The organism is Bilifractor sp. HCP3S3_D3, from assembly GCF_052063915.1.
In the GTDB taxonomy this organism is placed as follows: domain Bacteria; phylum Bacillota; class Clostridia; order Lachnospirales; family Lachnospiraceae; genus Bilifractor.
Genome location: NZ_JBQHWP010000020.1, coordinates 1 through 57,671 on the forward strand (window position 1 = coordinate 1; position 57,671 = coordinate 57,671).

Below are 57,671 nucleotides of genomic sequence, written 5' to 3' on the forward strand. Positions count from 1 at the left end.
GATATACGCTAACAAACATATGAACGTGGTCAATGTGACATTCCATTGCAAGAATATCGATATGATGTTTTTGACATTCCGCAGAAGTTAATGCCTTGAAACGTTCTTCTAGGCCTGGAATATTAAAGATCTTTCGACGGTATCTTGGACAGAACACCAAGTGATAGTGAATCAAGGATACGGTTGTTTTGGTTTGTTTATATTCATTCTTCATGTGTATATAATACAATATTTTGTACACATATTCAATCAAAACAATTTGCGCTATGCCGCTATCATCCCACGGTTGAAACCGTGGGCTTTCTCGCTAAATTATTTGTAAAAAACTAACCCATAGTGTCCGAAAGGCATCGTCTGCCTCCCGTTCATCCTATGCGCCATTGCATTTTTACTGCATGAGCTCTTCGAAAACGCAGACAGGATCGTCACGCGCGAAGCGTGTGTAAGAGACTGGATGCGATTTCGAAGGCAACAGGTATGAGGATGAAGCGCGAACGCGCGAAATCCGAATATGCGCGGGCAGTGAGCCACATCCGCTCACACAAAGTGTGAAGCGGTGGGGCGAACGCCGCGACAGACCGACGAAGTCGGTCACCTGTTGGATTGCGTGAGTGCGAAGCACGCAGCAATCCATCGCTTATGCACATTGTAGTGCCCCGCCTGCGGGGCATGACGGTTTACTGCATGAGCACGGAGCAGCTTCCGCACTCCGTGCCCCCATTTTAGCATTATTGACTCTGTTTGAAAACCATCGGTTAGCATTATTGGCTTTGTCTGAAAATCATCGGTTAGCATTTTCGCGTAAAAAAAGTTCCAGAGGCCCCTGCAGGCTTCTGGAACTTTTTTCTATTTGGCCTCATGCCGCATCAAACATGCCGCATCAAATGATTCAGCCCCCGAACGGGAATCCGAATCCATAGCTGTACCCGCCGTTTCCGGAATTATCGGAGCTGTCGGAATCGGAGCTGCTGCCGGAGTTACCCGTGCTTCCCGATCCGGAATCTCCGGTAAGAGCTTCCACATCACTCTTGCTTCCCAGAGTAACCTTGGCAGAACCCTTGGTATACTTTCCGTTGTCCGATCTCTGATAGGTGATGGTCACGGTGTCACCAGACTTATGATATCTCAGCTGTGTTGTCAGATCGTCTGTTGTGGAGACGGATGTTCCGTCAACCGCCGTGATGACGTCCCCCTTCTGCAGTCCTGCCTTTGCCGCCGGGCTTCCGTCCGGGACACTCGTCAGACAGATGCCCTCCGGCATGCTGTATACCTCAGCGTACTGTTCGGTTACATCCGCCGTGGAAACCCCGAGATATCCTCTCTTATCATCACTGTAGGTCGTCTTTGTGGTTTCATTCATGAGCTTTTCAAGAATCGACTCCGCCTTTGCCGTCGGGATTGCGTATCCCATGTTGTCGACGGAAGCTTCCCCGCTCGAGGAAGAGCTCTTCGCCTCATTGATACCGATCAGCTCACCCTTCATATTCAGAAGAGCACCGCCGGAGTTGCCCGCGTTGATCGCGGCATCGGTCTGAATCAGACCGGTTGACTGCGTCGTCGTGCTTCCGTCCGAGAAGCTGAGATCACGGTTCAAGGCGCTCACATATCCGGAGGTTACAGACTGTCCATATCCGAGAGCGTTACCGATGGCAACAACCTGATCGCCAAGCTGTACATCATCGGAATCGCCGATGGTAATCGCCTTGATCTGTCCGAGAGTATCATCACTCAGATCACTCTTTTTGACTGCTACCAGTGCGAGATCATTGTCCGAATCCGTGCCCTTGATCTGGCCTTCCACAACAGAATCATCGGAGAATCCTACAGAAATCGTCGTCGCGCCGTCGATAACGTGATTATTGGTGGCAATCAGAACCTCATCATCCGTAATTCCGACGATGACACCTGTTCCTGCGCCTTCCACCTCATACTGCTGGGATCCGCCGAAGAAGCTCTGCATCTGTTCTACCGACATGGTTGAAATCGTAACCATGGAAGGCATCGCCTTTGCCGCCACCTCCGAGACAGTCAGATCTCCACTTGAAGAGGAGGATGACGATGTGCTGCTCTCGCCGGAATCCGAAGCCTTTGTTAGTGTAGCGGTCTGTGTCGCAGCCGATGCCGAGGTTGAAGAAGAAGTTGTATTCAATGCCGAGGCTCCGGCATTTACACCATAGGTCACGGTTCCGGCGATCAGTCCAAAGACAAGCGCGCTGGCGATTACTGTTCCCCATCTGTGTCCGCTCCCGTTCTTCTTTGCCGCCCTTGCCAGCCTGCGGCGTTCCCTCCGGTTCAGCTTCTTATTCTCGTTCCCATTCTGCTGAAAATCATTCTGTCCATTGCTATTGTTGTTATTGTCATAATAACCGTTATTGAATTCACTCATAATATTCACCCTTTCACCATTCTCCGCCGCCTGGTCCGCAGAGCTTTTGAATTCCTGCCCGATCTCTTCGTTTCGATATTCATAGGATTCGATATTCAGCCGCTTCGTATCAAGCCCTGCAGCGTTGAATTTTTTGTTCTGTATATCTTCCTTACGATTTATATAGTATCGAAACTCTGTGATCTAATTTTGTGAATTCTGTGTCTCATTTTTGATGAGATTGTGATGAAAGTGTGATGCTTGCCATATGTGCGTTTACTGTCCCGGACCGCAACGCACCGATCCGCTCTAGGCAGTTTGCCCGGTCCAGGTTCGGCTGATTCAGAATATATGAGCCCTACAGGGCAGATCATTCCGGATCCCCTGATGATAGTATAACGCCTGATCATTCATGACCGCCGGACAGTGCAAGGTCTGATCATTCACGATCACTGTGAGGCTACTTTGGAGAGGAAGGTCATCTTCGACTCGTCGCCTCCCGTCAGCATCAAATGGACATCGGTGATAAACTGCCCGACGGTATCCGTTGCCTGGTACATGGATTTTCCCACCTGCCATACATTTCCATCCCTGACAGCCTTGAAATCGGCAAAGGTATTGCTCTTGTCGATCAGATCCTGTACCGATCCAAGCCCGTTTTCGATGGCTCCGTTGTAAATCAGATAATCCGCCTGGTTGGCTTTATTGTAAAATTCTTCCATGGAAAGGCTGACCGATACACTGGAGTCCTCTCCGCTGTCGAGATCCGCAAAAATATAGTCACCGCCGCCCTCCTTTATCATGTTGGCGATATAATCATTGCCGGAACGAACAGTCACTGTGCCATCTGTTCCCACCGAGAAGAAGGCCACCGTTTTTCCTGTGTTCTTCTCTCCCTCCAGATCCGAAATAACCTTCGTCTGCTCCGCAAAATGAGCAAACGCTTCATCCTCTTTATTTACCATTGCCCCGTAAAGCTTGATCCATTCTGTACGGCCAAGCGCTTCGGGTTCATAACTCGATCGGTCGATAAACACCGGAATACCGATGTTCTCAATCATCTCCTGCACTTCCGGGTTATGCAGAATCATCGTCGATTCAATGGCAAGATCGCAGTTTTTCTCTACCATAGTTTCATAATCCGGCTCATTGTATTTTCCCGCAAAAATAATGGATCCGTCTTCCATAGCCTTTCGGGCCTCGTCAATCGTCCAGTCATCCGCCTTGATCCCGCACAGAGTAATAACATCCAGACTGTCCAGCGCGCAGAACAGAGACATGGCAGAAGTTGCCGCCAGATATATATTCTGCGGCTGTCCGATTACGGTAATGTCATCAGACAGTCCCTTCGGCGCTTCCTTTCCGTCAGGCACCAGAAGATAATCTCCGCTCTTTGGAACGGAAATCAGCTTATAGCCGCCCTCATAATAATATACGTTAAAACAGGTCGCATACTGAAGCTCCATGGTGCCGGTATACGTCAGTCCGTCTATGTCCGGAGCGTTGTCCGGGTCGCTTACCGTCTGCAGTGTGGTTGCTGCCTCCGCCGCTTTTGCAGAAGCGGCATCACTGCTTTGTGAGTTTACCACCGACCCGGAAACAACGCTGTCCGCTGCACTTCCCGATACTCCCGATACAGTGTCCCCGGAAGCCGAACCGCATCCGGACAGCAGCATCACCGCCGACAGAAATACCGGGACCCATCGTCTCCATAATAAGTTTGTCTTCTTCATAAATAAAATCCTTTCTTTTGCTACAGGCGGAAGCCGCGACACACTAACGAAGCCGGTCACCTGTGGCATCCGCGGGCGTCGCGAAGCAACAGAGCAGCTGGCTTTATGCAGTTTGCCGCACCCCGCTTGCGGGGCATATTGGTTTGACTAATCGTGTATTTTTCTTATTTATTATAAAGGATTGTCGGTGAATTACAACTGATGGACAGCTGACAGCAGAGAAATAGCCAATGTGTATGGGCAGCAGATCGGCGCCGCATTACCATCGGCACCGCAAAACAGCCAGACAGGACCAAATGCCTGTCTGGCTGTTAATAAATACTCCACTCGAAATAGACATCTCTATGGATCTTCATGCTCCAGAGAGTACGATGCGTGATGAATGAGATTAATAGATCATTCTGCGAATGGTAACGATCGGCTCAAATGCCGGATTGCTCTGAGTGATGATTCCGAGAGACTCATCCGCCGCATGAACGATCATGTTGTTTCCGATATAGATTGAGGTATGGCTTCCGTAGTTGATAACATCACCGGGCTGCATCTCACTGTAAGATACGGCAATGCCCTCATTCGCCTGTGTATAGGTCGTACGGCTCAGCGAAATACCGAAGTGTGCGTATACCTGCTGAACAAATCCGGAGCAGTCACATCCGTTTGTCAGTGAAGTTCCGCCCCATACATAAGGATTGCCCACAAACTGAAGCGCATAGTTCACAACATCCTGACCACTTACTCCGCTCACTGTCGAAGCCGAAGAGGAGGCACCGGATGAAGCAGAAGATGAAGCAGAAGAACTGCTGTCATAGGAAGTATTGCTGTCCGCAGCACTCGTGTCTGTGGTAGTCGTGGTACTTGTGTCTGCAGTACCGGTATCTGCAGCGCCTGTATCTGTAGAAGAGCTGTCAGCTCCCGCAGAGGTATTCGCGGATGATCCGCTGGACGCCGCGGAGGTGTTCGCTGTCTGGGAAGCTGCCTGCTGTGCTGCGGCCTGCTGTGCCGCCGCCTGCTTCGCCGCAGCCTCTTCCGCTGCCTTCTGCTGTGCTTCCTGTTCAGCCTTCGCGTTCTGTGCAGCTTCCTTCTGGGACTGCAGCTCGGAAATCTGCGCGTTCTGCTCCTGAATCAGAGCGTAATACTCATCTGCCTTACTCTGAGCATCCGAAAGCAGGGAATCGACATCCTCTCCTCTCGCCTCTGCGTCTGCCTTCAGCGTTTCCAGATTTTCCTTTGCTCCCTCAAGCTCCTGCTTGGAAGCTTCCAGAGAAGATTTCTGAGCAGTCTCCTGAGCCTTCAGGGTCTTCACCTTGGATACGGTCTCAGTATATGCCTCCAGCTCCTCTCTGTCGTACTTATAGAGGGACTTTGTATTGTCTACATTATCAAGACCCTCCGAAAGGCTGAGACTGCCGATCATGACGCTCGCCCATCCACTGTCTCCGCCCTCCTCATAGAGGTACTGGATTCTCTTCTTCATGGCCTGATACTGTGTATCCTGATCTTCCTCAGCCTTCTCCAGATCCGCTGTCGTCTGTTCCAGCTCTTTGGTCTTCTGCTCGATCTGATCATCCATGGAAGAGATGGAAGCCATCGTGATGACGATCTCCTGATCATATCCATCGATCTCGCTCAGGATCTGCTGTTTGTCAGCCTCCATATCGGAGATGGAGCTCTGTATGTCCGCAAGATTCTGATTCGTCTCTGCCTGCTGATTCTGCAGATCACTGATCGCGTTATCCGCATTCTGAATCTGAGTGTCGAAATCATCCGCACTTACAGGCAACGGCTGTGCGCCAAGCATGGCGACTGCAACTCCAATTGTAAGTAAACGCTTAAATCTGACCTTCAAAAATATAACCTCCCTGCGCTTAAAACTTCAGGCGCATTTTTGTAATCTTCTTGTTACACATTCTGTAATCTTTTACAATATTATCACAGGCCTCAAAAAAATGCAACGGAGTAATGCGTATTTTTTACAATTTTGTTACAAACTATGTGTATACGGGAAATATACGGGCTTCCGCGTCCGGATTTATTCGTGACAAATTTTTCGGAATGATCTATAATATAGTTAACTGTCCTGTCGTAAACAGTGTCAATCCAGTAAGTCATCTGAGGGTAGTGGATTTCCACCTAAAGCAAGCGAAAGGATATTATAAATACAGTAAGCCACCTGAAGGTAATGGATTTCCGCCCAAAGCAAGCGAAAGGATTTTATATATGAAAAAAGTCATGCTGGTTTTCGGTACACGTCCGGAGGCGATCAAGATGTGCCCGGTCGTCAAGGAGCTGAAGACACGCAGTGATTTTCAAACCATCGTCTGCGTCACCGGTCAGCATCGGGAAATGCTCGATCAGGTTTTATCCATTTTTCATGTAACACCTGATTACGACCTCTCCATCATGAAGCAGGGCCAGACCTTATTCGACATAACAATCTCGATCCTTGACCGTTTTCGTTCGGTTCTCGAAACAGAAAAGCCTGATATCGTACTGGTTCACGGAGATACCAGCACCGCTTTCGCCGCATCTCTAGCCTGCTTCTATCTGCGGATTCCGACAGGCCATGTAGAGGCCGGCCTTCGCACCTATGATCTGTTCTCCCCTTATCCGGAGGAATACAATCGTCAGGCAATCGACATCTCCGCAGATCTCCTTTTTGCCCCTACTGAGCTTGCAAAACAGCATCTTCTCAACGAACAGAAGGATGCCTCCAAAATATATGTAACCGGCAACACCGCCATCGATGCTCTTCAGACCACTGTCCATTCCGGATATTCTCATCCGGAGCTCGACTGGGCAAAGGGCTCCCGGCTGATTCTGATCACCGCTCACCGGCGGGAGAATCTGGGTGAACCGATGCGCCACATGTTCCGCGCCATTCTGCGGGTTATCCATGAGCACCCCGACGTAAAGGCTATCTATCCGATCCATATGAATCCGGTCGTCCGCGCCGCTGCCGATGAGATTCTTGGCGGCTGTGACAGAATACACCTGATTGAGCCGCTCGATGTGCTTGATTTCCACAACTTCATGAATGCATCCTACCTGATCCTCACCGATTCCGGCGGCATACAGGAGGAGGCTCCGTCTCTCGGAAAGCCGGTACTGGTCATGCGCGACACGACAGAGCGCCCAGAGGGCATCGAAGCCGGAACTCTGAAGCTTACCGGCACACACGAAGACACCATTTACCGGGAATTCAGCCGTCTTCTCTCCGATCCGGACGAATACAAGGCCATGAGCACTGCGTCCAATCCCTACGGAGACGGACATGCCAGCAAACGCATCGCCGATATCCTGACAGATTTTCTCACATAGAGTGTGCGGTTGGCATTTCTTAATAATAAAGGCAACATGCAGAAATGATCCGAATCATTTCTGTATCAATATTGCACCCAACGGGTACAAGGCAGCTTGTACCTTCCTGGGTATTCTCCCCTAACCTTGAGGGCCCGGCGTTTTAGCGCCGGGTCCTCTCTTATTTACGCGAACAGTGAGCCGCAGCCGAATGCGAAGTATTCGTGTGCGGCGAGCGTCGCGATAGCGCACACGCGTCCGTCATCTCTGCTCACTCAACAGCACACACGCGTTTGTCATTTCTGCGTCTTTTTCAGTTTCTGCTTCACCGTCTTCCGCACCAGGTCAGTAAGATAATGATACTCTTCCGTTCTTCCGTAAACCACCCAGTACACCACGAGAGTGATCACGATGCTCAGAATTCCGCGAAGGATAAAGCCAGCCCATGATTCCGCGGATACGCCGAGCGGAATGCGAAGCATAACGAAGGAACATCCCGCGATGATACCCAGACAGACGATATAGTTCAGGTAAAACGAAACCGGAGACTTCCGGAACCCCTTCGTATAGAGAAGCCACGGATCATACCAGGTAATTGTCAGCACGCGGCTGATGATGGAGCCGAGAAATACACCGACCAGACCAATCTGCTTCACCAGAATAATCGAAGTCACCAGATTCAGGATAGCATTCGCCACCGCCCGGTATTTGCCCTGGACGAAAACGCCGCTTGCCTGCCGATAGATATTTGTCGTCAGCTGCATGTAATTTGTGGCGAAATTCAGAACAATAATGATCAGCACCGGCTGATCAAGCAGATAATCTCTGCCGAGCCACAGAATAATAAAAGGCTGAAACAGTACCATGAAGCAGACCGCGCAGACAGCCACCAGCATATTATTCAATAGATTCAGACAGCGGAAAGTATATTCATTGTGCTCCTTGCTGTCCAGTACATATTTATTCCCGAGGCTCGCCGTGATCGCGTTGAAAGCCTCCGACAGAATGGTCTGGATCGTCTGGATCACCAGATAGTAATTGTTGTAAATACCGACCATTACAACGCTGATGAAAGAAGAAATGATCAGGTTGTCCGTCGCGGATCCGACCGCGTTGCTCACCTTGTACAGCGCCATCGCGTAAATCCGCGAGAAAAGGTTCTTCTTCTCCTTCTCATCCAGTGCCGGCACCTTCCGGCGCAGATACGGATACTTCCGGTCCACAATCACCGAAATCACGGCATTGATCATGATGTTGCTGAAGATACTTGTGATCGTATACGCCAGAAAAGAGCGCCACACCACAAGGATCACGATCTGAACCACGTTCATCAAAATCTGACAGACATACGTCACGATATCGGAGATATATTTCTTCTGATCCGCATCCAGCAGGGTCGACTTGTAGGCGAAGAAGAGATAGGACACCACGGTCTGTATCAGGTACAGAAGATAATATTCATAAATATTGACCTTATCCGTCACCCCGGTCATGAGATTCGGGAGAAACGGAAGCAGACAGAGCCCCGCGAAGAAAATAATCGAGCCGATGACCCGGTATGCCTTCCTGTAAAAATTCATATAAGCGCAGATCAGCGGCTGATTATCCTCCGCAAGCGGCTTGTAAAGGCTGAAGGTGACCGCCGAGGAAAATCCCAGCTCTGAGATGCTCAGCAGCGACAGAATATTGGTGTACAGGCTGGAAATACCCAGAAACTCCTTGCCCAGCGTATAGACAAAAACCGTGCGGCAAACGAAACGAAGCAGATTATTCAAGAGCTGCCCTGCAATCGAGGTTCCCACATTTCGCGCCGCATTCTTCTTACGATCCATCATAAATCTCCATGATTCAATTCATCATCCGATGGCAGCGCTGCCGCGAAATTGCCATCTCAAACTGTCTGTATATCTTAACCTTACGCCCGGTAAATGTCAATTTGCCCCTGATCCGCGCCGGAATCTTCCCTGATCCACGCCGGAATCTGCCCCTGATCCGTGCTGAAATCTGTGTCAGAATCTGTGTCAGACTGCGTCCCTGAATCCCTTGAAAATTTCCTGTAACATTTTCAAAATTCCACTTTTTCCACTTCTTACGTCATTGAACGCTGCCTCGGTCTGAAGAACGAGAATTCCTGCTGTCTTCCTTTGTCTTCCGCTGTCTTCCTTTGTCTTCCTCTGTCTTCCTTTGTCTTCCTCTGTCTTCCGTTGTCTTCCTCTGTCTTCTGCTGCCTGTCACTCACTGTCAGCAGCCCTCCCGAAATCTCTCAGGATATCTCAAACAGCTCAAAATCATCCAGTCTTCTGAAAATCAAATCCTCTCCATGCGGTCCGGACTCGGGATGCGGTATGATAGACAAAGAACACATCATTTCTGCAGACACAGTGCTCTGCTCCGGATTTCCAACAGTCCTACTCTGAATTACAGCTTCTGATCGAAAAAAACTAAAGAAAGGACAGGACACAGTCATGACAAATCAGAAAAAATTACCGAAGGGAATCACCTACCGCAAAGACGGACGTTACATGTGGCGTTTTTCCTATAACCGGCACACCTACTGCGGCTACGCGGCACGTCTGGCAGATGCCGAGAAGGGGCTTCTCGACGCACGGTACCGGGTGGAAAATGGAATCTATGGCAGAGAAGGAAGCCAAACAATGGATCAATGGTTTGCTATCTGGCTCGAAACCTTCAAGGCCTCCATCAAAGAAAGCACTCGGATCAAATACCGGCAGATGTATTCCTGCCATATTCAAAAAGAACTCGGACGCATGCGAATCCGGAAGATCACGCCGGAACTCCTTCAGGATCTCCTGAACCGGGTCAGCGAGAAAGGCCTCACCGCAGCAAGCGTCAACTCCGTGCGCTCTATGCTCGCCGACCTCTTCGCAACCGCCTGCAAGCATCAGATCATCCGCGTCAATCCCATGAATCTGGTTCACATGCCCGCGTGCAAGACAGCTCTTCTCCGGAAATCCGCCTTCACCGAGGCGGAGCTCGCCGAGTTCATCCGCCGCTCCGAATCCTCCCGCTATCAGAACATATACCGCCTCTCGATTCTGACCGGTTTCCGTATCGGAGAAATTCTCGGGCTCCAGTGGAAAGACATTGACTTCGAACAGGAAACCATATGCGTGCGCCACACACTCTCCTACAGTTCCGGCAAAGGCTTCTACCTGGATTCTCCCAAAAGCGAGACCAGCAGACGCGTGATTCCGCTCCTTCCGGAATGCACCCGCATCCTCCGGCAGCAATACGACACTTCACAAACCCAGCGCAAGACACGCCCCGGATACGCCGTTCCCGAAGGATTCGAAGATCTCTGTTTCCTGACCGGAACCGGTAAACCCATCTATGCCTCAGACATCGACAAAAGCATGCGGAAAATCATCGACGACATGCGCCGGGACGGATGGCTCGACCCCGGAAAGCGCTACACCTTCCACTCCTTCCGCCACACCTTCGCCACCAACTGCACCAGAAAGGGAATGCAGATGAAGACCTTGTCCACCATTCTCGGCCACTCCTCCATCCGCATCACCATGGACATCTACACCCACATCGGCATCGACACCGAACGGGAGGAGCTTCAGCGAATCTTTCAGGTCTCCTGATACAATCGGCAGGGCTGCAAAAGCCCTGCCGGAACAGCAACACCGCGAAATAATCTTGATGAGAGTACGAAAAAGCGGTAAAGTGATAATATATATTAACAGTGTATAAGCAATTTGAAAACATAGTCAGCCTCGTCACGCGCGAAGCACGGAGCAATCCGCAGCTTATACCGTGCAAAAAAACGAAACAGTTCTTCGAAAACACAGCCGGGCCGCCTGGCGTGAAGCGTACGCAAGAGACTGGCTGCGCCTTCGAAGGCAACCGGTAGTGTGTAAGAGACCGGCTGCGATTTCGAAGGCAACAGGTATGAGGATTTTATTATGTTCAATAAACAGGAATACCATTCATTCTATGACAAGCTCGATCTCGGAATCTGCCTGATTACGGCGGATGACGCGGAAACGATCCTGTTCGTAAATACCGGAATCCTGAGTCTATACCAGTGTCCCGACGAGGACAGCTTTCTCCGCCTGACCGGAGGAACCTTCCGCGGCATGAAAGCAGATGATGAAGTCAAAACGCCTCCCCTGGCGATCATTCTCGGACAGGTACAGAAAAGTTCTTCCTTTTTCTATACCCTGCGAACGATGGGAGGCCATTTCCAGATGGCGGAAGCCTTCCTTCAGCGCCTCACCCTGGATGGTACTCCGGTATACCTGCTCCAAATCCTCTCCTCGGACAAGCTGGCTCACGTCCTCAAATCCGACGGCCTGACCGGTCTGCTCGGAAGAAATGATTTCTACAAGGCGGCACTGGATCTTTTGGACAAGAACAGGCAGGACAACATTCTGACAGAATTCTGTCCGGTATACTTCAATATCACCAATTTTCGCGAATACAACCGCAGCTACGGCATCCACGCCGGAGACCGGCTTCTGCGCAAGGTCTCGGACACATTGATCGATACCTTCCACGGACAGCTTCTCGGTCATCTGTCCGCAGATGCCTTTGCCGCGGTGCTCAGCAAAGACGGCCTTATCGAACAGCTGGAATCTGTCTGCGAAAAGATCGATTCCTACACCAACAACCGGAACATTCTCCTGAAGTGTGGAATTGTATACACGCCGGAGGATGCGGACCGCACCTGGCTGATGAATGCCTTTGACCGGGCCAAAATCGCCAACTTGTCCATAAAGACAGATGTCACGAAATCCTGCGCCATTTACACCAATGATATGGGAAAACGGCTGGAGAACCGGCTCTTTGTCATCCAGCACATCGATGATGCCCTGGAGAACGGTGATATTCGTATCTACTATCAGCCGGTTGTCCGCACACTCTCCGGGAAGCTCTGCGGTTTTGAAGCTCTGGCGCGCTGGGAAGATCCGGAGAGGGGACTTCTGGGCCCCGATATCTTTATCCCTATTCTGGAAGAAGCGCGCCTGATTGACCGTCTGGACGCCCATATCATCCGGGAAAGCGGACGGCTCATGCACGAGCGCCTGGCAGGCGGGCTTCCCGTCGTTCCGGTGTCCGTCAACCTCTCCAAGCTTGACTTCGATCTGATGGATCCTCTGGAGGTTCTCGAGAGCACCGTTGCGGCATACCATCTTTCCAGAGACTTTTTCCATGTCGAGATCACCGAATCTGTCATGGTGTGGAAGCGCCAGACCTTGAAAACCATCATTCAGAAATTTCACGACGCAGGATATGAGGTATGGCTCGATGATTTCGGGAGCGATTACTCCTCCTTGAACACTCTGCACAATTTTTCCTTCGACGAACTCAAGATTGACATGGAATTTTTCCGGAACTTCGACGACAAGAGCCGCAAGATCATCACCAGCATTGTGACCATGGCAAAAGCGCTCGGCATGTACACCCTCGCAGAAGGCGTCGAAAACGAAGAACAGCTGCAGTTTCTTCGCGAGATCGGCTGCGGAAAAATTCAGGGATTTTACTTCGGACGCCCGCTTCCCTACAAGGAAACACTCGCTTCCTGCCGCGGCAAGAACCTGTTTGCGGAAACATCTGACGAACATCAGATGTACAACGCCGCCGATCTGATCGATGTCGCCTGTACCAGCCCGGTCGCAATCGTCCGCTGCACCCCTGGACATCTTACCCTGCTGACAGCAAACCAGGCCTATCTTCACGAACTCGGCACCGTGGGCACTCATACCCTGAAGGACGCCAATCACAACCTGAGTCTCTCAAGCTATCCGATGAAATTCAAATATCTGTCCTTCATGGAGAAGGTCTTCAAGGAACACGCCGACACCATGACCTATGTCGATGATGGACAATATATGCAGATCAGCGCGATACGGATTGCCGGCAGCTCTGATAACTGGCTCGCCAGATTGTCACTCAAAAATATACAGCCCGTGCATGAAATGACCAAAGCCCAGCGGATGGACAATCTCATTCGTAACCTCACGCTCCTCTATGACGCGCTGTACTATCTGGACATGAAGAACGACCAGATCGAAGTGATCAGCTGCACGCATCCCCGGGTGCAGACAGGTCAGATTTTTCAGGATATCCGCTCTACTTTCCGGACATCTGCCGCGAAACTGATCCACCCAGAAGACAGCGAACGGTTCCTGAGTTTTATCAGTGCGGACCTCCTCTATCTGCACGCAGAACAATCGGGTCGATCAGAGGCTTCCGACCTGTTCCGCGTCAGACGCGAAGACAGGTCCTGGCACTGGACGGTTTTCTGCGCACTTGTCCTGCCAAAATCTGCCTCAAAGGATATCCTGCTCGTGGAACGGGAAGATATATGGGAGCGCCATCTCAACCGCAGCTGGCTGCTTCCCGCTTTTTTGAAAAGTTTTGGACTCACAAAGCTCCCCGACAGAGCCGGCAGACAACAGCTGGCAGAACAGAACAGCCTTCTCTTCTATGAATCCAATGCCAATGACGCAATCATGGTCGGACTGGAAGAGCCGGATCCGTCTGTCGGAATTCAGAAAACCATGGCCGTAATCGCGGAAAACCTCGGTGCCAACCGTTTTCTGATCTTCGAAAACCGGGACGGCAGCACAGTCTCCTGCACCTATGAGTGGCACAGAAGGAACCTGACCCCGCTGAAAGACAGGCTTGCCAATCTTCCGGACGGAGATCTGGAGGCTTTATATACGATTTTCCGCACCCAGCAGGTCGCCAAGATTCCGGATTATTCAACGTTCCAACGGGAACATCCGGACTTCCGCCTTCCGATCCCCCATATCCGGAACATCGTATCGGGCCAGCTGTCCATCGCGGAGCAGCCGATCGGCTTCACAATGGTGATCAACTCCTCCGACAAGACCTTCCGGACCGCAAGTCTGGTTCTGTCCACCCTCACGAGCTTTCTGTCCTCTATGATCCGAAGCCGCAACAACATGACGGAAATCGAGGAGCAGGGCAGGCGCGATACTCTCTCCGGAGCGCTCAACCGAAGAGGCCTTGACGAATATATGTCTGCTTATAACGGAACCGGTTATCTCGCCCTGTTCTCCGCTGACATCAACAATCTCAAACAGACAAACGACACCAATGGCCACCACGCCGGAGACATACTGATTCAAAGTGCCGCCGAGGTTCTGATCAACTACTCTGACCGCGACCACACCTTTCGCATGGGAGGTGATGAATTCCTCGTGATCCGCGAAGACATGAACGAGGAGCAGGCCAGAGAATATCTTTCCGAAATCAAATCTGTCATGAGCGCCTCCGGAATCGACATCGCCATCGGATTCTACGTCCACAACGGACCCGTAGGCAGCATCGATCCGCTCCTCAGCCGCGCAGACGCCGCGATGTACAGGAACAAGGCAAGGATCCATAAAGGCAGAAATTCTGTCGGCGCCCAAAACCAAAACCACAAATAACAGCGAAACCTTTGTCGGCAACCCAAAACACAAGCGAACGGCGAAGCCGACCTCCTGTAAAGGCTCCGTGACTGCACACATGAAATAAAGCGTGCAGATCACAGAGCCCTTCTTTTTGCGTTCTTATTTTTTCTTTCCTCTATTCATATCTTCCTGTTTTTATTTTTCTTTACCTTTATCGTTACGTTCATCTTTTCTTTCGAATCTCACCATATCAACAGAATCACAGAAATGCCGTGTCAATAGTGTGTCAGATTTCCCCTCTCCCCATCCCAAACGCCCAGAATTGCCGGAACAGACAAAGCATTCTCATGTAAAGAGCATACTTCATGCTACATTATATTATTTTAACTTAGGTTAGGAGGAATAACAAATGGCAAGAAACAAATTCTTAAAGCGTATGGCTGTTACGGCTCTTGCCGCATCCATGACATTTGGTGCCGTACCGGCTATGGCAACTCCAGCGCTGGCTGCTTCAACAGTTACTGTTGCAAGTGCGAATGATCATCTCGGAGTAGGTGCTACCGTTCAGTCTGCGCTTGATGGAATGACAGGCGTTACTTCTGCGACTACTGCAGATGCTATTAAGACAGCAGTTGCAGCAGCATTCTCTGGCTACAATGTACAGGCTAGCATTACGAGTGCAACTCCTTCCGGCTATTATGATGATGGTCAGCACACAGATTATCATAACTACGGTACCATCACAGGAACCGTAACCCTGAGCAACCCAAAAAATAGTGCTACTCCGGATTCCCAGAAGACTACGACCTATAACTTCGTGTTGGATGAGAATGCTTATACTGCGGACGAGAAAATTGCACTTGCAGAGCATTTCATTCAGAAATATTTTGATGAAGTAAAGCCGTTTGCTGCAACGGATGAAACCGTTGAAGGCAAACCTGGCGATGAAATCAAAGATGTGACAATGGTTTCCATGGCTCAGGCTGCACTTGATCATTATGAGATTGCAGAATATAAAAATGGTTCGATTAAAGTTGTTAGCGCTGCGAATACTTCTGCACCGGTTAATGACGATAAGAACAATACCATGACATTTACTTCTGATATCACGATTTCTGCAGATGGAAAGAAAGATACCCATAAATATACTGCTACAAGAGATCGTGCTCTTCATTATCTGACTACAAGATTTGCAGCTGCCGTGAAGAATTATCTTGAGGACCCTGGCACTACATTCGCAAATGATGTTGATGCTGAGAAACTTGCAGGCGTCATCAATAACCTCAGATTCTGGCTGATCAATGGCAAGGGCGTTGGCTCACCGGATGATGACATCTATGTAAACAACTTTAATGGAAATAAGTTTGTGGATTATCTTGCTCAGGCAGGTCTGCAGAGCAACGATTATGCACAGCTGAAGCACATCGCTATCTCTGCTGGTGATATCAAGATCGGCGAAGCAAACAAGAAGCCTGCAAAGCATGGTGTGACCGGACATGTATCAGTTGACTTCCAGCTTAAGGAAGACGGATACAATGATGATCAGGTATTCACTGCTGATCTGACTCTGAAGCAGACCGCTGATGAGAAGCTCACAGAAATGACCGATGAAATGACCAGACTCTTTAATGCTGGCGACACGACAAAAGATCTTATCTCGAGAATTCAGAGTAGCACTCCGTTCTCTGAGTATGCATCTGCTCCGGAGTATGATGATAAGACAACAGAGAGCAAAGCGGATGACACTCTTGGCGGTGTTACAGCAGATGATTTTGCATACGCACTTTATGACAAGGCTGGCCAGAAACTGGTTAATGATGCTTATAACCATTCACCGCTTTCTGATGATAATGTTGAGTATGATTGGGATGGAGCTCATAAAGCTACCTACAGTGATTATGTAGAACCCACCACAAAAGCAGCCGGAAGCATCAAAGTTAACGCAACTGTACGGGTAGATAATCCTTGGTATGCTACTTATGACGGTACAATGACACCGGATGAGCAGTATGTAACAAAAGATGTTTCATTTACTGTTACTATTCCGAAGCTTAACACCGTCGCTGCAACGGATATTGAGCTTGCAAACGCACGTACCCTCCATATTGTAAGAGGATATGATGGAAAACTGTCTACGACAGACGGAGCAGATCTGAAGATTGCTGAGTCTATAAGACCGATGCTTTATACAAAGCCGGCTACAGCAAATGATATTGTCTGGACCTCCAGCGATCCTTCTGTTGCAACGGTCGATGAGAACGGTACAGTTACTGCTGTCAAGGGTGGAAAGGCAGTAATCACTGCTACAAGCGAAACAAATCCGAAGATCAATGATTCCGTCACAATCTACGTGACAGAAGATTATAACGGATTCGTTGATGTAGTGGATCCGACTGCATATTACTTCACTCCTGTTTACTGGGCAAAGGATGCTAAAGTTACCGCAGGTACAACGACTACCACATTCAGCCCGTCCAGTACTGTAAGCAGAGGCGATATGATTACCTGGCTGTACAGATATGCTGGTTCACCGGCAGTTAGCACAACTACCAAATTCAAAGATGTAAAGGATAGCGATTACTATGCTAAGGCAGTTGCATGGGCAACATCAAAGGGCATCACATTTGGTACAAGTGATACCACATTCAGCCCGAAGAAAGCTGTTACCAGAGCAGAGATGATCAGCTTCCTGTACAGATATTCTCAGGCTGTCGGAAAGACAGATGATGAGAGCGGAAAGTCTGACTTCAATGATGTACTGAGCAGCAAGTACTATGCATCAGCAGTTGCATGGGGCGCTGAGAATGGTGTTGTTGCAGGATATGCAGATGGAACATTCAGACCGGACAAGACCTGCACAAGAGCAGAGGGTGTAAGCTTCATCTACAGAGCAGTAATGCACACAAAGGGCGATAGAGAGGATAATCTTCTTCAGAAGTAATCTTCTGGATCAGAGATTTAGCTAATTACTAATAGTATGAAGCTTAGTTGATGGGTGCCAGATCATTCTATAAGGGATGATCTGGCATCCGTTTTATATGCGCCGTCTGGTGCAGACAGAAACGCGGACAAGCAATGAATATTACTTGTCCGCGTCTTTTAGATTATGCCATAACTACAAGGAAAATATCCCAATTTCAAATTATTAGAATTTGAAATATCTCTCAATAAATGCTGCAGCCTGACCTCTTGTTACTTTATCATTCGGGGCGAAAATCTTTGATGTCTTTCCTGCTGTGATGCCTTTACTATAAGCCCAAAGGACTGCCTGTGTATAGTATGCACCGGATTTAACATCATCAAACTGATAAATTGCATAATCATCACCAGTTGTAACATTAACGCCAGCATATCTCGCAAGGAATGTTACAGCATCAGCACGCGTGATGGTCTTAGTCGGGCTGAATGTGGAATCAGATGTACCGCTTGCAATCTTATTATCAACAGCCCAGGCAATTGCTTCTGCATAATAATCTTTTGAAGAAACATCGGCGAATTTCTCAGAAGCATCTTCAGCATTTACAGTTCCTGTGACTTTTTTATCGGCTTTTGCTGCGCGGTAAAGAAGAGTGATGAAATCTCCACGTGTTACATTTCTTTCAGGAGAATATGTGGAAGCAGTAGTTCCTTTTACAACCTCTTTCGCGGTCAGCTTGTAAACCGGCTCGAAATAGAATTTCGTTGCGTCGGTAACATCCTTGAACAGTTTACTCAGACTGACATTTACAGAATCTGTTGCCAGCTTATTATCACGAGCATCATAAAGAGTAGCCGTCAGAGTTCCCTCGATGTCCTTCCAGTCTTCTGTGTCAGCTCCATCATCATAACCATTTACAATCTGAATCTTTTGTCCGGCTGTGATCGTAAAGATACCACTGCTTGCTCCATCTGCAGTGCGGGTAATATTGGCAGTAGTAGTAGTTCCATCTGCAGAAATGATATTTACGGTAGCCTTGTCAAGTTTTGTATCACCCTTCCAGCTGAGCTTTACATATCCGCAGTTTGCTCCATCCGGTGAAAACTCTGGGGTAATAGATGCAGCGCCTTTTGTATCAATATCAGCGCCAAGGCTTATTCCTGTAGCAACCTTTGTGCTGAGTTTATCCGTAGCCACAGGAGAGAGACTGATCGTATCAAATGTATCATATTTTGTGGTGTCAGACTTGGAAGTAGCCTCATGAGCCTTCAGCAGAGATACTGTAGCGGATACTGAACCAGTTGCTTCAGTCGTTGCTGGCGTATAATCAAATGCAGAAAGAATATACGCTTTCTCACTGTATAGTTCAGAAGCAATCGTTGCTGTTCCACCAAGCTTATCAGCCAGTGCCTTATCGACTGCATCTGTGATGACTTTCTTCACATCATCCTTCGATGGAGCTGTTGTAGCATCCTTTGCCTGAAAGTCTGTCTTCTTCAGAGCTTTAAGGGCAGTGTCTACAGCGTTGTGAGCTTCTGCCTGGATATCTGCGTCACCATGTACGATGGTCAGTGTCTCGATACTTGTTACATCATTAGCAGTAGACTTATCAGCGTCAGCATGATAGGTTACAGAAACCTTTACCGATCCATTTGCAGCATGTGTTGCGCTCTTGTTGGAGGAATCCTTTGCAATCGTAACATCTGAGATTGTTACGCCGGTGATTCCGGCATCGTCCAGCTTCGTCTGTAAGGTTTTTTTCAGTTCAGAGTTGATCTTTGTGATCGCCTTTGCATCCTTAGAATATGCATAGGTATCTTCAACCTGATCATTTGTCAGCTCTGCAGATTCGATAACCTTCTGAGCCTCAGCAACTGTAGAAGCTGCAGCAGAGGTTCTGGAGATATATGCTGTGCCGGAAATTGTAACCGTAGCGTCTGTAGCAGCTGTTGTCGTTGTTTTTGCAGTTGTGTGTGTGACAGGAATTGTCACTGCTACTGTGCCTTCAACGTCGTCTGTCGGCTGTGTCTGAATTGCTGTGGTAATCGTCCCAATGGAAACACTGTCAAAATAAGGAGCAAGAACAGTATTGGCCTTTGCTGCAGTTGTCAGAGCATCCAGTTTTGTCTTGATCGGAGTGGATGATACAGAAGCAGCATTTGCAAAGGTATAAGCCAGTTTATCTACGGATCCGCTCTTGATCTCATCTGCATAATATCCCGCTTCTACTGTAGCGTAATCCAGGTCAGTCAGTTTTCCGCAATCAAGTGTGAATGTAATATTATCAATTGCAGCAATTGCCTCAGTAGCATTCGGCTGCGTTCCGATAGTTGCCTTATCATATTTCTGCACCTTTGCAGTTGCGTTAATTACAGGAGCTGTCGGAGCAGTTGTAGCATTAACATACTTGGCAGTATCTGTGCTGTCTACAGTAACATCAACACTGAAGCTGCTGGAAGGATCTGCTGTCTCAAGCGCATTCTTTAAAGCTTCTGCAATCTTATCGCCAGTTGTAGCAGTGGAAATCTCAGCGTTCTTGTCCAATGTTTTAACCGCTGCATCAACTTCACTATAAAGACTTGCTGCAGCAGTATCCGAAGAACTGGGGGCCTGAGAAGTGACCTTTGTCTCAGCAAATACATTCATAGCAACAGCCGGTACGGTTCCCAATGTCATGGATGCAGCAAGAGCCGTAACAGCCATACGCTTTAAGAATTTGTTTCTTGCCATTTGTTATTCCTCCTAACCTAAGTTAAAATAATATAATGTAGCATGAAGTATGCTCTTTACTTGATGAGGGTACGGATTTTTCAACAATAGGAAAGACTTTTAATAAATATAACGGGCATCTGACGCAGCTTTGACACAGATTTTGTATCGGATGCCGGCGATGTGCCTGGCGTTTTTAAACGCAAGGGAAGGGGACAAACCGAAAAGCAGGCATGATAAGATTGGGCCTGACCAGATATTTTGGCGACGATGACAGCGTTTTTTGTGATAAGATGTACGGGAATATTTGCGAGGAATATTGGCATAGAAAGAGAATATGGAAAGAAAAGGGAAGGATTTCGACAGGTATGATGAAGGTCCTGATGATGGGAAACCGCGGGGATGTAAAGGGCGGTATTACGAGTGTAATTCAGCAGATTCTGGAGAATGACTGGACGAGGGAGGGGATTCAGCTCCGTTTTATTCCGACGTATACGGATCGGAATCCGGCAGCGAAGGGGGCGGTATTTGCGGAAGCGTGCTTCAGATTGACCGAGGTTATGCTGAGAGAGCGTCCGGATCTGGTCTATGTTCATATGTCTTATAAAGGCAGCTTTGTCCGGGCGCGGACACTGCAGAAGATAGCTCTTCGTTTTCACGTTCCCTTTGTGATGCACCTTCATGGTTCGGAGTTTGAAGACTGGTATCGTTCTCTGGGTCCGGATAAGCAGAAGCAGGTACGGGAGTTCCTGGGAAATTGCGCCCATGTCATTGTGCTCGGGGAACATTACCGGAAGAGTATTCAGTCAATCTGTCCCGGTGTGTCCGTGGAAATCGTACACAATGCCGTGAAACTGCCGGAGGAGATCACAGCCTTAAATGACACGGAGAACCGGATTCTGTTTCTGGGTGTTCTGATCCGGAGAAAGGGTGCGGAGGATCTGCTTCGGGCATTTGCGATGGCAAAGCCCGCAAAGTGGAGGCTTGTACTGGCCGGAAGCGGTCCGGAAGAAGAAAACCTGAAGAGACTGGCCGGGGAACTGGGCATTTCAGATCAGACGGATTTTGCCGGATGGGTGGATGGACAAAGAAAAAAGGAGCTCCTGGAGTCTTCTCATATTCTTGCGCTCCCCTCTTATAACGAGGGTCTGCCGGTCGCGATTCTGGAAGCAATGAGCTTTGGACTTCCCGTGATCAGTACGACGGTCGGAGATATTCCGTCCTGTGTAAGAAACGGAGAGAATGGGATTCTGGTTGAACCGGGTGACATTGCCGCTCTGGCTGAGGCAATATCGGATCTGACGGGGCATGAGAAAATCTGGCGCCATTACAGCCGGAATGCTCGAAATACCATCGAGGCAGACTTTGATGAAGCACAATTTTATCAGCAGATTGCCTCTGTATGGAAGAAAAGCACCGGTCATTCTTCTTCTCTCTGTGAGTGAGTGTTCTTTGCCTCATGGATGGAGGTAAGAAGCGATCTGTCAGACGTCTTACGGATAGAGGTAAGAAGCGATTTGTCGGTTGCCTTACGGATAGATGAAACAAGCGATTTGTCGGCGGCCTCACGCAGCGCGTTTACTGTGTCCCTGTTTATCCCGTCCTTTTCCGCCTGCGTAATCATGGAAATGACCTGGTCTGCCGATTCGTGGATCGAGAGACAGCGTTCCGGGTATCCGAGCATGCGGAAAAATTCAGGGAGCTTATTGTCCCAGGTGATCGCAACGGAGGGAATACCAAGTGAAGCTGCCACAATATGGCTGTGGAGCCTCATCGAAATCAGCGACTGAAACGAGGATATCTGGGCGGTCATCTCGCGGGGCGTGCCGGGAGCTGGAAGGAGATAATCCCTGCGGTTTTTTCCGGTATGGAAGCATTCTTCGGGGAGCTGCTTCAGGACGTCTCTGGCGAATTCTTCATCTGACGGATATCCGTTTGTGAAGAGCGTCCATGCAATTCCTTTCCGGGCCATTTGAAGGATTAATCCCTGCCAGAAGCGAATCATTTTTCCTCTGGAAATGGTCGGCGCGTACATGATCCCGAGCCCTGTCCGGTTACTTTGCGGATCACGGTGAATTTCATAGGTGATATCCGCAAACAATCCAAAGTCAGCTCTTTCCGGGACTTTCCTTCCGACCAGACGGCTGATTGCGGATGCGTGATCTCGTACGGACAGATCAATTGTCCATCGGTTCTGCAGTGACTGCGCCAGCCGCTCACGGACATGCCGGCTGCAAAAGGGCCCCCATCCGGCGGCGTTAATGATGACCGGAATCTCCATGGCTGCGAAATGATCAATGTAGGAACTGACAACGAGAGCCAGATCATCCATGAAGAGCTGACCTCCGGCTAATACGACACAGTCACAGGAAATGGACATGACCCGCTCCATATCAGCACGATGCATCTCATACAGATACTGTTCGTGTGAATACATCTTGTCCCAGGGGGTATAACTCGAGGCGAATGTCCGCAGCTTGTTCTTGAAGATCCTCTTCTTTAAATCTGCCTCTTCGCCGCCGCTTGTGGTTTTCCATCCGGTTCGTCCGAAAAGGTCGCATACAGTCAGTTCCGAATCAGGAAAGGAGCGGCGAATCCTTGCAGCCACACAGTCCGTGAGCAGGGCATCGCCTTTATTCTCTGAATAATACAGGCCGAGCAGTAATATCTTCATTTCTATTCGATCTCCTTCTTACGGGGTCGTCTCCGAATTTCAGATTCCAGAATTCATACGCAGACGCGGGATACCAGGTTCTTTCAAAAGAGCGTGTCTTGGGATTTCGAATTCCGGAATTCAAACACAGACGCGGGATACCAGGCTCTTTCGAAAGAGTTGGCCTTTGGATTTCAGATTCCAGAATTCAACAGCGCCTAGGGCAATGATGTAAATTACGATTTAGCGGCCATGCTTTCCGGCACCACTTGTGGACAGCGAGGATACGGTCTCCAGGATTTGATGCATGGCTTCCGTGTTGTCTGTTTCCTCGTACATTCGCGTAGCTCCTGCGCTGTAATCTTCGTAATTGGCAGTAAGTTCCCGAATCGCGGCTGCTATCTGGTCAGGATCGTGAAAATTCACACATTTTCCCGCATGGTACCGGCCGACGGTTTCTTCAAGGCCGGGAATATCATTGCAGAGCATCGGCAATCCGAATGCCGCGTATTCATAGATCTTATTCGGCGCACAGTATCTTGTGTTGATGGAGTTTTCTTCATAACAGGCAACGCAGATATCTGCGTGTGAAGTGATTTCAAAATGATGCGGCGGATAAAAGTACCCCAGGTAAACGGTGTCCGGATAGATTTTCTGAAGGGATGCGCCGGCATCGCCGATATAATCCGTTCCCATCAGCGCAAGCGTCCAGTCGCTGCCGCTTCTCTTAAGTCCTTCTGCAAGAGGTGAGAGGTCGCGTTCCTTTGATATCATGCCCTGATACAGGAGAACATGGCGGTTTTCGAGCTTTTTTAATGCCTTTTCGACGTCAGGGGAGGTGGGCTCCAGATTTCTGGATCGGGACAGGGCATATGGCTTATTCCGAAGAACAACGGGCAGTGACCCGAGATTCCACCAGTCCTTCATGTATTGTGCCCGGTGAGGCTCACATGCCGTGAGGAAATCTACATCGCTGCTGATTCGTTTCATTGCATTCTGGTACCAGTCGTATTCAAAGAATTCCAGGCAATTGACGATTACAGGGTGATGATTCTTCAGAAAATGCCACTGCTTTATGGCGCCCATCTCAGAACCGATCCACAGAACACTGTCGTCTGTCCAGTATTTCCGGAACCACTGGCGGAAGACGCGCCGGTAGTTCAGATAGTTCAGGCCTTTCTGAAGTACCTTGTTCTTTCTGGTGATGACTGGAAGCGTCTCATACGAAATATTTCTGCTCCGAAAAATCTCTGCCGTTTCCGGGCTGATCTCTCTGGAGAGTACGCTTACCTCGATTCCAAAATCCCGGAGCTGCTGCACCTGGGCTACACATGGCGGAAGCCGGTGGATCGGCGCCCAGACAAAATAGAGAACTCTTTTGATCATTCTAGTTACCTCATCAGCTGTTTTTCAGCAAATATCTTCCGTCACCGGCCGCAACGCATACTTCCTGCAATGCCATCTCCAGCGGCTTGCCGCGCAGAACAGATCTTAAGACTTCTGCGGCGGTTTCCGAGGATCTTCCGGTTTCGGCCATGTGGAAATCGTCGAAAAATTTCTTTAACTCTTTCTGGTAACTGCTGATCTGCAAATCATTCAGCTTTTCCAGAAGTTCTTCATTCGTCCTGCCGGAGGGAAACGGGGTCTGATCATACGTCAGCCACAGTCCCCTTCGCTGCATGTATTCGTCATAGTCCGGAGCATAGAGCAGGACAAGCCCACCCATCCCGGCAAAATCAAAGACCATACTGCTGTAGTCTGACACCATCGCGTCACTTGCCAGCAGAACCTGATTGGGATCCGGTATATGCGTCAGATCCAGAATCCGGTCATTTGACAATGCAGGGATTTTACTATTCTGAAGATTTGGATGAAGACGGACGGCTCCGGTCCATTTGTCTCCTGTTTTTTTCTCAAGCGCGCGAAGAAAAGCATCCATATCGAATGAAAACGCGGAAAGATCGGTCATGTCCCGATAGGTGGGCGCATACAGGAGCAAACGGTGATCCGGTTCAATCCCCAGCGCTCTCTTCGCCTCTTCTTTCCAGGTTAAACGGTCGTTACGTACCAGACAATCGTTGCGCGGAAGTCCGCACTCAAGGACCCTTCCCTGATAGCGGAACATGGTGCGATAAATCCGGCTAGTCATCTCTCCATTCGAGACCATGAGATCCGTAGCAGCCGTATCACGCTTCGCCACGCGAATGTAGAATTCCGAAAGATCCTGCTGCGCGGCCGCTTCTACTTTTTTGAACCCGAGTCCTCCGTGCCAGGTCTGGATATAGATCTGATCCTTCTTTTTTCCGGGCATATAGTCCTTGCGGCAGTTGTCAATCCATACCTTTGCCGTGGCCATATACAACATGGATCGGAAGGAATAGTACGGCACCTCTCTGACCCATTCCGGAAGATTAATGGTTCGGTTCCGCCCGCGGTCAACAAGCCAGACAATCTCGGCCTCCGGGTCCCTCTGATGAAGACTTTCACAGATTGCACCTGGGTTATCTCCGATACCGTTTCCGCGGAAGCTGACAGCCACAACCCGGTTGTTCTTCACCGGAAGCAGAGAAAAAAGTGCTCCTGTGATTGGAAAGAGGGCGGTATGAAATTTATGGTCATATTTTCGTATTATTTTTTTGAAGTTCATATGTGACATGCCTGCGTGGGAACGACCTTTCTCTGATATGGAATCCGCTTCTTCATACAGCGCATTTATGGTATTCGACTCTTCGTACAGCGTATTTATGGATAGCGCTTCTTCGTACAGCGCATTTATGGAAAGCACTTCTTCATACAGCTCATTTATGGAATCCGCTACTTCATTCAGCGTATGTTTCGATATACTTTCCTGCAACCGATCTTTTCAAATCGGAAGGTATCATCGCAGAACGCATGAATACGCAATATGCGGGTACTTACTTCCCGGCAGTAAGCCGATACAGTCTGTACATAACAAGTGCCATCCGATGGCGCATCAGGAACACGATCACCCTTGTCTTTGCGGTGGATGTCCGGTTGCGGCTTCTGCGAAGGGCCTCCTGCAGCTGAGCATCCGCCAGGACCGACCGGATTTCATGAACGGCTTTCCTGCTGCTGCGATTTTCTCTGCACTCATTGACGATACATGCATACATGCAGTCAATGTAGAAATTGTCCATTCGAATTGCCTGTTCGCGCTCCGGGTTCGGAAGCAGTGTCTGATATTCCCGCATCAGCCTGCGCGACCGCTCCGGCATGTCCGGAATATAATGCTGCGTGACGGATCCTCTGCGCTGTACATAACAATAACAGGAAACATCACACACGGCAACCGATTCCGCAGCCTGCATGCAGGAGGTCACAAAGAGGTATTCTTCCCGCAGAATTTCACGTTCAGACCGGAATTTCAGATCATGCGCCTTCAAAAAAGAGCTACGGTACAGGTTGGTGCAGGACGAAAGAATTCGGGGAGTCCTGTAATCCAGCACGTGCTTATAGTAAATCGAATCGAGCTTAAGCTCCTTCAATGCGGCTCCGGTATATCTGCCCGGCGGATACGGCAGAGTTCTGTCCTCCAACAGTTCCCCTGTTTCCGAGATCTTGCAGAATCCGAAACGGATCAGGTCCGAACCATACTGACGGATCCAGCCAATCCACATGGCAACAGATCCCGGCTTCAGATAATCATCGGAATCCAGAAAGGCAAAATATCGACCTCGCGCCCGGGCCATTCCGGCGTTCCTGGCGCTGGCTATGCCTCCGTTTTCCTTATGAATTACATGTACAGACGGGTACTGCAAAGAAAGCTCATCACATAGAGCTCCACTCCCGTCGGTACTTCCATCATCCACGAGAATCACTTCGATCTCGCCGGGGGTGAACGTGGCCCCTGTCACAGATTCTGTCGCGGATGAAACAGTGCCGTCCTTCATGACACTGTCGATACACCGGGTAAGATCTTTTTGTGTATTATAAACCGGAATAATTACAGATAAGAGAATATCTGTCATTGTGCCTCCCTTATTCATTGCCGCAGCAGAACAGAACCAGTATCCCGGCGCATCACAAGCGGCAAAGCATCTGGATCAAACATTATTAAATCTGGATCAATCATTTAATATCTGGATCAATCCCTCTATCATGAAAGACGTCTTTCTGTCCGGTGGTAAATCCGCCGGATCCATGTCAATGCCTGCCGGCTGAGATGTTTAACAGCCAGGGATAGTATTCTGTCGTAGAGAATTGCTCCGATTAACGAAAGCGCAAAAACGATCCCGGCCATAACGACCGCTTTGCCCACAACAGCGTTCTCAAATCCAAAATGATTGTAAAAGAAACGCACCAGTCCCGTCCGGTAGTATGTCTTAAACATCAGATTGCTCTGAAGCAGATAGATGGTCAGCGACAGACTGGACAGATAATTGAGGATTCCGTTGTGAAAATTCTCATTTCTTCGGACAAGATTGACCGATGCGATAGCGATCAGCACCAGAAACGGATTTGCATTGCTTACCCAGTACAGCAGATTTGTGTCTCTGGCGGTCAGTAAACCAATCACATTGGATATTGCGGGAAGCAGGATAAATCCCGCAATTCCGATCGACAGGCATATCCGATTAATCTTCCGATCGTCCATCCATGCCCGTTTATACTTCTTCAGATAGGAAAGCAGCAGGTAAATTGCGATCCACTGAATGATCTTTGAAGAGAAGAAAGCTCCTTTTACGAAAAATTCACAAACAAGATACAGCCATGTCATGACCGCAGCAAGCTGAAAATGCCTCCTCCTGTCCATGTTGGCGATAAGAACATTCAGCAGTGGCGCCAGCGGATAAAACAGCAGGTAAGCGGTGATATACCAGGTATTGGTGAAAAGATTTGGAAGAATGCTGTGCAGAATAAGCTTTCCGGGCACCTGACCATGACGGATGAGCAGAACCGCAAAAAGACAGAGCACAGAAATCATCCAGGTCTGAAGAAAAAGTCTCATCCACTTTTCCTTCTTCCATGTCCTGCTCTCCAGGAGAAACCATGCGGAAGAAATGAAGAATATGTCATTTCCCAGAGAACCCAGATGAAAGAACAGAGCGAGAGTGAATACGGAAACAGATTTTGATGGAGAGGAGATCGAAAACAGATAAGGCTGATTCCCGGCGAATTCGGTCGGCTGCGTCATACACTGTACAATATGAGAGAGGATAATCATCGCTATTGCAATAAGCTTCAGGCATTCGATGCCCGATTGACGTTTCCTGTATTTATTCATCATCATGTGTGTTCGTATTCGTTTCAAAAGCTTGTGCAGACAATAGTTCCTATTGTCTGAGCTTATCACAGATCGACCGGCAGTGCCATTAGAAAATGAAGCGTACGTAAACTTTCAGTATAGCGTAGCCTGTTGTTTACTCGATATATCTATACAAAATGGGTGCCAGACTGTTCCTTCCGGAACAGTCTGGCACCCATTATTAATATTGATATTTCAGATATTAACCGTTGTTATTTTCGCCTTTTACTCCAAAGTCATTGGTTTTCTTAAGAAGATTATCATCCTGATTTCCCTTTGTGTGAGAAACAGCTCTGTAGATGAAGCTTACACCTTCTGCTCTTGTGCAGGTCTTGTCCGGTCTGAATGTTCCATCTGCGTAGCCGGCAACAACACCATTCTCAGCGCCCCATGCAACGGCTGATGCATAGTACTTGCTGCTCAGTACATCATTGAAGTCAGACTTTCCACTCTCGCCATCTGTCTTTCCGACAGCCTGAGAATATCTGTACAGGAAGCTGATCATCTCTGCTCTGGTAACAGCTTTCTTCGGGCTGAATGTGGTATCACTTGTACCAAATGTGATGCCCTTTGATGTTGCCCATGCAACTGCCTTAGCATAGTAATCGCTATCCTTTACATCTTTGAATTTGGTAGTTGTGCTAACTGCCGGTGAACCAGCATATCTGTACAGCCAGGTAATCATATCGCCTCTGCTTACAGTACTGGACGGGCTAAATGTGGTAGACGTTGTACCTGCGGTAACCTTATGATCCTTTGCCCAGTAAACAGGAGTGAAGTAATATGCAGAAGGATCCACTACATCAACGAATCCGTTATAATCTTCCTTCACGTTGATTGTGACGGAATCATTGATCTTCGGATTTGTTGCACTGGTAGCAGTGATTACTGCCTTTCCACCCTTGACAGCAGTAACGATTCCATTCTCATCAACCGTTGCAACAGAAGGATCGCTGGAAGTCCAGACAATATCATTTGCTGTAGCTGGCTTTGTATAAAGCATCGGTCTTATAGACTCAGCAATCTTCAGATTTGCTCCGGCTGTCTCAGACAGTTTTCCATCATATCCTCTTACAATGTGGAGGGTACGTGCGTTTGCAAGCTCAATATCCGTTGCAGCAACGGTGTTAAGCTTCGGAATAGTAACAGTAAATGAAACATCTTTTGTTACATACTGCTCATCCGGTGTCATTGTACCGTCATAAGTAGCATACCAAGGATTGTCTACCCGTACAGTTGCATTTACCTTGATACTTCCGTCTGCTTTCGTGGTCGGCTCTACATAATCACTGTAGGTAGCTTTATGTGCGCCATCCCAGTTATACTCGACATGATCGTCTGAAAGGGGTGATTGATTATATGCATCATCAACCTGCTTCTGACCTGCCTTGTCGAAGAGTTTCTTTGCAAACCGATCTGCTGTAACTCCGCCAAGCTCATCGTCTGCTTTATCCGTAGTATTCTTAGTGTCATAGAACGGAGCGGACGCGTAATCCGTCACACTGTTCTTAATCGTATCAACCAGTGTATTGGTCTCGCCTGCATTGAACAGTCTGGTCATTTCATCGGTCATTTCTGTGAGCTTCTCATCAGCGGTCTGCTTCAGCTTCAGATCAGCAGTGAATACCTGATCATCATTGTATCCGTCTTCCTTAAGCTGGAAGTTTACCGATACATGTCCAGTTACACCATGCTTTGCAAGCTTCTTGTTTGCTTCGCCAATTTTAATGTCACCAGCTGAAATGGAGATGTGCTTCAGCTGTGCATAATCAATACTCTGCAGACCATCTGGACGTGCTTCAGTCGTCGGACCCTGAGTGCTATTAACAACAAGGCCTGCCGCTTTCAAGCACTCAGCGAATTTAAGTCCATTAAAGTTTTTCACATAGATGTCATCTGCAGGTACGTCGCCTCTCTGAGAATCCGGTGAACCGACACCCTTCTCATTATTCTTGTCATTGCTATCGATAAGCCAGAATCTGAGGTTATTGATGACGCTTGCAAGTTTCTCAGCATCAACATCATTTGCAAATATAGTGTCATCGTCCTCAAGATACTTCTGAACTGCAGTTGCAAACTGTCTTGTCAGATAATGATGTGCGCGATCTCTGGTAGCTGTATACTTATTGGTATGGCTCTTTCCATCAGCAGAAACCGTGATGTCTGAAGTAAATGTCATGGTATTGTTCTTGTCATCGTTAACCGGTGCGGAAGTATTTGCAGCGCCAACGACTTTAATCGAACCATTACGATATTCTGCAATTTCATAATGATCAAGTGCAGCCTGAGCCATGGAAACCATTGTCACATCTTTGATTTCATCGCCCGGTTTGCCTTCAACAGTTTCATCCGTTGCAGCAAACGGCTTTACTTCATCAAAATATTTCTGAATGAAATGCTCTGCAAGTGCAATTTTCTCGTCCGCAGTATAAGCGTTCTCATCCAGCACGAAGTTATAGGTCGTAGTCTTCTGGGAATCCGGAGTAGCATTATTTTTTGGGCTGCTCAGCGTTACGGTTCCAGTAATTTTCCCATAATTATGATAATCGCCGTTGTTCTGATCCGGATTGTGCTGACCATCATCATAATAGCCGGAAGGAGTTGCACTCGTAATGCTAGCCTGTACATTGTAGCCAGGGAATGCTGTCGCAACTGCTGTCTTAATAGCATCTGCAGTAGTCGCAGAAGTAACGCCCGTCATTCCATCAAGTGCAGTCTTAACGTGATTTATAGCATCAAACTTGTCATCGGTGAGATGATCAACTGCGCTTGCAACAGAAACTGTTGAAGCAGCCAGCGCTGGAGTTGCCATAGCCGGTACGGCACCAAATGTCATGGATGCAGCAAGAGCCGTAACCGCCATACGCTTTAAGAATTTGTTTCTTGCCATTTGTTATTCCTCCTAACCTAAGTTAAAATAATATAATGTAGCATGAAGTATGCTCTTTACTTTAGTATTCTATCATAAATATCTTTGAAAGTATTACCAAATTTTTAATTCTTGTTTTGTATTTTTTTAACAAAACATTCAAAATCTGTGACATTCTGATGCCATTACTCATGGTTTTCGGCCGTTTTCGTTTCTTTTTTCACGCCTTCGGGAGTCCTGAAATTCGATATTTGCTGACTTTTGCCTGTTTTCCTGTGAATAATATACAGAATTCCCCGTCTCTGAAATTATGTCATTTTCTTTATCTTTTTTTACAATCTACTACTTCTGCTGTCATTTTTGTTAATGATTTCAGACTGAAGGTAATCATCGATATCGCTGATGAAGCGGTCGGTATTGGAGTGGTACTCCGAAAAGGTTTTCTGTCCCGCCTGCAGGAGTGCTTCGCCGAGGTCGTCGACCTCCATACACGGCTGAATGTAATTCTGCTCTCCGAATTCGCGTATAATTTCCCTCTGATGGTCGTCGACGTGCTCTCCATATTCAGCTTTTCTGGGTACGGCGATGACGATCTTATGTGCTTTGACCGCGTTGATGATGGCTCCGGTGCCGCCATGGGTTATGACGAAGTCCGCCTCTTTCATTTTTTTCTTGAATTCCGTTTCGTCCATGAACTTCTGGTAAGCGTAATGCTTCGGCAGATAATCGCTGTATCCGATCTGGGCGAAGACCTCTTCGGTGATCGAGCCAGAGACGATCAGATTGTCGATTTTCTCCAGAAGCCGGTCGAACTGAAACTTCTGTGATCCGAGGGTTACAAATATCATCTGAACTCCTTCTGCTCCTCAGTAAATTCCGCCGACATATCTGCCGTTGGGATATACCTTTCGAAGTGCTTTCCACTGAATGTAGAAGCGGTCCGCATATTTATATAGGAAGCGACCCGTTTCCGTCCCGGAGCTGACCTTGGCATAGGACTCGATGTAGATCAGTTTCTTCCCATGTAATTTCGCGATCAGGCACATGGGAATCATCGCAAAAACTCCGGTGCAGATCACGACGTCCGGTTTTTCCTTCTGATAGATTCTGAGAGACTTAAAAACATTCACAAGCATCCGGATCGGAAAACTTAACTCCTTGCGGTTCACCTGCCACAGGTAGTAGATCTTCTCTCCGCCGGCATCGGGCAGATAGTCTGTCCGCTCAGTCATCAGGAAGCTGTCGTACTTGTCCATCAGCGGCTTCAGGCGCATGAGCTGCTCGAAATGGCCACCCGAGGACGCGGCAAAACAGATTTTCAGGCTGTGGTCTTTTGAAACCGTCATTTTTTCTTCCTTTCTCTGCCTTTGATGCACAGAACGGAAAGTCCGCACGAGCACACATGTATTTGTATATTGTAGCACAAATTCTCTGCTGGAAGCTACTATATTCCATGGATTCTGAATTGGAATTCTGATTCCTGATTGAAAATTGATTTGGAATTCCGCCTGTGCCTCTGCGCTGCTCTTTTACGAACCCGCGAAAGATGGTACAATAAGCATAGTTTTGCCCGTCCGCGGGCACCTGTGAAATCTATCCATACATTTTCTGAAAGGAAAGTAATCATTTGCATAATCACATGGAATATCTTTCTTCTTCCGCCAGCTTCCGGAAAGTCCCGGACGCCCTTCGGCATTTCGTGAAAAAATATTTTGAAACCGCCTTTTATGTGTACCTTGCCTTTATCGTCTTAAAATCGATGCTCACGGCAACTATGATCCCGGTAAACTGGTGGAACCCCCGGGTGGAGAACATCCTCCAGCTGGCCGCGCTCGTGATGGTGATGTGGAAGGCAGCTTCGAACGATGTCTGGACGGCACGGGAGAGAGTTCTGGCTGTCTTTCTGTGCGGAAGCCTTCTGCTGTCGTGGCATTCCTATTCCTACGCGTTTATCTATGAGCTTGCGGTGCTGATTTTTCTCGCACACGGCATGGAATTCCGGAAGATTCTGACGGTGCATCTGGCCGTCTCTCTTGCGGTCACGCTTGTGACAGTGATCCTGGCGCTTTCCGGCAGGATCGAAAATCTGACTTACCACCAAGAGTCACACAATTACAGGGCACGGATGGCTTTCGGCTTCCTTTATCCGACCGATTTCTGCGCGCACCTGTTCTTCATGACTCTGAGCTATGTATGGCTCCGACTTCGGAGGATCCGCTGGGGAGAGATTGCGACAATCGCTGTTCTGGGGATTTTCACGTGGGTTTGCTGCGACGCGCGCACCACGACATTGCTTTTTGCCCTTCTTGTTTTACGCCTTGGAATCATGAAGCTCCGCGCACACAGGGCTTCGTCCGTAAAATCCGCGGATCATGCGGCTTGTGGGTCCCGAACCACGCGGGAAGCGCTGAGGTCCGCGGAACGCCGGACCGGAACCGCGCAGAAGTCCGCGGAACGCCGGACCGGAACCGTTGTCTTCTCCCGCTTCCGTGAGTGGATCGACCGGCTGATTGTTCTGTCCGCTCCGATTTTCGCGGCAATGATGATCCTGATGTCCCGCTTCTACTCGGAATCGTCCGGATTCCTGCGGTTTGTGAACCGCGTTCTGAATAAGCGTCTCTACTACGGACACATAGGCTTTGAGCGTTACAATGTGCGACTGTGGGCGCAGAATGTCGAGATGTACGGCGCAGGCGGAGCTGTCAAGCGTACCACCGAATATTTCTTCCTGGACAGTTCCTACGTGAATATTCTGCTCCGGCTCGGGCTCGTTGTTCTGGCCGCCATGCTGATGATTCTGGTGATTACCGCCAACCGCGAGAGAAAGACAGGCGATCACCTGAAACTCTTTCTGCTGTTTCTGATCATCGCTGCCTGTGTCATCGAGCATCACCTGATCGAGATTCAGGCAAATCCATTCCTGCTTCTGGTGCTGGCCGCGGATGATGGACGGAGAGATGATTTCCACGTATCACGCAGAGGGATCCATAGTTCATCCGATATTCATAAATTTCAAGCTTGAAGTTTGCACATAATGCACAAACAATCAGGCATATACTTTTTTCCTGCCAAACGTTATCATAAATATATAGCAGAAAAGGATCTCATGGATCATATAGTGCATATAGGAGTAACAGATGGCAGAAAAAGATATCTCAGAGAAGATTTTAGCAGATTATAATGATGTGTTCGCTGATATTGTCAACGTACTGCTTTTCAATGGAGAGCAGAAAATTTCTCCTGACAAATTACTCAACGCAGGCAGCCGCAGCCAGTACAAAGTAGACGGCAAGCTTCATGAACAGGAAAGGGATGTCACCAAGTATTATACAGACAATAATGTCACTATCTCTTTGCTGGGAATCGAGAACCAAAGCCGGCCGGAACGGTTTATGCCTTTCCGAATTATAGGGTATGACGGAGCTTCCTACCGGATGCAGTTGCTGAATAAAGAAGTGACAAACATCTTTCCGGTTGTTACAATGATATTGTATTTTGGTACAACCCATTGGAACTATAGCCGTCACCTCACTGATTTAATTGATCTTTCGGAAGATTTCAGACCGTTTGTCAGTGATTATGAAATGAAAAACCTGTTTGAGATTTCATTTTTAACACCGGAACAAGTGCTGTTGTTTCAAAGCGATTTTCGATATGTCGCGGACTATTTCGTTCAGACACGCCTTCACGGAGAGTATGTGCCCGCACCGGGTCAGGTTGATCATGTCGATGCTGTTCTGAAGCTTCTGTCCGTGTTGACCGGCGACCATCGCTTTGAAGAATCCGCAGATGAGTTTCCGGAGAAAGGAGTCGAAATGTGTGAAGTACTCGATGTTATTGAGAATAGAGGAATCGAAAAAGGCAGACTTCAAGGCTTGGAAGAAGGTCGCATCGAAGGCAAGATTGAAATCTTGTATGATACGTTTCATTACTCTCCGCAGATGATTGCCGACCAGCTTCATATACCGATCGGAACCGTTCAGGATATCATCGCCAATCTGCCGCCTTCTGACAAATACTCCGAATAATCGGATGTTTAAAAAAGTCTCACAGATGCGTCTCTTTATGGGTGCGTTCTGTGAGGCTTTTTCTGATATATGGATTTTCCGATTTTAAAATAATTTCGAAGAAGATCACAAGTATGCCTGATGATGTGCGATTATATGTTCCCGCCTGGTCATCCCAGCATCGCAAAGAAGCTTGCAAGGATAACAGTCATCAGTCCGGATACAACGATGGCTAGGGAACTCATGGCTCCTTCGATCTCTCCCATCTGCATGGCTTTTGCGGTGCCGATGGCATGCGCAGAGGTTCCGCACATCAGCCCTCTTGCGATCGGGCTCTTGATGCAGAGGAGTTTACTCATTCCGACTGCAATTACATTTCCGATGATTCCAGTGACAATGATTACTGCAACAGAAATTGTTACGACGCCGCCCAGTTCCTCAGATACTCCCATTCCGATCGCTGTGGTGATGGACTTCGGAAGAAGGGTGACATAGTCCGCATGTGAGAGCCGGAACAGCTTGCTCATGATCAGTACCGATCCCATGGAGGTGAGGCAGCCTGCGAGGACGCCGATCAGGATCGCCCGGAAGTTCTTTTTTAACAGAGCCATCTGCTTGTACAGCGGAATTGCCAGGCAGACGGTCGCAGGTGTGAGCAGGTAGCTCAGATATTTTGCGCTGTCGTTGTAGCTTTTGTAATCCACCTTGCAGGCGAGCAGAATCACGATTGTCAGAGCGATCGAGATCAGCAGCGGATTCATGATATCGAGCTTTGTCTTGTCATGGAGCCAGACGCCGAATCCGTAGGTGACCAGGCTGATGACAAAACCGATAGTAGCAGAACACAGCATTACGTTATTCATGATCTTTTCTCCTTCTTACCTGTTCTCAGTTTTGTTCTTCTTCTCAAATTTGTCCTTTGAAGCTCTCCGGCTCAGTTCCTCACCAAGTCTGGACGGCTTTTCGGATTCTTCTTCCTCCACCAGTACCCTTGCAGCTTCTTTTCTCGTGACATCCTCCTGCAGGGATTCGATCCTCCCAAGATCCTCACTGATCTCATCAGCAAGCTCTTTCTCTTCGCCGGTCTCTGTTCCCTTCACCAGAGCATCGGTTACCTTTCCGGTCACTCCCATGACGAGGAATGTACTCACAATCGTGATCACGAGAATCGGAATGATGATCGGCTGCAGATCCGGCCATGCCGTAATCAGGCCTACACCGGCCGGAATGAACATCATCGGCATGACGTCCACCAGGAAGGTCGCTGTTTCGTCTACATCCGGAAGCTTGACGATGTGTGTCATTAACAGAATAAGCATGATCACCAGGCCGTAGATACTTGCCGGAAACGGAAGCGGCAGAAAATGATTCAGGAGTTCTCCGATGCAGGATACTGCCAGAATGATCGCAAACTGTTTCATGTACTTCATGACTGTTTCTCCCCTTTGTGCTGCGATAAGTGTTTGTGCGATAAATATCTTTTACATAATAGGAGATCCCTTCGAAAATAACTCGTCAGAATCTGACTTCAAGTAGTTGTTTTTTCGGATTTTCTCTCAAACCGCCGAATATCCATGCTATACTGTTGTGCGAACGGAATACAACTGCTATAAATACAGATATCACAATCTTATGCATCACAAACACATACATCACGAATACATGCATCACGAATACACGCATCACGAATACACGCATCACGAATACATGCATCACGAATACATGCATCATGAATACATGCATCATGAATATATACATTGCAAATGCTCCGCATTGATGAACAGCCGCTGCACAGAAAGGGGAATCTGAATCATGTATTTCACGGACTACCACACCCACACCTGTTTTTCCTTTGACGGCGCTCCCCATGCGACGATCGACGCCATGTGCCGGGCGGCAATTGACCGTGGCATATCGGAGCTTGCCATTACCGATCATATGGACATCTTTCATCTGCAGAAGTACAGCTATATCCTGGACTGCGGCCATCTGTATCCGGACCTTCTGGACGCGAAGGACCGCTATGCCGGAAAGCTGAAGGTCGTCATCGGTGCCGAACTGGGACAGCCAATGTCAAATCCCCGGGAAGGCCGCAGGTTCCTCTCCGATCATCCGGAGCTTGATTTCGTTATCGGATCGGTGCACCAGATGGACAATGATCTGGATGTCTACTATTACAATTTTCACAAGCATGACCCGGTTCAGGTCTATGATCAGTATCTGGATCTTCTCACGACATATGCCTCCGAATATGATTATGATGTCATCGGCCACATCACCTATCCGCTTCGTTATATGGCTGAGGCAGGCTTCGCTGTGAATATCGAACAGTTTCTCGAGAAGATCGAGAATCTCTACCGCGTCATCATCCGCAGAGACCGGGGGATCGAGCTGAATCTGTCCGGCTTCCGCCAGTCCATGCAGACTACCATGCCGACCCCCAGACTTCTGAAGCTGTACCACGACTGCGGAGGCCGGATTCTCACGCTCGGCTCCGACGCCCACCGGCCCGAAGATGTCGGGGCATTTCTCAGAGCCGGACAGGATATTGCATATGAATGCGGCTTCCGGGAACTCACAACCTTTGAGAAGCGGATTCCCTCTTTTCACAGAATTATGGATCTGCGATGAGAAGCCGGCTATAAAAAATAAAGACACCGGATACCGCATCCAGTGTCTCTGCTCATGGTAAAGCTTCCATTCTTCTTTCGTTGCCGCTTCTTTTTCCCCTTGCGCTTCAGTTGTGCTTCAGCTCTTCAACCTGTGCCGCGATGGCGGGTTTTGCCTCCTCCATCATCTCGTCCCAGCCATCCTCGTAATCGAAGGTCACTTCATCCGGGTCATCCTCCTCGATGGATTTCCGGATGCGCTTTACATATCCTTCCAGAAGTTCAAAGTCCCTGTCATAGCAATGGAAGCTGTTCGCGCGGTGTGTGTAGCTTCCCACGCCGACGCCAAGCTCGTCCGCGATCATCTTCTGCAGCATGATCAGCGCAAACGCGTTCATATAAGCAGCCTTGCAGGCGTCATTGGACCGGAACAAAACCTTGCAGCACAGCCTGCCCTCCCGGATGAAATACTGGATGTGCTGCAGGCATGCCGGATCATCGCTTCCCATATCGGCCTGCTTGTCCCGCACCGTCATAACCGCGCGGCGGCTGCCGGGATTTCTCTTCAGCTCACTCACGATAAAGGGAATCTGGTCCGCGTATCTCTGATGGTAGGTATACACCCAGTTTCCCTTTTCCACCTCAAAATCCAGGATGCCGTACAGCATCTCCTGACGGTACTGCTCCAGCTCCTTCGGTCCGCCGATAAAGCACTTTGAAATCATCGGCTCGCTGAGCGGTTCCGCCACACACATGGTCATGGAAAGCTCCTTCTGGCGGCAGTTCCAGTCCGGGCAGTCGTTCACACGTCCGCTCTCATCCAGCGCCAGCAGTGCCTTGTGATAGGCTTCCGGAAGATTTCTTCCGTATACTATCTTCTCATCCATATCGAAATCATATAACGAATCGGTCATCTGTCCTTCCTTTCCCAATCATAGCAATTGAAATAAACCTATATGATAATATTGTCTTCCGCAAACCATCTTGCGCGGTCCGACAATTTTCCGCCGAACAAAATTCCTGCTCAGGTCACATACAGACCGCAGGGCGTGCGATCCGTGAGATGATCCAGTGGCATTTTCGTTACCCTGCCTGCGTCCGGAGGCATGCAGTATGTTGTAAAAAAATGATTCATGCTGTACAGCACTTCTTCATCCGAGAAGTTTCCCACCGTATCCCTGATCTCAGACAGGTTCTCATGCAGCTCCGAGGGAGTCATGTTCAGGAAATCCTCGTACGCAAAATCCGCGCCGAAGTACTCCTGCAGCTTCCATGGTTTGGATGGAAAATTCCAGTCATAGCGAAAGATACCGAAGAACTTGATCCAGATCTTTCCGTTCTGGTCCGGATAGATCGAATAATACAGCGCATCCCTCGCCTCTTTCGGATTGTCAAAAAGCTTCTCCTCACACATGCTTCCGAATCCCTGTAAAAAAAGACCGCCAGCCCCACGACGACTGACGGTTATCCTTTAATGCTACATTATTCTTATATTATAAGCAGTTTAATTCACACGGTCAAGCCACTGTCTGGAAACAAATTTACTGAAATTCAAGGATATTTTAGTGCACTTTTATACGATTTTCCCGCCGAACTGCAACAGCGGGGCTTTCAGGCCGGGCTTATGGCTCCACAAAGGCAAGAACTCCGATCAGTCCGGGGCCGGTGTTCACGGCAAGGGAGGCGTTAATCTGGTTAAAGTAGATCAGCTCTCCCTGAGGGATCCGCTCTCTGATCATCTCAACCGTCCTCTTTCCCTCCTCTTCGTCATCTCCGTGAAGGACTGCCAGCCAGCACTTCCTGTCCCCAACTCTCTTCGCGATTTCATCAATAACTCTCTGCTTCCCTTTTCTGGCGCCACGGATTTTCGCCACGGTATAATACACTCCGTCCGGATCACAGGCGATGATTGGCTTCATATGAAGCACATTGGCGATCATGAAGGCGACATTCCCGATTCGTCCGCCCTTTTTCAGGTAATCAAGAGTGTCCATATAGAACATCAGATGAGAGTCCTCACGTTTCTCCTCCATCCTTCTGCAGATTTCGTCAAACGGAACTCCTTCCTTTACCAGTTTTGCCGCATACACCGCATATACACCGCTTCCGAAAGAGATATCCTTTGTATTGTATACATAGGTTGTCAATCCCTCCACCTCACCGGCGACCGCCTGCACATTGTTGACCGTCCCGCTCAGATGATCGGAGATATTCACCGAAATGCAGTGTGTATATCCTTCCTCTCTCAGCTTCTCCAGGAAATCCAGGATCTCCCCCGGAGACGGCATGGAAGTCGTCGGGATTTCATCCGGAAAACGCTCATAAATGGTCTTCGGATCAATGTCCACACCATCCTCGTACTCCCTCTCCGGATAAATCACATGAACAGGCAGAACCCGGATGTTGTACTTCTCCTGTAAATTCCTGCCGACATCACAACAAGAATCCGCCATTACAATAATCTTCTCCTGCATAAATCACTCCCTGCAGCCGCCCCGCGGCCGCGAAACGAGACCCTCGCACCACCCTCCGTGCAAAAGTATCCTGTTGACTCAATACCAGTTCTGTCCCTATCATAGTTTCTCAAATACCCGTTGTCAAGTTTTTCAAAAACCGCACACGCGGTTCACTTGACTCACACAATAGAATAAAATATACTGTATAAAGCCGTCGTCAAGCAGGCAGTTTTGGGCATGCGAAGCATGCACAGAAAGCTGCATGCTTGAACGACGCTAACATGTATGAGCATGGAGCGGTGCGAAGCAACGCGAGAATGCTCATACATGTGCAGCTGCGAGAGTTGCGAAGCAACGGAGCAGCTGGCTTTATACGAAGTCCAGTCGCAATGTTCTTGGCCCATGGGGAGCTTGCTCACCAATGGGCAAGAATATTAGCGACGACAACAGGTATGAGCATGAAGCGGTGCGAAGCACCGCGAGAATGCTCATACCTGTGGCAGCTGCGAGAGTTGCGAAGCAACGGAGCAGCTGGCTTTATACGATAAGTCCAGTCGCACTTATATTCAGTTCCGGGAGATGAAACAGATGCCAACCACACGCGAAGAACAGATTGCAGAAAGTCTGAACAATTTTCAGATGCCTGCTTATACGCAGATTCCGAACGTCGGACTCTATCTGAAGCAGGTGGTCGCATATATCAATGATTATCTGGATCCAATCCGCGATGATCCGCTGACCGTATCCATGGTCAGCAACTATGTAAAGCATAAACTGATACCGAATCCGATTCACAAGATGTATTACCGCGAGCAGATTGCCCTTCTTTTCTTTATCGCGGTTACCAAATGCGTTCTCTCGCTGGAGGAAATCCGTTTTCTTCTTGCGATTCAGGAGAAGGATTATGACACGGAATACTCCTACGAGCAGTTCCGCAGGAAGATGGAGGAGGCTCTGCACCACATGACCGGGGCAGAGGACAGAATTCCACCTGCATCAACCGATGACTCCGAGGGGCACATTCTGCTTCGCAATACAGTCATCACGATTTCCCACAAGATCTACATGGACCGCTACTTTTACTACGCCCAGCTGGCGGAAAATGGAGAAGACAAGGCTGACAGTGAGATAAAGGATGCCGAATGAAGGACACAGAATAAAGAACCCCACAAATAACATAGAATAAATCACACAGAATAAAGGACGCAGCAAAAGATCCCGTATCTTCGGATGAAAATTCCATCATCCGCTGATACGGGATCTTTTCCATATTAAAATCTCTTTCTTGCCCTTTGTCAGTCGTCCTGCGCTCCCGGATCATCCTGAAGAGCGTCATATCCATGCTCCCCGGTACGAATCTTTACGACATCCTCGACATCGTACAGGAAAATCTTTCCGTCTCCGTATCTGCCGGTATACAATACCTTCTGAACGGTATCAATCAGTTCCTCAGAGGATACTTTGCAGATGACCACATCCAGCTTGATCTTCGGGAGAAGTCTCGTCTCCACCGGTACGCCGCGGAAATAGGTCGAATGTCCCTTCTGCATGCCGTGACCAAAGACGTTGGTAACCGTCATTCCGGTGATGCCAATATTTTCCAGTGCATCCTCCAGCTCCGCGAACCGTGTCTGGTTGGCCACAATGGACACCTTCGTGATCTTCGCGCCGGCTCTCTCCACTCTTGTGACCGGAACAGCCTCCTGAACACTTGCCTCCGCACCTGCCGCCTTCTTCATCTCCGCCGGTGTGCTTCCGCCGATAGTAGCCGCAATCTTTCCGCTTCCGTACTTTCTCTCATCGTCATCATCAATCTCCGTGTTGAAGGCAGTAGCTGTCGCCGGAGCGAAATCCGGATACGCAATGTTTCCATGCTCGCCGATATCCAGACCCTGAAGCTCTTCCTCCTTCGTGACACGAATTCCAATGGTGTGCTTCAGAATCTGCCACACCGCAAACGATGCAAAAAAGCTGAAGGCTCCGACTGCAACGATGCCGAGGAGCTCTACTCCGAGCAGATGGAATCCGCCGCCGTAGAACAATCCGTTTTCTGTAGAAAGAGTTGTGACTCCCTTGCAGGAGAACAGGCCAACCGCCACCGTTCCGAGAACGCCGTTGCACAGATGAACCGCGCACGCGCCGACCGGATCATCGATATGAAGCTTATCGAAAAATCCGACCGCAAATACCACGATGACTCCGGCGATCGCGCCGATGATCATGGACGCTCCAACCGTTACATACGCGCAGCTTGCGGTAATTCCTACAAGTCCCGCCAGGCATCCGTTAACCGTCATGCCGAGATCCGGCTTGCCGATTACGATCCATGCTGTGATCGTGGATGTCAGAACCGCCATGATGGCGGATGAGTTTGTGGTCATAAGGATGTGCATGACATCTGAGGGATTCTGGAAGGTCATGGTAGAGCCCGGGTTGAAGCCGAACCATCCAAGCCAGAGAACGAAAAGTCCGATAACCGCCAGAGACATGTTGTGTCCGGGGATTGCCCTCGGTTTGCCATTTTTGTCATATTTTCCGATACGGGGTCCGAGGATCAGAGCTCCGCTCAGCGCTGACCAGCCTCCGAGAGAATGCACCACGGTGTCACCGGCGAAATCCTTGAAGCCGATCTGCGCAAGCCAGCCGCCGCCCCAGATCCAGTGTCCGATGATCGGATAGATCAGCAGTGTCAGGATAAAGGAAAAAATAATGAAGGACACATATTTGACTCTCTCTGCCACGGCGCCGGATACGATCGTCGCTGCTGTTCCGCAGAATACAAGCTCGAAGAAGAACTTGCCCCAGAATGGAACCGCGCTGGTCAGCGTATTGTCATAAAACGAAAGGTCCGCGTTTCCGAGAACCCAGAGATGCGAGGTTCCGACAAACCCGCCGGTTCCCCCGAACATCAGGCCCCATCCCAGAAGAATAAAGCCCAGAGACGAAATCGCGAAGACGATAAAGTTCTTTGACAGAATGTTTACCGTGTTCTTGGATCTGGCGAAGCCAGCCTCAACGGAAGCAAACCCAAGATTCATGAAGAATACGAGGATCGCCGCCAGAAAAACCCATAAAGTGTCTGTAATACTGTAATCCATATGTTCTCCTCCCGAAATCGAATACAGAACGAATGATATAAGTCCTCCGGGCTGCTCCGCCGCTTCGCAGCCTGCATGCCCGGACTTATACAACGAGATAAAACACGCTGTGCGAGTTATATCTCGCTATCGCGACGATCGCCACACACGAATACTTCGCATTCTGCTGCGGCTCACTGTTCGCGTAAAAAAAGAGAGATACCGACAAATCGGTACCTCTCTGTACATGGTCACATTATAAGCATGTTACCCCAGATTGAAAATGCTTAATTTGAAGTAGGCAGCTCTTATTTCTGCTGTTGATGTCCTTTTTTGCGTATTTTTGCTTTTTCTTACTTATCTTTGCGGCTCTCTCCGTGACCGGTATGCGTACGCGGAGATTTCCTTCCTGCGCTCTTCCGCGATGTGCCTCGATCTATCGAATTCACGCCCTTCGCTCTGCCTTCTGCTGGAGCCGATGCCTTCGTCCCGCCTTCTGCCTGACCTGACGCTTTCGTCCTGCCGCCTGCCGGATCTGCAGTCTTTGCTCCGCTGCCCGAAGAGCCTGCCCTGCCGGCTTGTCCGGCTTTTTTCTCGTCCGGATCCAGCGCCGGCATCACCTCCTGATAAAGCCTTGCGGAATACGGAGCGAGAATCACCGGCACGGCTCCGTTCTTTTTTCTCACACGGATCAGCTTCTCCAGCTTATCTTCCGGCGTCGCGCCGTTATAGATGCAATCATCCGAGTCAATCAGCAGATGAAGATTCTCATCGCCTGTGGGCCTGTAATAATAGGTCTGCTCCCTGTCGGAGAAGTTGAAAAAGCACAGAATCCCCTCGGTGTCGGACGTTCTCCGGTACACATAGACGCTCTGACTGGTGTCATCCGCCTCGATCCACTGAAACCCGAGACGGTCATAGTCCTTCTGCCAGAAGGCGGAATGCTTCATATAGATCTCATTCATATCAACCGTCAGTCTGTGGTACGCGTCATGAATCGGGTACTTCGTCAGGAACCAGTCCTGTTCCCGCTTCTCGTCCCATTCACGGAGCTGTCCGATCTCATTGCCCATGAAGTTGAGCTTTTTGCCAGGATGGGTCATCATATACAGATACAGCGCTCTTCCCTGCGGGAACTTGTCCGCGTAATCGCCTGCCATCTTCTGCATGATGGTTGCTTTTCCGTGAACCACCTCATCATGCGACAGGGGAAGCAGATATTTTTCATTATAAAAGTACTGCATGGAAAAGGTCAGCTTATGGTACTCTGCGGAACGGTTCTGCGGCGGGGTGCGGAAATAATTCAGGGTGTCGTTCATCCACCCCATGTCCCACTTGTAGTCAAATCCGAGTCCTCCCTCCGACACGGGCTTTGTAACGCCCGGATAGGCAGAAGAATCCTCCGCGATCAGAAGGACATTCCCGTCAAGTTTCTTTAATCCGCGGTTCATATTCTGCAGGAAAGTGATCGCATTCTCGTCTCTGCCGAGATTTTCGTCCCCCTGCCAGTAGATCAGATTTCCCACCGCGTCGAAGCGAAGTCCGTCAAAATGGAAATCCGCGAGCCAGTATTCACTTGCGGAATTCAGAAAGCTCCGGACATCACCTCTGGAATGGTTGAAGTTGCAGCTGCCCCATTCGCTGGTGCTTTTATCGGCAAACGCATGCTCATACAGCGGTGTTCCGTCATACTTCCACAGACCATAATCATTCACCGCGAAATGCACGGTGATGACATCCAGAATCACACCGATCCCGTGCTGATGGCAGGTGTCGATCAACCGCTTCAGTCCGTCCGGATTGCCATACCTTGATGTCGCGCTGAAAAATCCCAGCGACTGGTAGCCCCAGGATTCGTCGGCGGGATACTCGTTCAGCGGCATGATCTCCAGATAGTTATAATGGTTTTCCAGCAGATAGGGGATGATCTGGCCCACAATCTCATCGTATGTGTACCACCCGTCGGAGACATCGATGCCAATCCCCTGCGCTTTCGCCTCATCCAGCTCCCTCGCGTGGATCTCCGGATCGTCCTTCCTCCTCCAGGAACCCATATGCATCTCATAGATATTCAGCGGTTCCTTTGTGCGGTCTCTTCTGGTCCACATCCAGTCCTCGTCATGGAATTCATAGCCCTTCCGGTCATAGATTACAGACGCCGTTCCCGGTCTCTTCTCCGAAAAAAAAGCATACGGATCGGCATGGTCCATGAAGTTCCCGTCCGGGCCATAGATCCGGAACTTATACATCTGTCCCGGCTTGGCGTTATCCACCTCAGCCTCCCAGAACTGCCCGTTTTCCACCTTCTGCATCGGCGTATCCGTCCATCCGTTGAACTCGCCGATCACGGAAACCGCATCGGCATTCGGCGCATAGGTGCGGAATACCACGTTCTTCTTCCCGCACTGGGCGCCCAGGTACTCAAAGGCCTTAAATTCCTCTCCGTTGTAGAAATCCTGTAAATCCATTGTTTATCCCTCTCTCACATATGCAGCACATTGACCAGCATGATCCAGGAAAGTCCGTAGTACGTTACAACTCCGACAAGGTCCGTGAGCGTTGTGATCAGCGGACCGGAAGCAACCGCCGGATCCACCCCGACCTGATTGAAAAAGATCGGAACCGCTGTTCCTACAAAGCTTGAAATCAGCATTGCCAGAAGCAGAGACAGACCGATACAGGCCGAGATCGCAAATGCCGTAGTCGGCGGCATGCGCCGCGCCGCCATGATATACAGTCCGATCGCAGCAAACGAAACCATACACAGAATAAAGCCGTTGGAAAATCCCACGGTCATTTCCTTTCCAACCAGATGAAGCTTCTGCTTTCCGGTCAGATGCTCGTCCATGAGGACACGAATGGTAACGGCAAGCGACTGTGTTCCCACATTACCGGACATATCCAGAATCATAGACTGGAAAGCCATGATCAGGGTGAGCTTCTGGACGACTGTCTCGAAAAGACCGACGACCGTAGACACGCCGATCCCCATAAACATGAGAAGCACCAGCCAGGGAAGACGTTTCCTGACGCTGAGCTTCACCGGCTCCTCCAGATCCTCCTCCGCGGACAAACCGCCGAGCTTTGCGTAATCCTCACCCATCTCGTCATCGACAACCTCTACTACATCCTGCGAGGTGATGACACCCAGGATGCGGTTGTCGTCCGACAGAACCGGTATGGACTCCTCGGAATAGTCCTTGATCTTTTCCAGACAGTCTTCTATTTTTTCGTCGGCATACACATACGGATATGCCGTAGCCGTGATATCCTCCAGACTCGTTCCGTTCCTCGCGATGATCAGATCCTTCAAATCAACGGCTCCGTAGTACACACCATCGTCATCCAGCACATAGATCACGGAGATGTTGTCGTTCTCTGCCGCCTGCTCAATCAGCGAGCTCATCGCCTCCTTGATGGACAGACTGCAGTTCAGTGTGACAAAATTGGTGGTCATACGGCTCGCAATCGTGTCTTCATCGTAGGAAGCCAGCACCTGAATCGACTCTCTCGACTCCGGATCCATCAGCTCCAGCCAGGCTCTTTTCTGCTGTGAATCGCTGTTCTTCAGAATATCCGCTGCCGTCGCCGGCTCCATCTCCTCCAGAACCGTAGCCGCCCTCTTCGGATCCATCTCATTCAGATATTCCTCGGCATCCTCATCGGTATATTCCAGCATCTCCGCCAGATCCTCTGTACGCATGATGCGGTACAGCGACAGCCGTTCTCTTTTATCCAGCTCCGGAAGAACCGTCGCGATATCGTTCGCGTGATAATCCTGCAGCCTGTCCCGGATCACTCTCGGAGAATTCTTGCTGCGGATGACATCCAGAATTTCCTTCTCATATCCGGTAGCAGTCATCTCTGTCTTCTTTTCCTCTCTGCTCATTTCCTCTCCTTTCCTTACCCGCAGCCCCTCTCACACGCGATCTCATGCACAGTTACTCTCACGCACATCGTCCTCACGCGTCACCTGTCATGCGCGATCCTTCTCATGCGCAGTTGCTCTCACGCGCATCGTCCTCACGCGCCGCCTGTCATGCGCGATCTCACGCACCGTTGCTCTCGCGCACGCTCGTACCGGCGAAGCGTTTCACCCGATGTTCCTAACGCAATCCCCGGAGACCTTCCGTTCGACAGCAATGTTCCTGCAACAGGGGCCCTGAAAGAAATTGGAATTGAAATCCGTGCTCTGACTCAGCCGACACTCCAATCAGGTCTAGGCTCCGATTCAGCCGTCATTCAGACAATTCCACTGATACATTTTCTCTGCGCTGCGGTTTTGTATGAAATTAAATGTCTTTTTGGATGTATACGAAAATGAATTGCAGATCAGAAATGAAGACTCAAAAAAACAGAGGATATGAAAAGCACAAAAAAGAAAGAACAGCTTCCGGCTGCCCGTTGTGACTTGCATTCCTCAAGATCTGCAATTCCTTCGGTATGTGATAAGGACTTCGGCCTTCACCATCACAGCCTTCCATCTGCTCCACCTCTTTTCTTTGTTAACCCGCCAGACCCACAGCTTTTCCCTTTTATTAGAAAAGCCAAACCATCCATCGGATAGATTTTATAAAAAATTTATCAATCGCATTAACTGTAACACCTGCCATTTTGTTTGTAAAGTCCGTTCTGACACAATTGCAGCCGTTCCGGCTCGAAAATGGAATTTAGATTCTATCCCATTTAGGTTATGTTTTTGATATGATTTGGTTCTTATTGACTTCAGTTATCCTGCCTCTACAAGGTATACGAACTGATGTTATCAGGCAGCTCAGCGTATTACTTAGCGACTCTCTTGTTTGGGACAAATTCGATTCGAAGAGTCGCATTTACCGCCTCTGCAATACGATTCAACAATGCCAGACTGGGATTACGGGTGCCATTTTCCAGACGACTGATATCCGCCTGACTGATTCCGGTTTTCTTAGACAGCTCTTCCTGGGTCAGTCCCGCTTCTTTTCTCGCCTGGATCAGGGACATAGTAATATCTCTTTCCGGCTGAAGTGCTTCATATTCTTTCTTAAACTCAGCATCCTGCATTAATTCATTGGTCAATTCCTGTAAATCACTCATCGTATGTCCTCCTTCCCGGCCATATAAATTGCTCTTCTTTGCTTTGCTAGCAAAATTTCGCTGCGCGGCGTCTTCTGCTGTTTTTTCACAAATCCATTTGTGGCAATAATTATCTCATCTTCGTCGAAAAAATAAAGAATCCTCACAATGTTGCTTCCCGACACAGAACGCAGTTCAAAAATATCGTCTTCCAGGAATTTGCTCAGCGGAGCTCTGGCTTCATTGCCAAGCATTTCCAACCGGTGCAAATCCGACACTACTTTTGCTTTCATTTTTGTGTCTAATGAACGAATGAACTCACCTACGGGCTTACTTCCATCTTCTTCACGATAGAAATTAACGCTAAACAAACCTCCCCCTCCTTTATGCTATATATAGCATAAAATATTGTCTGTATTCCTGTCAACCATAATCTGGTTATTGTGAAAAAATCAATCTAGCGTTCAGCCGCAATTGTTTCAACGCAATCACAATCGTTTCTCGCAAAATCGCAGACAATCAAAGGCCGCAATTGTCAGGCTCAGAGACAGACAAATCCCGCCTGGCCCTCTAAGCGCCTGGCGGGATCGCAAAACCTATGATTTATTTGAACAATCGTTTCAGATGCTCCACGAATTTCCGGTAAAGATAATCCGACGGTATGTCTCAAAGGTAAGCCATTTCGCGTTGAACTCCTGACGGTCCATGTTCTTCCGGTCTTTCAGGAAGTTTTCAAAATCCTTCTGACTTGTGATTCCTACCGCGAATCCGTTCGCATTCACCGCAGGAAGTCCGGTGTATCTGTAATTCTCGATAGCGCCGACCTCAGCCACTCTGTCGTCGCGGATCTGCACGTACGCGCCGGAATCCACAGCCAGAATGTCAAAATAGTTCGGGTACTCGTAGCTTTCGCCCTTGACCGGGAAGGAATCTCCAACCTCGTATTCCTTCTCCTCGACGCCCACATTCTCGATTGCGTCGTGCTTCTCGTTGAAGAAGAATTCGTCGAATACGTTCACTCTTGCGGTGATATCTCCGCCGGAGATTCTGACGCCGGTATCTTCCTCATTCACAAGTTTTTCCACAACGCCGCAGGCTGCCGTCATATTGCTGATCCGGTCGATCAGGATCAGCTCGCCCATGGTCTTGTGGTTGCGGAACAAATCCACCGGGATCGCCTCATCCAGAACAATCTCACAGAGCGCGATCTCATTTTTCTCCAGCGTGTCCGCCTTCACCTGCTCGCCGCTGTTGATATCTGTCTTGTACAGAATCCTGCGGATAAAACCGCCGATTTTCTTTGTTCCGAGTTTGACGAAGAAATCCTCTCCGTCCGCCAGCCTTGCGTCATCCATCCACAGAAGGGTCGCGTCAAAGACCTTGGATACGGCAATCTTGCTGTCCTTCTCCAGCACACAGCCTCTGGAAATATCGATTTCCCGGTTCAGGCAGATGGTCACCGGACGGCCCTTGTCTGCGGATTCAGCGTCCTTGTCTCCGATCAGAATGCGCTCCACCTCTGCCTTCTCGCCGGACGGCAGAACCGTAAGCTCGTCTCCGATCCGGACAGTTCCCGCCTCGATCTGTCCCTGAAATCCCCGGAAGGTATGATCCGGACGATTGACACGCTGAACCGGCATGTAGAAACCCTCTTCGTGTCCCTTCTCGGTCACATCGACATTCTCCAGATATTCGAGAATCGCCGGTCCTTCATACCAAGGCATGTTCGCGGACTTCTTCGTGATGTTGTCGCCCTTCGTGGCGGACACCGGAATGATCTGCACATTGCGGAGGTGAAGCTCATTTGCCAGCACATGGATCTGTTCGGTGATCTCGTCAAAGCGCTCCCTGCTGTAATTGGCGAGATCCATTTTGTTGACAGCGAATACAAAATAGTGAATTCCCATCAGCGCGCAGATTCTCGCGTGACGGCGCGTCTGCACCAGAACTCCCTGTGTGGCGTCAATCAGGATAACGGCGAGATCCGCAAAGGAGGCGCCGACAGCCATGTTCCTTGTATACTCCTCATGTCCCGGCGTGTCCGCAACGATAAAGGAACGTTTATCTGTCGTGAAATAGCGGTATGCCACATCGATGGTGATTCCCTGCTCCCGCTCTGCCATCAGACCGTCGAGAAGAAGGGAGTAGTCAATGTCTCCTCCTGTGGATCCGACCTTGGAGTCCAGGAGAAGAGCCTTCTCCTGATCCGCGTACAGAAGCTTGGAGTCATAGAGAATATGTCCGATCAGTGTGGATTTTCCGTCATCAACGCTGCCGCATGTGATAAATTTCAAAAGATCGCTCATCAGAAGTACCCCTCTCTCTTACGTTTTTCCATACTGGCTTCTCCGCCGTCCTTATCGATGACACGGGTGGTTCTCTCGGATTCTACCGAAGACAGTGTTTCCGCAATGATTTTGTCGAGCGTGTCGGCATCGGACTCGAATCCTCCGGTCAGAGGATAGCATCCGAGCGTACGGAAACGGATTTTCTTCATCATCGGCTTTTCGCCCGGTTTCAGGCGCATGCGGTCATCGTCCACCATGATCAGCTGTCCGTCACGCTCGACGCATGGCCGCACGGCAGCATAATACAACGGCACAATCGGAATATTTTCCCGCTTGATATACTCCCAGATATCTGCCTCCGTCCAGTTTGAGATCGGGAATACACGGATGGATTCTCCCTTTCGGATCTCTGTGTTGTACAGCTTCCACATCTCCGGACGCTGGTTCTTCGGATCCCATGCCTGTGCCTCGTTCCGGAAGGAAAAAATTCTCTCCTTCGCGCGGCTCTTCTCCTCGTCACGGCGTCCGCCGCCGAAGGCTGCGGTGAATCCGTATTTCTTCAGTGCCTGCTTCAGAGCCTGCGTCTTCATAATGTCCGTGTAGGATGACCCGTAATCGAAGGGATTGACTCCCCGCTTCACGCCGTCCTGATTGATGTACTCAATCATGTCGATGCCCAGTCTCTTCGCCGTCTCATCACGGAACTTGATCATTTCCTTGAACTTCCAGGTCGTGTTGACATGGAGGAACGGGAACGGCGGCTTTGCCGGGTAAAAGGCTTTCATTGCCAGGTGAAGCATGACAGAGGAGTCCTTGCCGATGGAATAAAGCATGACCGGTTTCTCACACTCTGCCGCGACCTCGCGGATAATGTAGATGGACTCTGCCTCCAGGGCGTCCAGATGCGAAAGATTACTCATGATATTTCATCCTTTCCTATTATGACTTGGTCGATGTATGCCTTAGTCGGGTTACAACCTGATTGTTTATAAACAGGTCATGCTGCAGCCTGATTTTTTATAACCGGGTCGCGTTGTGACCTGATCTGTATTGCTCAGTATTTGTTGGAATCTGTACTGTCCACGGTGATGGTGCGGATGGGCTTTTCCCGGTGATCCGAATCATAGAACTTCCAGTTCAGAAGCTTTCCTTCCCGCTCCACCTGCATGTAGGCTGAACCTCCGCCGATGTCCTCTCCAAGGAAAAATTCAATGGCCCGGACCGGACATTCCTTTACGCAGGACACGCAGCCCCAGCAGTCCTCCGGATACTGCATCACTGCCTTTTTACCGATGACATCAATCAGGCTTCCGGGACAGACATCGGCACAGCGGCCGCATCCGATGCACCTGTCATTGATTCGAATACTCATCTTGCCGCCTCCTCTCCGAACAGCTGTCTCCATCCGGTTCCTTCCGTGGCTTCTGCTTCAATTCCCGCTTCCGGCCCTTCCGCGACTCCCGCTTCCGGTTCTTCTCCGGTTCCCACGGTGAAATCACGGATTCCGGTCCGGATCGGGTGGAAAATCATCCGAACTCTGCCATCCTCATAGACGGAATTCACAAATTTCAGCCAGTTCTCATCGTCTCTGTCGGGATGGCTCTCATTCTCGGCAAAACAATGCCAGCGGGTCTCCTTTCTGGCGCCGAGGTGCGCAATCAGCACCTTCGCCACGAGAAGTCTCTCCCGCGTCTCGAAATAATGCGCGAGATCCATGGGCCGGTTCACCCGGATCTCCCCGGCTCTCCGGATCAATCCGTCGATCCTCCGGTCCGCCTCCGCAAGAGATTCCTCTGTAAATGCGTAGCTTTCACTGATTCCTCCGGCATAGCGGTCCATCACCTCCTGCATATCTGCCTCAAGCTGCTCCGGGGTATATCCGGATGTTGGCTGCCCGTCGGTATAGTGCGACTCGATTTCCTTCACGGCACTGCGGATCCGGGCGTCTGTGAGTGTATCCCACGCCGGATGTATCACCGTGTTGATGCTGTCCCGGCCTTCTGTCATACCGCCTTCTGTTACTCCGCCTTCTGTTATTCCGCCCTCTGTTATTCCGCCTTCAGCTATTCGGCCTTCTCTAATACTGCCTTCTGCTCTTCCGTCTTCTCTTATACTGTCTTTGGCAAGGTAAAAATCCTTTCCTGCAGTCACCCTCATTTCTTCACCGGGCTTCATCTTCGCCCGGAGAGACTTCAGGTCTCTGAGTATGGACAGCGCTGCCAGTTTTCCCTCCGCGAGAGCTCCGGTCACATATTTCTGCGGACAGCCGCCCGCCACATCTCCGGCAGCGTAGAGTCCCGGAACCGTTGTCCGTCTTCCGTCGTCGATCCAAAAGCCACTCGCGGTATGCCCTCCGACAACATAGGGTTCTGTCCCCTCGATCTCCACGTTCTCTTCATCCGGTCCCTTGCCTCTCGCCACCCACTTCAGCGTCTGTGAAGGAGCCATATTCAGATATGCCTTCTCCAGATCCTCCGTCTGTGATCTGCTGATTCCCTTAGTACGGAGATAACAGGGTCCGCGGCCCTCCTTATTCTCCTCTACCGTTCCCCATACCCTCTGAGAGGTGGTCAGTCCGTATTTATTCTCATACACCTCACCAAGGGCATTGATCTGCTTTGCGCCGACTCCCTGCGCCAGCGTACCGGTTGGCGCGATGGTATCCTTGCAGCGAAGAGCGATAAATCGCATCTCGAAGGTCGTCATTTCCGCACCCGCCCGGATTCCCATCGCATATCCGGCACCGGTATTGAAAGGACTGTACCACATCTTATGTCTGGAAAATCCCGGATTGTTCGGCCGGTAGATGCCGGACGCCCCTCCTGTTGCAATCAGCGTGGCTTCCGCGGAGAAAAAACAGATCACTTCCTCCTTGACACCGTGTCCGAAGGCCCCGGTCACTCTGCCGCTTTTCTCATCCCGGAGAAGATCTACGATATTAATATTGTTGTACACGGAAACATTCGGAAGCTTTCTGACCGCGTCCGCCAGAAGCGGCTTGAAGTTCTCCCCGTTGATCTTGATATTCCGGTTGCCGCGGCTCACGTACTCGCCGTTCTCATCCTTCAGAATCACCAGCCCAAGCTGCTCCATCTTCGCGGTCACCTCATTGAGATTCTCGCTCATGGTCAGCAGCAGATCCTCCCGCGCAATGCCGTGCGCATCCTTCAGCGCGTAGTCCACATAAAATTGTGGCGTGTGCCCTTTCGTAATATACGCGTTCAATGCGTTGACACCCGCAGCGAGACATCCGCTTCTCCGGATATTTGCCTTCTCCGCAATCACAACCCGAAGCTCCGGATTCCGATCCGCCAGAGTAAGCGCGGCATAACAGCCCGCGGTACCGCCTCCGATAATCAGTACATCTGCATTGATTCTTTCAATCTTCATTTGATACTCCTGTGCGTGTGTGCGATTCCATTGTCTGCGATTCTCCTGTTCATATTTTCAATGATTCGATGATCTTGCCTTTTCTCTGTATTGACTTCCGGCTGCTGATTTCAACTTTTTATCTGTTTCGTCTTCCGGCTGCTGATTTCGACTTTTTTACCTGTTTCGTCTTTCTTCTATTGATTTTTTGCCTGTTTCATCGTAGAATCATAGCATAGATTTCCTATCATGTCTATAGGAATTATGTGAAATCATGCAAAAATTAGTGAGGATTATCCATGTCTGCGATACAAACAAAAGCAAAAACCGGAAAGACCGCGGCGAAGAAAAACCGGAAGCATTTTCCGGCCCTGATTTCCTCGCTCTTCAAGATCGGTTTTCTCGGCTTCGGCGGCGGATGCGCCCTGATTCCTGTCATGGAAAAGGAAATTGTCGAGGACGCAAAGCTGGTAACTCAGAAGGAATACGACAAGGATACTCTCGTGGCATGCATCACCCCGGGAGCTCTTCCCATCGAAATCGCCACAGGTCTCGGTCTTTCCGCCTATGGAATCACCGGGATGCTTTCTGCCGCCCTGGCCCTCGCCCTTCCCGGCTCACTTCTGACGGTTCTGATTCTGGCGCTCCTGTCCGGAGCCGATGGCCTGGTCCTGACAGAGATCCAGTGCTTTTCCATCGGTGTCGGTGCTTTTATCAGCTATCTGCTGCTTCTGTACGCCATCAACACCCTGCGGGAATCCCGGAATGCAGCCTCCGGCGACACCAGAAAAACCTTCCTTGTGATGCTTGCCGTGTTTTTTCTGGGATGCGGAAAAACCTTCAGCAATCTCCCCTTTATGAACGGCAGATATCTCTTCGGACTCTCTACCATTCAGATCCTGGGGCTTGCTTTTTTCGTGATCCTCTTCACTGGAGGAAAAAACACGCCGTGGAAAACGGCAGTTTCTGCTATTCTTGTCGCTCTGTACGCACTCAGCGCCGGCCATGCCCACCTCATTCCGGGTGTTGTTCCCCGCAGAATTCTGGTGGCTGCCATGTACTTCTGCGCAGCCGCGGGAATGATTCTCAGCATCCGTAATGACCTGCGCGCGCACCGGGCTTTGCTTTCGGGAAGAAAAAATCTTCTGCATTTTCTAAAGGAAGTCCTTGCCTGGCTTCTGCTTCTGGCTGTCTGCGCACTGCCCGCTCTCCTTCTGACCGAAAAAACGCCTCTCTATCTGATCCGGGGATTTTTTTCTTCTATCATCTCCTTCGGAGGAGGAGACGCTTATCTCTCGGTCGCCGATGGCCTGTTTGTCAACTCCGGGATGGTCACCTACAAGGAATTCTATTCCCTCCTTGTTCCTGTGGCAAATGTACTGCCCGGATCGATTCTCAGCAAAATTCTCACCGGTGTGGGATATTATATCGGCTACAATCTGAACGGTTCACCCGTCCAGGGCATCGCTGTAGCCTTCGCCGGGTTCATCTGCAGCGTCGTTGCCTCCGGCCTTGTATTCTGCCTTGTCTATCACGCCTATAACTCAGTGGAGCACATCACCGTGTTCCAGAAAATCGGCCACTGGATCCGTCCCATCATCGCCGGCCTTCTGCTCAGCGTCATGTGCTCCATGATTCAGACCAGCCTCAGCACCGCCGCCTCCATCGGCATAGCCGTTCTTCCGGTATTTCTCGTAACCTGCGGCATCATCGTTCTGAATCTCTCTCTCATGAAGAAGAAAAGCAACCCTTTCATGATTGCCGCCTCATCCCTCATCGGACTTGTGGCATCCAATCTGCTTCTGTTCCTCGCATAAACCAGGCGGCTATCTGCTTCTGGTCTTCGCATGAGACATGGTTCCGGCTGCCTCTTTTCTTCGCGTGATGCATGGTTCCGGCTTCTCCTCTTCTTCGCGTGATGCATGATTCCGGCTGCTTCTCTTCTTCGCGTGATGCATGATTCCGGCTGCTTCTCTTCTTCGCGTGATGCATGATTCCGGCTGCTTCTCTTCTTCGCGTGAAGCTGCGAACGGATACGCCCGCTTTCCTCAAACAAAAGCAAGTTTACAGGTCCGATTTTCACGTAAAAATCCACAGATGTTTTCCCAAACGAGAAAAACATCTGTGGATTTCTCACATTCTCCAGCTTGATATGATCTCAAGCACAATTCCGTTCTGAAGTTTTTCCTCCGCCTCCGGCACCTCTCCGGGCCCGATCCGCCGGATGCCCGCAGTCATCGTATGTTCCGGCGAATCAAATTCCGTATACATCTCAATGGGATACAGCGACATCACATTCATCAGGCCGCAGATCTCACCCGCCAGTTCTCTTCCACGGACATAAGCGACCGTTCCACGGGAGGAGGCAGTGTCGATTCTGCACTCCGGCTTGATGCCGTATAATTCCTGATCCTCCGGGCTCCCGTTACAGTCTCGAAACAGACAGGCACTGAAGACGACCTTTTCATCGGTCCCGCACCAGTACTCTGGAATATCCTCCTCGGTCAGCCTCACCGCTCGATATTCAACCGATGCGTCCCGCGACGCCCGATATAAATCCCATGCTTTTGCCGGAAGCAGTTGATGAGACCGCAGAAACTCACCAATCGCACCTGCTTTCTCCTCGGAATCCATCAAAGCTACCGGGCAGCATCCGAGAATATCCCCGTTGGTGTCACGGAGCGCAGCGTAGAGACGATATACTTCATTCTCCCGCTCGTCATTCTCCCAGGTTTCCTCATTCAAACGCCTAAGCTTCGCGTTCAGCTTCCGGATCGCACGGGGAATATTGTTATCCTGAAGAACAGACTCCCGGATAAATTCCCGGTAATCATGCCCTGTTTTTTCAAATCCCGAAAGCGGACGATAACCGATCACATACTGCCGCACCTCCGAATAGGAATCCTCCGAGATCCAGGCACTGTAAGACCGCGCCAAATCCGCTTCCCGAATGCTTTCCTCAACGGTGATAACATAATCTCCATACATAAAATAGTGATTTTCTACCCTTACTCCGACCTTGTCCAGTGAGATCTCCTCCAGACCATCGTAGCTTCCATGTCTCTTCCCGTATTGACACAGTGCATGCCTGCATCCCCAAAAATCATCCATCGCCCGTTCCTCTCAGCTTCTTCTTCATCATTCCCCGGAGTGGAAGCCCCGTAAACTCAACAGTTAGTTACGCCTGTCACCCGGAAGATCCGCTCAGCAGACTCTGCAAGCCGCGCGTGTAGCCCGGAAGATCCGCTCAACAGGCTGTATATTCGCGCATCACTTCAGGAAAATACCTGCTGTCCCTGATATCGGATCTGATCTTACTATACATTTTATCTGTCGATTTCTCAACCTCAACCCCTTCAACCGGCAGCATGACTGCGGAAGCGAAATCAAGGCACCAAAATCAACATTGCCCCGAATACTGGAAGGCTCCACTTTGCGGGTCTCTCAAATTGAAATGGATTAAGTTTATATTTTCTTTAGACAGCCACCACATTTTAATCACAACTTCCACGTATATTTTTACTCAGATAGTTGATTAACCACTCACTATCTCCCCCTCATTTAAAAAAGAAAAGGAGAATGTCCCACGCGGCATTCTCCTTTTCTT

41 protein-coding genes are annotated in these 57,671 nt (G+C 49.5%); 10 read left to right on the top strand and 31 right to left on the bottom strand.

The genetic code is table 11. The annotated features are described in order from the left end of the window. The 4 genes from tnpA to ACTNDI_RS11410 all read right to left on the bottom strand — a co-directional run. On the bottom strand, positions 1 to 214 hold a 214-nt coding region (tnpA, locus tag ACTNDI_RS11395; protein ID WP_441101100.1), incomplete at its 3' end, for an IS200/IS605 family transposase. A gap of 675 nt (positions 215 to 889) precedes the next feature. After that, positions 890 to 2,386: a S1C family serine protease gene (locus ACTNDI_RS11400; RefSeq protein WP_441101101.1), complete on the bottom strand. Its 1,497-nt coding sequence runs from the start codon at positions 2,384 to 2,386 to the stop codon at positions 890 to 892. 428 nt (positions 2,387 to 2,814) lie between these two features. Beyond that, a complete protein-coding gene (locus tag ACTNDI_RS11405) occupies positions 2,815 to 4,098 on the bottom strand; it encodes an ABC transporter substrate-binding protein (RefSeq protein WP_441101102.1) in 1,284 nt (427 codons plus the stop codon). Between the two features lie 388 nt (positions 4,099 to 4,486). Beyond that, a complete protein-coding gene (locus ACTNDI_RS11410; RefSeq protein WP_441101103.1) occupies positions 4,487 to 5,944 on the bottom strand; it encodes an NlpC/P60 family protein in 1,458 nt (485 codons plus the stop codon). 371 nt (positions 5,945 to 6,315) lie between these two features. On the opposite strand from ACTNDI_RS11410, the gene wecB reads away from it, so the two are divergent. Next, on the top strand, positions 6,316 to 7,416 hold the full coding sequence (wecB, locus tag ACTNDI_RS11415) for a non-hydrolyzing UDP-N-acetylglucosamine 2-epimerase (protein WP_441101104.1): 1,101 nt from the start codon (positions 6,316 to 6,318) through the stop codon (positions 7,414 to 7,416). 275 nt (positions 7,417 to 7,691) lie between these two features. On the opposite strand, the gene ACTNDI_RS11420 is transcribed toward wecB, so the two are convergent. Continuing rightward, the gene (locus ACTNDI_RS11420; RefSeq protein ID WP_441101105.1) at positions 7,692 to 9,227 is read right to left on the bottom strand and encodes a lipopolysaccharide biosynthesis protein; all 1,536 of its coding nucleotides are present in this window, start codon (positions 9,225 to 9,227) and stop codon (positions 7,692 to 7,694) included. Positions 9,228 to 9,484: 257 nt separating this feature from the next. Continuing rightward, positions 9,485 to 9,634, bottom strand: coding sequence for a hypothetical protein (locus tag ACTNDI_RS11425; RefSeq protein WP_441101106.1), 150 nt, complete (start codon positions 9,632 to 9,634; stop codon positions 9,485 to 9,487). A gap of 226 nt (positions 9,635 to 9,860) precedes the next feature. On the opposite strand from ACTNDI_RS11425, the gene ACTNDI_RS11430 reads away from it, so the two are divergent. The 3 genes from ACTNDI_RS11430 (at position 9,861) to ACTNDI_RS11440 (ending at position 17,730) form a co-directional block, all read left to right on the top strand. After that, positions 9,861 to 11,006, top strand: coding sequence for a tyrosine-type recombinase/integrase (locus ACTNDI_RS11430; protein ID WP_441101107.1), 1,146 nt, complete (start codon positions 9,861 to 9,863; stop codon positions 11,004 to 11,006). Positions 11,007 to 11,327: 321 nt separating this feature from the next. Next, the gene (locus tag ACTNDI_RS11435) at positions 11,328 to 14,825 is read left to right on the top strand and encodes an EAL domain-containing protein (protein WP_441101108.1); all 3,498 of its coding nucleotides are present in this window, start codon (positions 11,328 to 11,330) and stop codon (positions 14,823 to 14,825) included. 373 nt (positions 14,826 to 15,198) lie between these two features. Then, positions 15,199 to 17,730, top strand: coding sequence for an S-layer homology domain-containing protein (locus ACTNDI_RS11440; protein ID WP_441101109.1), 2,532 nt, complete (start codon positions 15,199 to 15,201; stop codon positions 17,728 to 17,730). Between the two features lie 204 nt (positions 17,731 to 17,934). Here ACTNDI_RS11440 and ACTNDI_RS11445 read toward each other — a convergent pair whose 3' ends face one another. Next, complete coding sequence (locus ACTNDI_RS11445) at positions 17,935 to 20,436, bottom strand: S-layer homology domain-containing protein (RefSeq protein ID WP_441101110.1); 2,502 nt, start codon at positions 20,434 to 20,436, stop codon at positions 17,935 to 17,937. Between the two features lie 212 nt (positions 20,437 to 20,648). On the opposite strand from ACTNDI_RS11445, the gene ACTNDI_RS11450 reads away from it, so the two are divergent. Beyond that, entirely contained in the window at positions 20,649 to 21,860 is a 1,212-nt protein-coding gene (locus ACTNDI_RS11450; RefSeq protein WP_441101111.1) for a glycosyltransferase family 4 protein, read from the top strand. Here the strand turns inward: ACTNDI_RS11450 and ACTNDI_RS11455 are convergent. From ACTNDI_RS11455 to pssD, 8 genes are all read right to left on the bottom strand, one after another. Then, a complete protein-coding gene (locus ACTNDI_RS11455; RefSeq protein ID WP_441101112.1) occupies positions 21,836 to 23,089 on the bottom strand; it encodes a polysaccharide pyruvyl transferase family protein in 1,254 nt (417 codons plus the stop codon). The genes ACTNDI_RS11450 and ACTNDI_RS11455 overlap by 25 nt on opposite strands. A gap of 222 nt (positions 23,090 to 23,311) precedes the next feature. Next, the gene (locus ACTNDI_RS11460; RefSeq protein ID WP_441101113.1) at positions 23,312 to 24,454 is read right to left on the bottom strand and encodes a glycosyltransferase; all 1,143 of its coding nucleotides are present in this window, start codon (positions 24,452 to 24,454) and stop codon (positions 23,312 to 23,314) included. A gap of 13 nt (positions 24,455 to 24,467) precedes the next feature. Beyond that, a complete protein-coding gene (locus ACTNDI_RS11465) occupies positions 24,468 to 25,922 on the bottom strand; it encodes a CDP-glycerol glycerophosphotransferase family protein (protein WP_441101114.1) in 1,455 nt (484 codons plus the stop codon). Between the two features lie 61 nt (positions 25,923 to 25,983). Beyond that, positions 25,984 to 27,057: a glycosyltransferase family 2 protein gene (locus tag ACTNDI_RS11470; protein WP_441101115.1), complete on the bottom strand. Its 1,074-nt coding sequence runs from the start codon at positions 27,055 to 27,057 to the stop codon at positions 25,984 to 25,986. A gap of 128 nt (positions 27,058 to 27,185) precedes the next feature. Further along, positions 27,186 to 28,319 carry an acyltransferase family protein gene (locus ACTNDI_RS11475; RefSeq protein WP_441101116.1) on the bottom strand — a complete coding sequence of 378 codons (1,134 nt, stop codon included), beginning with the start codon at positions 28,317 to 28,319 and terminating at the stop codon, positions 27,186 to 27,188. A 217-nt stretch (positions 28,320 to 28,536) separates the two neighbouring features. Further along, on the bottom strand, positions 28,537 to 31,224 hold the full coding sequence (locus ACTNDI_RS11480) for an S-layer homology domain-containing protein (protein WP_441101117.1): 2,688 nt from the start codon (positions 31,222 to 31,224) through the stop codon (positions 28,537 to 28,539). A gap of 311 nt (positions 31,225 to 31,535) precedes the next feature. Continuing rightward, a complete protein-coding gene (pssE, locus tag ACTNDI_RS11485) occupies positions 31,536 to 32,051 on the bottom strand; it encodes a PssE/Cps14G family polysaccharide biosynthesis glycosyltransferase (RefSeq protein ID WP_441101118.1) in 516 nt (171 codons plus the stop codon). A gap of 18 nt (positions 32,052 to 32,069) precedes the next feature. Further along, entirely contained in the window at positions 32,070 to 32,549 is a 480-nt protein-coding gene (pssD, locus tag ACTNDI_RS11490) for a PssD/Cps14F family polysaccharide biosynthesis glycosyltransferase (protein WP_441101119.1), read from the bottom strand. 281 nt (positions 32,550 to 32,830) lie between these two features. Between pssD and ACTNDI_RS11495 the strand changes: the two genes are divergently transcribed. Both ACTNDI_RS11495 and ACTNDI_RS11500 read left to right on the top strand, forming a co-directional pair. Continuing rightward, on the top strand, positions 32,831 to 34,225 hold the full coding sequence (locus tag ACTNDI_RS11495; protein ID WP_441101120.1) for a hypothetical protein: 1,395 nt from the start codon (positions 32,831 to 32,833) through the stop codon (positions 34,223 to 34,225). Positions 34,226 to 34,340: 115 nt separating this feature from the next. Continuing rightward, complete coding sequence (locus ACTNDI_RS11500; protein ID WP_441101121.1) at positions 34,341 to 35,231, top strand: Rpn family recombination-promoting nuclease/putative transposase; 891 nt, start codon at positions 34,341 to 34,343, stop codon at positions 35,229 to 35,231. 149 nt (positions 35,232 to 35,380) lie between these two features. Here ACTNDI_RS11500 and ACTNDI_RS11505 read toward each other — a convergent pair whose 3' ends face one another. Together ACTNDI_RS11505 and ACTNDI_RS11510 are read right to left on the bottom strand one after the other, a co-directional pair. Beyond that, positions 35,381 to 36,073 (bottom strand): LrgB family protein, encoded by a 693-nt coding sequence (locus ACTNDI_RS11505; RefSeq protein WP_441101122.1) that lies wholly within the window; start codon positions 36,071 to 36,073, stop codon positions 35,381 to 35,383. 15 nt (positions 36,074 to 36,088) lie between these two features. Next, the gene (locus ACTNDI_RS11510) at positions 36,089 to 36,640 is read right to left on the bottom strand and encodes a CidA/LrgA family protein (protein WP_441101123.1); all 552 of its coding nucleotides are present in this window, start codon (positions 36,638 to 36,640) and stop codon (positions 36,089 to 36,091) included. A gap of 382 nt (positions 36,641 to 37,022) precedes the next feature. On the opposite strand from ACTNDI_RS11510, the gene ACTNDI_RS11515 reads away from it, so the two are divergent. Next, entirely contained in the window at positions 37,023 to 37,841 is an 819-nt protein-coding gene (locus ACTNDI_RS11515) for a histidinol-phosphatase HisJ family protein (protein WP_441101124.1), read from the top strand. 106 nt (positions 37,842 to 37,947) lie between these two features. On the opposite strand, the gene ACTNDI_RS11520 is transcribed toward ACTNDI_RS11515, so the two are convergent. From ACTNDI_RS11520 to ACTNDI_RS11530, 3 genes are all read right to left on the bottom strand, one after another. Next, positions 37,948 to 38,733, bottom strand: coding sequence for a thymidylate synthase (locus ACTNDI_RS11520; protein ID WP_441101125.1), 786 nt, complete (start codon positions 38,731 to 38,733; stop codon positions 37,948 to 37,950). 110 nt (positions 38,734 to 38,843) lie between these two features. After that, entirely contained in the window at positions 38,844 to 39,233 is a 390-nt protein-coding gene (locus ACTNDI_RS11525) for a hypothetical protein (protein WP_441101126.1), read from the bottom strand. A gap of 208 nt (positions 39,234 to 39,441) precedes the next feature. Further along, complete coding sequence (locus tag ACTNDI_RS11530) at positions 39,442 to 40,293, bottom strand: DegV family protein (RefSeq protein ID WP_441101127.1); 852 nt, start codon at positions 40,291 to 40,293, stop codon at positions 39,442 to 39,444. 570 nt (positions 40,294 to 40,863) lie between these two features. Here ACTNDI_RS11530 and ACTNDI_RS11535 point away from each other — a divergent pair. Continuing rightward, positions 40,864 to 41,421 (top strand): DUF1836 domain-containing protein, encoded by a 558-nt coding sequence (locus ACTNDI_RS11535; RefSeq protein WP_441101128.1) that lies wholly within the window; start codon positions 40,864 to 40,866, stop codon positions 41,419 to 41,421. Between the two features lie 149 nt (positions 41,422 to 41,570). Here ACTNDI_RS11535 and ACTNDI_RS11540 read toward each other — a convergent pair whose 3' ends face one another. The 9 genes from ACTNDI_RS11540 to ACTNDI_RS11580 all read right to left on the bottom strand — a co-directional run bounded on the left by ACTNDI_RS11540 (position 41,571) and on the right by ACTNDI_RS11580 (position 54,085). Further along, positions 41,571 to 43,373 carry an ammonium transporter gene (locus ACTNDI_RS11540; RefSeq protein ID WP_441101129.1) on the bottom strand — a complete coding sequence of 601 codons (1,803 nt, stop codon included), beginning with the start codon at positions 43,371 to 43,373 and terminating at the stop codon, positions 41,571 to 41,573. A gap of 332 nt (positions 43,374 to 43,705) precedes the next feature. Continuing rightward, positions 43,706 to 45,820: a 1,4-alpha-glucan branching protein GlgB gene (gene glgB, locus ACTNDI_RS11545; RefSeq protein ID WP_441101130.1), complete on the bottom strand. Its 2,115-nt coding sequence runs from the start codon at positions 45,818 to 45,820 to the stop codon at positions 43,706 to 43,708. Between the two features lie 14 nt (positions 45,821 to 45,834). Continuing rightward, positions 45,835 to 47,241, bottom strand: a complete 1,407-nt coding sequence (gene mgtE, locus ACTNDI_RS11550; protein WP_441101131.1) for a magnesium transporter — start codon at positions 47,239 to 47,241, stop codon at positions 45,835 to 45,837. An 893-nt stretch (positions 47,242 to 48,134) separates the two neighbouring features. Beyond that, on the bottom strand, positions 48,135 to 48,428 hold the full coding sequence (locus ACTNDI_RS11555; protein ID WP_441101132.1) for a helix-turn-helix domain-containing protein: 294 nt from the start codon (positions 48,426 to 48,428) through the stop codon (positions 48,135 to 48,137). Continuing rightward, the gene (locus ACTNDI_RS11560; protein ID WP_441101133.1) at positions 48,425 to 48,778 is read right to left on the bottom strand and encodes a type II toxin-antitoxin system RelE/ParE family toxin; all 354 of its coding nucleotides are present in this window, start codon (positions 48,776 to 48,778) and stop codon (positions 48,425 to 48,427) included. Before ACTNDI_RS11560 ends, ACTNDI_RS11555 begins: the two co-directional genes overlap by 4 nt. A gap of 249 nt (positions 48,779 to 49,027) precedes the next feature. Next, entirely contained in the window at positions 49,028 to 50,713 is a 1,686-nt protein-coding gene (locus tag ACTNDI_RS11565; RefSeq protein WP_441101134.1) for a sulfate adenylyltransferase subunit 1, read from the bottom strand. Continuing rightward, positions 50,713 to 51,615 (bottom strand): sulfate adenylyltransferase subunit CysD, encoded by a 903-nt coding sequence (gene cysD, locus ACTNDI_RS11570; protein ID WP_441101135.1) that lies wholly within the window; start codon positions 51,613 to 51,615, stop codon positions 50,713 to 50,715. Before cysD ends, ACTNDI_RS11565 begins: the two co-directional genes overlap by 1 nt. Positions 51,616 to 51,749: 134 nt before the next feature. After that, positions 51,750 to 52,067: a 4Fe-4S dicluster domain-containing protein gene (locus ACTNDI_RS11575; protein WP_441101136.1), complete on the bottom strand. Its 318-nt coding sequence runs from the start codon at positions 52,065 to 52,067 to the stop codon at positions 51,750 to 51,752. Next, positions 52,064 to 54,085, bottom strand: coding sequence for an adenylyl-sulfate reductase subunit alpha (locus ACTNDI_RS11580; protein ID WP_441101137.1), 2,022 nt, complete (start codon positions 54,083 to 54,085; stop codon positions 52,064 to 52,066). Before ACTNDI_RS11580 ends, ACTNDI_RS11575 begins: the two co-directional genes overlap by 4 nt. 278 nt (positions 54,086 to 54,363) lie before the next feature. On the opposite strand from ACTNDI_RS11580, the gene ACTNDI_RS11585 reads away from it, so the two are divergent. Further along, a complete protein-coding gene (locus ACTNDI_RS11585) occupies positions 54,364 to 55,881 on the top strand; it encodes a chromate transporter (RefSeq protein WP_441101138.1) in 1,518 nt (505 codons plus the stop codon). A 9-nt stretch (positions 55,882 to 55,890) separates the two neighbouring features. On the opposite strand, the gene ACTNDI_RS11590 is transcribed toward ACTNDI_RS11585, so the two are convergent. Together ACTNDI_RS11590 and ACTNDI_RS11595 are read right to left on the bottom strand one after the other, a co-directional pair. After that, positions 55,891 to 56,022: a hypothetical protein gene (locus ACTNDI_RS11590; protein ID WP_441101139.1), complete on the bottom strand. Its 132-nt coding sequence runs from the start codon at positions 56,020 to 56,022 to the stop codon at positions 55,891 to 55,893. Positions 56,023 to 56,197: 175 nt separating this feature from the next. Then, the gene (locus ACTNDI_RS11595; protein WP_441101140.1) at positions 56,198 to 57,175 is read right to left on the bottom strand and encodes a hypothetical protein; all 978 of its coding nucleotides are present in this window, start codon (positions 57,173 to 57,175) and stop codon (positions 56,198 to 56,200) included. Positions 57,176 to 57,671 lie beyond the last annotated feature (496 nt).

What these genes read in the sequence shown, in the direction of transcription:
- ACTNDI_RS11400 (WP_441101101.1), bottom strand. Translation starts at nt 2,386, where the DNA reads ATGAGTGAATTCAATAACGGTTATTATGACAATAACAACAATAGCAAT.
- ACTNDI_RS11405 (WP_441101102.1), bottom strand. Translation starts at nt 4,098, where the DNA reads ATGAAGAAGACAAACTTATTATGGAGACGATGGGTCCCGGTATTTCTG.
- wecB (WP_441101104.1), top strand. Translation starts at nt 6,316, where the DNA reads ATGAAAAAAGTCATGCTGGTTTTCGGTACACGTCCGGAGGCGATCAAG.
- ACTNDI_RS11420 (WP_441101105.1), bottom strand. Translation starts at nt 9,227, where the DNA reads ATGGATCGTAAGAAGAATGCGGCGCGAAATGTGGGAACCTCGATTGCA.
- ACTNDI_RS11430 (WP_441101107.1), top strand. Translation starts at nt 9,861, where the DNA reads ATGACAAATCAGAAAAAATTACCGAAGGGAATCACCTACCGCAAAGAC.
- ACTNDI_RS11435 (WP_441101108.1), top strand. Translation starts at nt 11,328, where the DNA reads ATGTTCAATAAACAGGAATACCATTCATTCTATGACAAGCTCGATCTC.
- ACTNDI_RS11440 (WP_441101109.1), top strand. Translation starts at nt 15,199, where the DNA reads ATGGCAAGAAACAAATTCTTAAAGCGTATGGCTGTTACGGCTCTTGCC.
- ACTNDI_RS11445 (WP_441101110.1), bottom strand. Translation starts at nt 20,436, where the DNA reads ATGGCAAGAAACAAATTCTTAAAGCGTATGGCTGTTACGGCTCTTGCT.
- ACTNDI_RS11450 (WP_441101111.1), top strand. Translation starts at nt 20,649, where the DNA reads ATGATAAGATTGGGCCTGACCAGATATTTTGGCGACGATGACAGCGTT.
- ACTNDI_RS11455 (WP_441101112.1), bottom strand. Translation starts at nt 23,089, where the DNA reads ATGAAGATATTACTGCTCGGCCTGTATTATTCAGAGAATAAAGGCGAT.
- ACTNDI_RS11460 (WP_441101113.1), bottom strand. Translation starts at nt 24,454, where the DNA reads ATGATCAAAAGAGTTCTCTATTTTGTCTGGGCGCCGATCCACCGGCTT.
- ACTNDI_RS11470 (WP_441101115.1), bottom strand. Translation starts at nt 27,057, where the DNA reads ATGACAGATATTCTCTTATCTGTAATTATTCCGGTTTATAATACACAA.
- ACTNDI_RS11475 (WP_441101116.1), bottom strand. Translation starts at nt 28,319, where the DNA reads ATGATGATGAATAAATACAGGAAACGTCAATCGGGCATCGAATGCCTG.
- ACTNDI_RS11480 (WP_441101117.1), bottom strand. Translation starts at nt 31,224, where the DNA reads ATGGCAAGAAACAAATTCTTAAAGCGTATGGCGGTTACGGCTCTTGCT.
- pssE (WP_441101118.1), bottom strand. Translation starts at nt 32,051, where the DNA reads ATGATATTTGTAACCCTCGGATCACAGAAGTTTCAGTTCGACCGGCTT.
- pssD (WP_441101119.1), bottom strand. Translation starts at nt 32,549, where the DNA reads ATGACGGTTTCAAAAGACCACAGCCTGAAAATCTGTTTTGCCGCGTCC.
- ACTNDI_RS11500 (WP_441101121.1), top strand. Translation starts at nt 34,341, where the DNA reads ATGGCAGAAAAAGATATCTCAGAGAAGATTTTAGCAGATTATAATGAT.
- ACTNDI_RS11505 (WP_441101122.1), bottom strand. Translation starts at nt 36,073, where the DNA reads ATGAATAACGTAATGCTGTGTTCTGCTACTATCGGTTTTGTCATCAGC.
- ACTNDI_RS11510 (WP_441101123.1), bottom strand. Translation starts at nt 36,640, where the DNA reads ATGAAGTACATGAAACAGTTTGCGATCATTCTGGCAGTATCCTGCATC.
- ACTNDI_RS11515 (WP_441101124.1), top strand. Translation starts at nt 37,023, where the DNA reads ATGTATTTCACGGACTACCACACCCACACCTGTTTTTCCTTTGACGGC.
- ACTNDI_RS11520 (WP_441101125.1), bottom strand. Translation starts at nt 38,733, where the DNA reads ATGACCGATTCGTTATATGATTTCGATATGGATGAGAAGATAGTATAC.
- ACTNDI_RS11525 (WP_441101126.1), bottom strand. Translation starts at nt 39,233, where the DNA reads ATGTGTGAGGAGAAGCTTTTTGACAATCCGAAAGAGGCGAGGGATGCG.
- ACTNDI_RS11530 (WP_441101127.1), bottom strand. Translation starts at nt 40,293, where the DNA reads ATGCAGGAGAAGATTATTGTAATGGCGGATTCTTGTTGTGATGTCGGC.
- ACTNDI_RS11535 (WP_441101128.1), top strand. Translation starts at nt 40,864, where the DNA reads ATGCCAACCACACGCGAAGAACAGATTGCAGAAAGTCTGAACAATTTT.
- ACTNDI_RS11540 (WP_441101129.1), bottom strand. Translation starts at nt 43,373, where the DNA reads ATGGATTACAGTATTACAGACACTTTATGGGTTTTTCTGGCGGCGATC.
- glgB (WP_441101130.1), bottom strand. Translation starts at nt 45,820, where the DNA reads ATGGATTTACAGGATTTCTACAACGGAGAGGAATTTAAGGCCTTTGAG.
- mgtE (WP_441101131.1), bottom strand. Translation starts at nt 47,241, where the DNA reads ATGAGCAGAGAGGAAAAGAAGACAGAGATGACTGCTACCGGATATGAG.
- ACTNDI_RS11555 (WP_441101132.1), bottom strand. Translation starts at nt 48,428, where the DNA reads ATGAGTGATTTACAGGAATTGACCAATGAATTAATGCAGGATGCTGAG.
- ACTNDI_RS11565 (WP_441101134.1), bottom strand. Translation starts at nt 50,713, where the DNA reads ATGAGCGATCTTTTGAAATTTATCACATGCGGCAGCGTTGATGACGGA.
- cysD (WP_441101135.1), bottom strand. Translation starts at nt 51,615, where the DNA reads ATGAGTAATCTTTCGCATCTGGACGCCCTGGAGGCAGAGTCCATCTAC.
- ACTNDI_RS11575 (WP_441101136.1), bottom strand. Translation starts at nt 52,067, where the DNA reads ATGAGTATTCGAATCAATGACAGGTGCATCGGATGCGGCCGCTGTGCC.
- ACTNDI_RS11580 (WP_441101137.1), bottom strand. Translation starts at nt 54,085, where the DNA reads ATGAAGATTGAAAGAATCAATGCAGATGTACTGATTATCGGAGGCGGT.
- ACTNDI_RS11585 (WP_441101138.1), top strand. Translation starts at nt 54,364, where the DNA reads ATGTCTGCGATACAAACAAAAGCAAAAACCGGAAAGACCGCGGCGAAG.
- ACTNDI_RS11590 (WP_441101139.1), bottom strand. Translation starts at nt 56,022, where the DNA reads ATGCATCACGCGAAGAAGAGAAGCAGCCGGAATCATGCATCACGCGAA.
- ACTNDI_RS11595 (WP_441101140.1), bottom strand. Translation starts at nt 57,175, where the DNA reads ATGGATGATTTTTGGGGATGCAGGCATGCACTGTGTCAATACGGGAAG.